This window comes from Runella zeae DSM 19591 (assembly GCF_000423565.1).
Taxonomy (GTDB): Bacteria; Bacteroidota; Bacteroidia; order Cytophagales; family Spirosomataceae; genus Runella; species Runella zeae.
This window is the reverse complement of the sequence record NZ_AUIF01000033.1, coordinates 57,672-115,342: the sequence shown is the minus strand read 5'-3', so window position 1 is coordinate 115,342 and position 57,671 is coordinate 57,672. Positions and strand designations below refer to the sequence as shown.

44 protein-coding genes (1 of these 44 only partly in view) are annotated in these 57,671 nt (G+C 43.2%); 20 read left to right on the top strand and 24 right to left on the bottom strand.

The genetic code is table 11. The features are described 5' to 3' along the window. Nucleotides 1-112: 112 nt before the first annotated feature. Nucleotides 113-523, top strand: a complete 411-nt coding sequence (locus G563_RS34145) for a hypothetical protein (protein WP_037326279.1) — start codon at nt 113-115, stop codon at nt 521-523. A gap of 660 nt (nt 524-1,183) precedes the next feature. Here the strand turns inward: G563_RS34145 and G563_RS0109320 are convergent. The 10 genes from G563_RS0109320 to G563_RS34130 all read right to left on the bottom strand — a co-directional run bounded on the left by G563_RS0109320 (nt 1,184) and on the right by G563_RS34130 (nt 16,784). Then, the gene (locus G563_RS0109320) at nt 1,184-2,116 is read right to left on the bottom strand and encodes a methylenetetrahydrofolate reductase (RefSeq protein WP_028665090.1); all 933 of its coding nucleotides are present in this window, start codon (nt 2,114-2,116) and stop codon (nt 1,184-1,186) included. 477 nt (nt 2,117-2,593) lie between these two features. Then, on the bottom strand, nt 2,594-3,835 hold the full coding sequence (locus tag G563_RS0109315; protein WP_028665089.1) for an MFS transporter: 1,242 nt from the start codon (nt 3,833-3,835) through the stop codon (nt 2,594-2,596). 157 nt (nt 3,836-3,992) lie between these two features. Next, nucleotides 3,993-5,429, bottom strand: a complete 1,437-nt coding sequence (locus tag G563_RS34140; protein WP_051210850.1) for a hypothetical protein — start codon at nt 5,427-5,429, stop codon at nt 3,993-3,995. A gap of 11 nt (nt 5,430-5,440) precedes the next feature. After that, complete coding sequence (locus G563_RS0109305; RefSeq protein WP_028665088.1) at nt 5,441-6,802, bottom strand: FAD-dependent oxidoreductase; 1,362 nt, start codon at nt 6,800-6,802, stop codon at nt 5,441-5,443. Between the two features lie 4 nt (nt 6,803-6,806). Continuing rightward, nucleotides 6,807-8,672 (bottom strand): FAD-dependent oxidoreductase, encoded by a 1,866-nt coding sequence (locus G563_RS34135; protein ID WP_051210849.1) that lies wholly within the window; start codon nt 8,670-8,672, stop codon nt 6,807-6,809. Between the two features lie 63 nt (nt 8,673-8,735). Then, nucleotides 8,736-10,169: a SusD/RagB family nutrient-binding outer membrane lipoprotein gene (locus tag G563_RS0109295; protein ID WP_028665087.1), complete on the bottom strand. Its 1,434-nt coding sequence runs from the start codon at nt 10,167-10,169 to the stop codon at nt 8,736-8,738. A 2,174-nt stretch (nt 10,170-12,343) separates the two neighbouring features. Then, on the bottom strand, nt 12,344-13,621 hold the full coding sequence (locus G563_RS0109285; protein ID WP_028665085.1) for a SusC/RagA family TonB-linked outer membrane protein: 1,278 nt from the start codon (nt 13,619-13,621) through the stop codon (nt 12,344-12,346). A gap of 193 nt (nt 13,622-13,814) precedes the next feature. Further along, entirely contained in the window at nt 13,815-14,915 is a 1,101-nt protein-coding gene (locus tag G563_RS0109280; protein ID WP_028665084.1) for a FecR family protein, read from the bottom strand. Between the two features lie 77 nt (nt 14,916-14,992). Further along, nucleotides 14,993-15,586, bottom strand: coding sequence for an RNA polymerase sigma factor (locus G563_RS0109275; RefSeq protein ID WP_028665083.1), 594 nt, complete (start codon nt 15,584-15,586; stop codon nt 14,993-14,995). Nucleotides 15,587-16,178: 592 nt separating this feature from the next. Continuing rightward, nucleotides 16,179-16,784 carry an NADPH-dependent F420 reductase gene (locus tag G563_RS34130; protein WP_051210848.1) on the bottom strand — a complete coding sequence of 202 codons (606 nt, stop codon included), beginning with the start codon at nt 16,782-16,784 and terminating at the stop codon, nt 16,179-16,181. A gap of 126 nt (nt 16,785-16,910) precedes the next feature. On the opposite strand from G563_RS34130, the gene G563_RS37630 reads away from it, so the two are divergent. Together G563_RS37630 and G563_RS39135 are read left to right on the top strand one after the other, a co-directional pair. Further along, a complete protein-coding gene (locus G563_RS37630) occupies nt 16,911-17,102 on the top strand; it encodes a hypothetical protein (protein ID WP_028665082.1) in 192 nt (63 codons plus the stop codon). Between the two features lie 132 nt (nt 17,103-17,234). Next, nucleotides 17,235-17,375, top strand: a complete 141-nt coding sequence (locus tag G563_RS39135) for a DEAD/DEAH box helicase family protein (protein ID WP_310586557.1) — start codon at nt 17,235-17,237, stop codon at nt 17,373-17,375. Between the two features lie 270 nt (nt 17,376-17,645). Here the strand turns inward: G563_RS39135 and G563_RS0109250 are convergent, their stop codons facing one another. The 9 genes from G563_RS0109250 to G563_RS0109210 all read right to left on the bottom strand — a co-directional run bounded on the left by G563_RS0109250 (nt 17,646) and on the right by G563_RS0109210 (nt 28,501). Next, the gene (locus tag G563_RS0109250; protein WP_028665080.1) at nt 17,646-18,206 is read right to left on the bottom strand and encodes a hypothetical protein; all 561 of its coding nucleotides are present in this window, start codon (nt 18,204-18,206) and stop codon (nt 17,646-17,648) included. Between the two features lie 24 nt (nt 18,207-18,230). Next, nucleotides 18,231-18,899, bottom strand: a complete 669-nt coding sequence (locus tag G563_RS0109245; protein WP_028665079.1) for an FMN-binding negative transcriptional regulator — start codon at nt 18,897-18,899, stop codon at nt 18,231-18,233. Nucleotides 18,900-18,947: 48 nt separating this feature from the next. Then, complete coding sequence (locus tag G563_RS0109240; RefSeq protein WP_028665078.1) at nt 18,948-19,397, bottom strand: GNAT family N-acetyltransferase; 450 nt, start codon at nt 19,395-19,397, stop codon at nt 18,948-18,950. A gap of 199 nt (nt 19,398-19,596) precedes the next feature. Then, nucleotides 19,597-21,363: a T9SS type A sorting domain-containing protein gene (locus tag G563_RS0109235; protein ID WP_028665077.1), complete on the bottom strand. Its 1,767-nt coding sequence runs from the start codon at nt 21,361-21,363 to the stop codon at nt 19,597-19,599. A 25-nt stretch (nt 21,364-21,388) separates the two neighbouring features. Continuing rightward, nucleotides 21,389-22,675: a hypothetical protein gene (locus G563_RS0109230; protein WP_028665076.1), complete on the bottom strand. Its 1,287-nt coding sequence runs from the start codon at nt 22,673-22,675 to the stop codon at nt 21,389-21,391. Nucleotides 22,676-22,847: 172 nt separating this feature from the next. Beyond that, the gene (locus G563_RS0109225; protein WP_028665075.1) at nt 22,848-23,054 is read right to left on the bottom strand and encodes a hypothetical protein; all 207 of its coding nucleotides are present in this window, start codon (nt 23,052-23,054) and stop codon (nt 22,848-22,850) included. A 195-nt stretch (nt 23,055-23,249) separates the two neighbouring features. Beyond that, a complete protein-coding gene (locus G563_RS0109220) occupies nt 23,250-26,618 on the bottom strand; it encodes an ATP-binding protein (protein WP_229598469.1) in 3,369 nt (1,122 codons plus the stop codon). A 77-nt stretch (nt 26,619-26,695) separates the two neighbouring features. Next, entirely contained in the window at nt 26,696-27,436 is a 741-nt protein-coding gene (locus tag G563_RS0109215) for an IclR family transcriptional regulator (protein ID WP_028665073.1), read from the bottom strand. 294 nt (nt 27,437-27,730) lie between these two features. Further along, nucleotides 27,731-28,501: an SDR family oxidoreductase gene (locus tag G563_RS0109210; RefSeq protein WP_028665072.1), complete on the bottom strand. Its 771-nt coding sequence runs from the start codon at nt 28,499-28,501 to the stop codon at nt 27,731-27,733. 287 nt (nt 28,502-28,788) lie between these two features. Here G563_RS0109210 and G563_RS0109205 point away from each other — a divergent pair, with 287 nt between their 5' ends. The 6 genes from G563_RS0109205 to G563_RS0109180 are packed head-to-tail and all read left to right on the top strand — an operon-like array spanning nt 28,789 to nt 40,444. Next, a complete protein-coding gene (locus G563_RS0109205) occupies nt 28,789-31,803 on the top strand; it encodes a SusC/RagA family TonB-linked outer membrane protein (protein ID WP_028665071.1) in 3,015 nt (1,004 codons plus the stop codon). 23 nt (nt 31,804-31,826) lie between these two features. After that, entirely contained in the window at nt 31,827-33,530 is a 1,704-nt protein-coding gene (locus G563_RS0109200) for a RagB/SusD family nutrient uptake outer membrane protein (protein WP_028665070.1), read from the top strand. A 27-nt stretch (nt 33,531-33,557) separates the two neighbouring features. After that, nucleotides 33,558-35,603, top strand: a complete 2,046-nt coding sequence (locus G563_RS36865) for a glycosyl hydrolase 115 family protein (protein WP_028665069.1) — start codon at nt 33,558-33,560, stop codon at nt 35,601-35,603. A gap of 5 nt (nt 35,604-35,608) precedes the next feature. Beyond that, nucleotides 35,609-37,549, top strand: a complete 1,941-nt coding sequence (locus G563_RS36860) for a DUF4861 family protein (protein ID WP_051210847.1) — start codon at nt 35,609-35,611, stop codon at nt 37,547-37,549. 3 nt (nt 37,550-37,552) lie between these two features. Beyond that, a complete protein-coding gene (locus G563_RS0109185) occupies nt 37,553-39,046 on the top strand; it encodes a GH39 family glycosyl hydrolase (protein ID WP_028665068.1) in 1,494 nt (497 codons plus the stop codon). 3 nt (nt 39,047-39,049) lie between these two features. Next, nucleotides 39,050-40,444, top strand: a complete 1,395-nt coding sequence (locus tag G563_RS0109180; protein ID WP_028665067.1) for a GH39 family glycosyl hydrolase — start codon at nt 39,050-39,052, stop codon at nt 40,442-40,444. Here the strand turns inward: G563_RS0109180 and G563_RS34115 are convergent. Together G563_RS34115 and G563_RS0109170 are read right to left on the bottom strand one after the other, a co-directional pair. Next, nucleotides 40,441-40,884: a type II toxin-antitoxin system VapC family toxin gene (locus G563_RS34115; protein ID WP_037326271.1), complete on the bottom strand. Its 444-nt coding sequence runs from the start codon at nt 40,882-40,884 to the stop codon at nt 40,441-40,443. The genes G563_RS0109180 and G563_RS34115 overlap by 4 nt on opposite strands. Next, nucleotides 40,881-41,090, bottom strand: a complete 210-nt coding sequence (locus G563_RS0109170; protein WP_028665066.1) for a hypothetical protein — start codon at nt 41,088-41,090, stop codon at nt 40,881-40,883. The genes G563_RS34115 and G563_RS0109170 overlap by 4 nt, the downstream gene beginning before the upstream one ends. Before the next feature lie 145 nt (nt 41,091-41,235). Between G563_RS0109170 and G563_RS0109165 the strand changes: the two genes are divergently transcribed. The 8 genes from G563_RS0109165 to G563_RS0109130 all read left to right on the top strand — a co-directional run bounded on the left by G563_RS0109165 (nt 41,236) and on the right by G563_RS0109130 (nt 49,731). Next, nucleotides 41,236-42,717: a glycoside hydrolase family 88 protein gene (locus G563_RS0109165; protein WP_028665065.1), complete on the top strand. Its 1,482-nt coding sequence runs from the start codon at nt 41,236-41,238 to the stop codon at nt 42,715-42,717. Nucleotides 42,718-42,730: 13 nt separating this feature from the next. Continuing rightward, on the top strand, nt 42,731-44,386 hold the full coding sequence (locus G563_RS0109160) for a sodium:solute symporter family protein (protein WP_028665064.1): 1,656 nt from the start codon (nt 42,731-42,733) through the stop codon (nt 44,384-44,386). Beyond that, nucleotides 44,386-45,087, top strand: a complete 702-nt coding sequence (locus tag G563_RS0109155) for an SDR family oxidoreductase (protein WP_028665063.1) — start codon at nt 44,386-44,388, stop codon at nt 45,085-45,087. The genes G563_RS0109160 and G563_RS0109155 overlap by 1 nt, the downstream gene beginning before the upstream one ends. Next, nucleotides 45,084-45,809, top strand: coding sequence for an RraA family protein (locus G563_RS0109150; protein ID WP_028665062.1), 726 nt, complete (start codon nt 45,084-45,086; stop codon nt 45,807-45,809). The genes G563_RS0109155 and G563_RS0109150 overlap by 4 nt, the downstream gene beginning before the upstream one ends. Beyond that, the gene (locus G563_RS0109145) at nt 45,793-47,856 is read left to right on the top strand and encodes a heparinase II/III domain-containing protein (protein ID WP_229598468.1); all 2,064 of its coding nucleotides are present in this window, start codon (nt 45,793-45,795) and stop codon (nt 47,854-47,856) included. Before G563_RS0109150 ends, G563_RS0109145 begins: the two co-directional genes overlap by 17 nt. Nucleotides 47,857-47,859: 3 nt before the next feature. Further along, nucleotides 47,860-48,237 carry a VOC family protein gene (locus tag G563_RS0109140; RefSeq protein ID WP_028665060.1) on the top strand — a complete coding sequence of 126 codons (378 nt, stop codon included), beginning with the start codon at nt 47,860-47,862 and terminating at the stop codon, nt 48,235-48,237. A 79-nt stretch (nt 48,238-48,316) separates the two neighbouring features. Next, nucleotides 48,317-48,709: a VOC family protein gene (locus tag G563_RS34110; protein ID WP_037326268.1), complete on the top strand. Its 393-nt coding sequence runs from the start codon at nt 48,317-48,319 to the stop codon at nt 48,707-48,709. Between the two features lie 2 nt (nt 48,710-48,711). Beyond that, on the top strand, nt 48,712-49,731 hold the full coding sequence (locus G563_RS0109130; RefSeq protein ID WP_028665059.1) for a (R,R)-butanediol dehydrogenase: 1,020 nt from the start codon (nt 48,712-48,714) through the stop codon (nt 49,729-49,731). A gap of 70 nt (nt 49,732-49,801) precedes the next feature. On the opposite strand, the gene G563_RS0109125 is transcribed toward G563_RS0109130, so the two are convergent. Further along, the gene (locus tag G563_RS0109125; protein ID WP_028665058.1) at nt 49,802-50,038 is read right to left on the bottom strand and encodes a hypothetical protein; all 237 of its coding nucleotides are present in this window, start codon (nt 50,036-50,038) and stop codon (nt 49,802-49,804) included. A gap of 11 nt (nt 50,039-50,049) precedes the next feature. Then, a complete protein-coding gene (locus G563_RS0109120) occupies nt 50,050-51,486 on the bottom strand; it encodes an NADP-dependent isocitrate dehydrogenase (protein WP_028665057.1) in 1,437 nt (478 codons plus the stop codon). A 93-nt stretch (nt 51,487-51,579) separates the two neighbouring features. On the opposite strand from G563_RS0109120, the gene G563_RS0109115 reads away from it, so the two are divergent. From G563_RS0109115 to G563_RS37975, 3 genes are all read left to right on the top strand, one after another. Next, complete coding sequence (locus tag G563_RS0109115) at nt 51,580-52,503, top strand: LysR family transcriptional regulator (protein WP_028665056.1); 924 nt, start codon at nt 51,580-51,582, stop codon at nt 52,501-52,503. A 375-nt stretch (nt 52,504-52,878) separates the two neighbouring features. Further along, nucleotides 52,879-54,261, top strand: a complete 1,383-nt coding sequence (locus tag G563_RS34105) for a sulfatase (protein ID WP_037326265.1) — start codon at nt 52,879-52,881, stop codon at nt 54,259-54,261. A gap of 168 nt (nt 54,262-54,429) precedes the next feature. Beyond that, a complete protein-coding gene (locus tag G563_RS37975) occupies nt 54,430-54,567 on the top strand; it encodes a hypothetical protein (protein ID WP_157585194.1) in 138 nt (45 codons plus the stop codon). 607 nt (nt 54,568-55,174) lie between these two features. Here G563_RS37975 and G563_RS0109090 read toward each other — a convergent pair. Continuing rightward, nucleotides 55,175-57,671, bottom strand: partial view of a CHAT domain-containing protein gene (locus G563_RS0109090; RefSeq protein WP_028665054.1) — the 3' portion only. 1,343 nt of this gene lie beyond the right edge of the window; 2,497 of the gene's 3,840 nt are visible here — the last part of the coding sequence; its start codon lies beyond the right edge, outside the window; it ends in the stop codon at nt 55,175-55,177.

Genomic DNA, 57,671 nt, shown 5'->3' with positions numbered 1-57,671 from the left:
TACTCATGAAGTTTGGATTTCCTAAACTATCTATCTTTAGGTAAATTGTAGGTCAATATGATATTTCAATTTTTATTCATATAATACGATAAATCATATCGAACTAAATGTTATGAAAGCGACAAGAAAAATAATTAAACATACATTTGCTTTGTATTTTATTTTATTTGTAATTAACTGCAAATGTGTCTCCCCGGCTCCCATCAAATATCCATTGGCTGCTGGGAAGTTGGTAATTGTTGAAGATTGTGATTTTATCTCGGGCAAATCTGCACTTATCATTAATATAGACCCTTCTACAATTAAAACGCCTAAAGGTCAGTCTCTTCCACTTTTTTCAGCTTCTGTCAAGGGGATACAATATACTAATTTAGTAAGAGTCTTCACTCGTTTTAACGAAAAAGATTCTTTAAAAGTACTGTCATTTGTAGATATGATACCAATCATCCCCAATTGCCCTTCCAATTCTTTCATAGGAATCTCTAGTTTTGAAACCCATACATACGGTATTATATATAAATAATAACCATTTTTTTTATCAATAAATTGTCATGAACTTACGAACTAATCAAACACAAATCCTATCCCTAACTAGACCTTGGATATTAGAGTTTGACGTAGATTGACAAAATTATTAAGATACGCTGCAGAGCAAAAGCGTGCTTTCTCTTCCTGTCATCAATATGGTAATTCTTAACTAATAGGATCTGTAATGAGGGTCGATACTGAATTTGTTGATGAATAACTTTTTTAATCTTATACTAGGGATTATATCCCCATTGAATTTTATATCCAAACATAGCTAATGAAAGAGGAAGACATTTTTGAAGATAGATTTTGGGGAAACGAATTTGATTGGTTTTCCCTTGACCAAGAGGGTAATATCGCAATGTATAGTTTATAGTAACCGAAAGACTGATGTTATAAGAAGTTACAAACACTTTGTTAATTTTATAAGATAACCCGAACAACTTGAAGCTTTGTTAAATAAGGTAGGAGATAGGGTATTTGTCGAATAAAAGAAAAATGGGAGGAAACCTACAATGCTGATGGGAGGAAACTCTCCTTGTAGTATTACTCTTTTGAGAGATAAGAAAACCGGAGAAATCAGAAAACTGAAGTCTGTTTAGTTATTTCCTCTATTCAATAGCCTGTCATCACAGGCTATTGAATAATCACAACTTTATGCCCTGACTCCGTTTTCTTGTAGCATAACCTTGATTTGGTTGACTATATCGATAGATGCTTCAATTTCTTCTTTTCTAATAGCCACACTCTCTATGTTGAAACCAAAAGGAATTTGGTTGGTTTTGCAAAAATCAATCAACTCTTTCGCAATTTGGAGCACCAAAGTCACCGATTCGGCCAAAATATTCTCAGAATTCAATAAATTTTCTTTGACAGCCACAGGAAGATGAATTCCTAGCCATTCCATAAATTGAAGGGTTTTTTTGGAGCCACAGGCCGTAATTGTAAAAATCACCGTAGGTAGTTCCCTTTTAGTTGACTCGCAAGTTTTGACCAAATCAATCAACATTTGTTTGGCATAATCTAAATCAAAAACGCACTGAGATACAAAAAAACTCACTCCATGATTCATTTTGTCGAGCATTCGCTGGTCTTCATCTTTAAGTACCGCGTGACGCTCTGGAATGGTAACCGCCCCAATGACAGACTCCTCACTAAACTCTCGCCAAATTTCGTAGGCTTCGGGTAAACTTGTAATGGGTTTAAAATCAGGGGAAGGCACCCCCACAAAAACAGGATAAAACGAATTGTGTTTCAGATGACCAATCCATTGACGCAGTTCTTCTTTTGAAAACTTTCCTGCGGGGCGATAGATAATTTTGGGAATTTGGAGAGAACTCAAATATTGGCTAGCAAAATCAAATGGATCCAAAGCGGCCAAAAAAGGAAAAGGACGCTCTTCAGTAGTACGCGTCGATTCATCTTGTACATCATAGATGATCAAAGCATCAATGTCGAGATCAATGAGTCGGGCTAAAGTTTTTTCAGCGATGATGCTCACCTTTTCGGGAGGAGTTTCGGATTTTGGAGGAGTGATGCCGTACAATAAAAGTCCAGAGCTTTTGGTATTAATTTTATCTAAGAACATAAAATTGGAATCGTAATCAATGTTTTAAAGTGGCAAACATAAGTATTTGTGCAAATTTAAACGAGACTTCCTACGTTTTTAACATGCTGAATAGGAGAAACTCGTGAGCTTAAACTTAGAGAGTCTATTTTAGCTTTGTTTTTAAATCTAAATGACCAAGAGTCTACCTAAGCCTTACTGAAAACGCTCAAACAAAGGTATAGTAAGAAGTACTATTTATCCTAAATGTTTTATAAAAAAATAAAAATAAGTTGTATTTAATGTTTATAAAAGATTTTTTATCTACCATAAGTGTTTTATAAGATATTTTATATTTTAGATGAAAATAGAAATCTATTTTTCATTTATTGATGCATTCGTCACTTCTATAAATACCAAAGTGGGTATTGTTTCTCTTGATTGTTTGGCCATGTCCCGATAAAAAAAGAGGCAGACCCTTTCGAGTCGCCTCTTTTTGAGAGGTTTAGGGTAGTGTTTTTATTCTTCCAAAAAATCTAGGTCTTTGTTGTGAGTTTCGGCAATGGTCAAAGTCGATACAATCCCAATGATAAAACAAATCAGCCCCACCAAAGCTCCTGATTCAATGACACTAAAAGAGCTTTTAAAGAAGGCAAATAAAGTGGTCATCAAAACCACTGTGCCGCGTACCATGTTGGGGATGGTAGTAGCGGCGGTAGCGCGCAAATTAGTACCAAACTGCTCGGCACCAATCGTTACAAACATGGCCCAGTAGCCAATTCCGAAACCCAAAAAGAGCGTGAGGCCGTAAAATGCACTTGCCGATTGGATACCTCCAAACAAGTAAATAAGGGTACATACCAAGGTAAAAAGCATCAGAAGCAATACGGCTTTTTTGCGTGAACTCAACCAATGACTCAGTAGCCCACTTACCAAATCGCCCGCCGATAAACCAATGTAACACCACATGATAGAAAGTCCCGGTTTGATAGGTTCGCTGATGGAAAGTGCTTTGCCAAATTCGTTGCTAAAAGTGGCTAAAATCCCAATCACAAACCAAGTAGGGACGCCCATGCCAATGCACTTTAAGTACCGCAACAAACGGTCTCGATTGGTAAATAAAGAGAAGAAATTGCCACGGGCTACGTGTTTTTGAGATTTGATGTTTTCAAAAACCCCCGATTCAAAAACGCCAATACGTAACAATAATAGCGTGATTCCCATACCGCCCCCGATAAAATAAGCCGTACGCCAATCAAAAAACTCGACGGTAAAGTAAGCGACTACGGCACCTAATAAACCCACTCCCGCCACCAAGGAAGTACCAATGGCGCGGAGGTTTTTGGGCAGGATTTCGGAAACCAACGTAATGCCCGCGCCTAACTCTCCCGCAAGCCCTATACCCGCAATAAAACGGAGAATCTTATACGTTTCGGGGGTTTGAACAAAGCCACACAGAATATTGGCAATGGAGTAGGTAAGAATAGAGCCAAAAAGAACAGAAAGGCGGCCTTTTTTATCCCCTAAAACCCCCCATAAAATTCCCCCTAACAACAACCCCGTCATTTGCCAATTTAGAATGCTGGCACCCGTGGAAGATACTTCCGATTCTGAAAGACCGAGTGAACTTAAACTTGGAAGTCTGACAATTCCGAACAACAACAAGTCGTATATATCAACAAAATAACCCAAAGCGGCTACAATGACAGGAATACTGAGAAGATGCTGGAGCGTTGTTTTTTGGTTGAGTGTCGTTTGCATTAGGATTGGTTTTGAATTCAATGTATTTTGTAAAAGGAAAAGGTTGTCTTATAAAGACGAACTTCTCTTCAAAAACCCTTAAAGCCTTTTTGAAGAATTTTGGAAATACCGCTTACAAATGCCAAAAAAGGCATTTATAAGCCCCCAAAAGATGCTGTTATTTTAGACCAGGCAGGTCAGAGTCTACGGTTATTTCGCCATTGTTGTTTTTGATTTTGGCCGAAAAACCATCCCTTAATGAGACGTTTCCAAAAGTTTTGAGCGAAATCACTTTGCCAGTAACCGAATTGTTGATAAGTTCTAATGACCCATCATAATCAAAAGCACTACCATAAATGAGAAGGTTGGTTTTGAGATAATTCGTCATGGCTTTGTTGCTCACAAATTTGATGTTGTTGTTTTTGATGGTCGAATTACTAATCGTGACCAAATCTACGGGAGTAGCAATCGACAAAAAAGGAATAGGCTTATCATGTAATACACGAACATTGTCAAAACTGAGTTTTTCTTGCAAAGGAATAGGCGCATTGGGGTAATAAGAACGGCTATATTTATCGTTGTCAAAATGGATAGAAAGTCCGATACGGGGTTTTTCTAAGAATACATTCCTAAAAATGACATTGCGCACTCCTGCCGTATAAGTGACATCGTCTTGTACCACCCCCCAGTTGATGCCATCCAAAACCATGCTACCTTTTTCGTGGGTGGGTTTGGTGTTGGAAATGTACTTCGTACCGTCGGGTTTGGCCTGTACTCGATAGATTTTCCCATTGGCAATCACGGCATCCGACTGCTGTACTTCCATGCCTTCTTTCCAGTCAGTCCAAGCTCCGGCTAATATTCGACAAAAATACCCCGTAGTGTTTTCGGCGTTGAGGTCATGACAATTTTCAATGAGGCCATTTTCTATCCATCCCAATTCGGGATTGCCAGTGGAATAGTCGTGGGCATTGAGCGCCACGGCATCGTCGAAAGTCTGAAAAACACCATTTCGAATCGTAAACCTTTTTCCACGGCCCAAATGCACCCCGTCTTTTTCTCCTTTGATAATCACATCATCAATAATAATATCCTCAAAAGTACATACATGAATACCATATTGGGCTTTTCCTAAATCCAGACAGCGAAAGCGTTCGATTTTGAGGTCTTTGACGTAAAAAAACGCCAGTTGACCATGAAGTCCATAGGCTTCTACAAATTTCCGAACGTCCATTTTGTTGACCAAAATATGAAGCCCTCGAATCGTGATATTTTGGTCGTAAGTTTTGGTGGGAGCACCTTTATTGATAATAACGTGAGAAAAATCTCCCTTTTCGTTTACTTTTTGGATAAACACATTATTACCAAAATCCAAAGTAGTATGGCTCCCTATGTACACCGTACCAGCTAATTTGTACGTACCGGGCTTACTCACAATCACCGTGCCGCCTTTGTCAACGGCTTTTTGGAGTGCTACGGCATTTTTGGTACCACTTGCTTCGGGCGAAAATCCAAAGTCAGAAGCATTGATAAAACCTTTGGTCTGGGCAAATCCATCACTTAGGATGCCTAATAGGAGGGATATTACCCAAATAAAATCTTTTGTACTTTTCATATACTCAAAAGCTAAACTTCTCCCCAACTTACTTCTTTGGGCAATCGATTGGTGAGGGCTGCTTTGGCCGCTACTCTACCTGCTGCTTCGCCCATAGGGACGGCATTGCCAGTGACTCGATAACTGGCATGGGCAAAAAAATCACCACTGATGCAGCGCCCCGCCATCATTAAGTTGTTGACATCTTTGGCTATCAGTGAGCGCAATGGAATCTGATAAGGTTTCATTTTGACGCCGCTGTTGCTATATCCGCCTCCTTCACCTTTGATGAGCGAATGCACATCTACCGTAAATTTTACGTTACATACGCCGTCTTCAAATTGTGCACCTTTGATTAAATCTTCTTTGGTGAGGGTATAAATACCATGAATACGCCGCCCTTCGCGAATGCCAATTTGCGCCGCAGTAGTCACAATCCGAACATTTGACCACATACCACCCAAACTTCGCAAACCTTCAATGATGCGGTTTACTTCATCGCGAGCTTCGATAGTGGCCTTGGTGATTCCGTCTGCATCTGTTGACGAAACATTGTACTGATGATTGACCATGAGCGCTACCATATCGGGGCGTATCACAAAAAACGAGGGCATGGTATAACTTGCATCGATACCTGTTTTTAAGATTTCGGCGTGCAATTTCCGCTTTCCGGGTTCGGTAGGCGAGCCATCTTTGCCACTCCCTTTGACATAGCCCGCTTTCACTAAATCGTTTTCGTGAAGTCCGCTTAAAATTACCATCAACGACATAGGCTGTACGCGACTCGTATTGGGTTCGCCTACGTCAAACCCGCAACCTGCCCGTGCGGCAAGTTCGCCATTGCCCGTGGTATCGATAAAAACTTTGGCTTTCCAAGCTTCTCTACCCGAAAAACTTTCGGTAATGATATAGTCTATTTTCTTGTTTTTGTTTTGATAAGCGGCCGTTACTCGCGTGTGTAGCCGCACCTCAACACCTGCTTCTTTGCACATTTGTTCGAGCGTCCATTTCATCAGCTCTGCGTCATATTTTTTGGCAGTGTACTGAGCATCAGAAGTATCAAGGCGTTCGATGATTTCTTTCATGATGCCGGGCTTGCCTTCGTGGTCAATGATATTACTCAATAAACTGGCCGTCCAAACCCCTCCCAAACAACCGTGTAATTCGATGAGGGTGGTCTTGGCACCGCTACGCGCTGCACTCAAAGCCGCTCCCACACCAGCAGGCCCGCCACCACATACGATGACATCGGTTTCTCTCACGATAGGAATCTCCCGTAGGGGTTCTTTGACGGTTTTTTTATCGTCCAGAGGAGTATATTCGTTGGCCGATGAGGGCAAGGAGGCTAGTGCCGAAGCCGCACCAGCTTTGAGGAAATCTCTTCTTTTTGGCATGGGTTTATGGTTTTTGTTGGTAAAGAGCGTTTAAAAATTCGCCGCGTTTCCACGATTGGTTTTGGTACAAAGCAGCGGCTTTAGCTTGGCGGGTGGTGGGTAATTTTTTGATCCAATTTTTTGCTAAGGATTCGTCAAGTTTTTTTTCTGGTTCAATATTATGATAGCTCATTGCATCCGAATATTGCAATTTGTGAATAACACGCGGCTTGATTTGAATGTCTGCTAATGGGTATAAGTCATGAAAAAAGCCCTTCATTCCAAAATATTGAGCGGCCTCAAAATAAGGAGATTGCTCTTCTATATCGCTGATATAGATGAGTTTGGATTTTTGTTTCAACAAAAGGGACTGTAATTCAGGAATATTAACGGAGGTTACATTACCTCCATTTTTGAGGCTCAAATGAGCGGCCAATCCTGCCGCTTGTCCTAAAGCCGACCAAGTAGGCTCAAGCCGAATACCGCAAAAACCTACATGACTCGACGAAATTGCAACTGGTACCAGCAGGTTTTCAAAATGATGAGGTAGCATCACACCATAAGGAATTTGGAATGGTTGGGGTGTAAAATTAAAATCCCCTTCGGTCATGTCGGCATACAAAGGACCGGGCGCCGAAACGCCGTGACAATTCAGAGAATAATTGCAGATTGCGACGGTGTTAGCGTGAAGTACGCTTCGTATCGAACTAGGCGCTTGATAAGTGTCTTTTTCGGTAAAGACCACTTTGCCCATGATACGGCGGGCTTCGCGGATATAGAGTCGGTTGGGGAAGTTGTCGTTGTCCATAAATTCATCTTTGGCCAATCCCCAGGCTTGTGCTTCTTGTCGAGCTTCGAGCGGAATACTTTCGTCGTTTTGTAAAAAGTAAATCATTCCCAAAATATGCGCTCGATGCTCTTGGATGATACGTGCTCTTGTTTCGGGGTTTCCGTCAGGATAATCATAATTTTCGCCTAAAGACGACATTCTTACGGGAGCATTTTTGATGTCATTAATATCTGCTTTGCGGTTGGCGATGGGCTGTACTCGGAGGATTCCGTCGGGGGTTTGGGTAAATATTTTTTTTACTTTTCCACTCTTGAAAACTGAGGCAATAGGTAAGTATTTCTCACGATTGTAGTTGAGGGGTTTTTCGACTTTGCGGCTGTTGGCGGCGGAGTCGGTCATGATGATACGGAAATTGTAGGCTTGGACTTTTTTGTCACTTTCACCCGTACTACCGGGAAGGATTTGTCCGCTTTTTGAGAAAATATGCCCCGCAAAACGCTCACAAAATTCTTCTCTTGATTCGCGACCAATGCGATATTGAGCGCCTGCTGCTACGGCCAAATCCCCTTCGTAAGTAGCATCAACGAAAACCTTACCTGAAATTGAAAGGGGCTTATTATCCACCAAATTAACAAAAGTCGCCGCTTGTATCTTGGTTTGCACTTGCTTGGTTTTGGTAGTAGCAACTTTCACAATCCGGTGTTGGGTATAGACTTTAATAGAAGGAAGTTCGGCCAGCATTTGATTGAAAATCAACAAAGTAACATGAGGCTCCGCATTGACCCCAAAGTAACATTCTTTTACTTGGGGTGAGTTTTTGCCGTACTTGTTTTCGTAATAAGCCAATGCCCTAAATCGGTATTCGTTGAAGGTGCCGCTGAGTCCTTCCAAAGAGATAAAATCCGTAAACGATAAGCCGCCTGTCATTAATCCACCGACGTATTTGTACTCTTCTACCAAGGCTACACTGTGCCCTTGTCGAGCGGCGTTGATTGCCGCAAAAATCCCGCCAGGAGTAGCTCCATAAATGACGATGTCGGTGCGGTGGGGCTGGGCAAAAAGGGGTAGGGAAAACAATAAAAGAAAGACGATTTTTTTCATCAGTAATATTGGTTTTCACTGGGAAAAACCCTCAAAGCTTTTCCCAGTGGATAGGTCAATTGTTTACAATTTTGCCCAAAACAAACGGGCATTGTCTTGATAAACTGTGTTTTGATCCGAAACTTGGGGCGCATTGGCATTGCGCGAAATCTCATCCACGGGATAGGGCAAACGTTTGGCAGTGCCATCAGGGTCGTTGAGCGAGATAAGACCTGTACGACGGACGTCATTATACGCTTCCTGACTTTGGAATATGAACAAGAAAATATACTTCTGATTGATGATATCCTTTAAAGTAAGCTTATCGGCTCCCATGAGTACTTTGGGACGAGCGAGGTAGCTGTCGATTTGCGTACTTGTAAGAGTAGCAGCGGCGTTGAAAATCGCGGCTTGGCTCATCGCTGAGCGTACGGCTGTTTGATAAGCGTCGTAGGCTTTTGTTTTGTCGCCTAGCCGCAATTGTGCTTCGGCTTCGATAAACTTTAGCTCTGGATAAGTCAGTAAGGGTAGGGGAGAAGGGCGATTTTGTAAATATAAAGGTTTGGAATAAAGCGTTCCGTTGAGGGTTACGTCGGTATTCCCTCGGCTTGTAGGAGGTGTAACTACTTTGTTGCCTATTTTGGTAAACCAAATGTTGGCTCTAGGATCTGCTATCACCTCTTCGTTAGGTTCCAAGAATGATTTCATGGCGGTCACAATACCGTCGGCAATCACAATCGTAGCGGCATTCATGAAATTATTGGCGATAGGATTGGCATTTTCAGGGTTGCTTTGATAGGCCGATACCGTAAAATTTTCGGTAGGTGCAAAGGCATTGTTGATAGCCAAAATAGCCTGATTGGCGCTTTCTTGCGCCGAAACATTGCTCAGGCGATTGTGCAAACGGGCTTTCAGTGCCCAAGCTGTTTTTTTCCATAAGGTCATATTGCCTTTAAAAACAAGGTCGTCATTGGCGGGGCGACTCGTAGCAGCCGATGCTTGGTCACATTTTTGAATGCCGCTATCTAGGAGTTTTTGCATCTCGGCATATAAATCTTGGGCTTTATCAAAATTAGGTTGGATAATATCCTCTCTACTTGCTTCTTTGTAAGGAATATCGCCAAAAACATCCACCAAAAGAGACAAGGTATAAGCCGACATGATGTCGGCAATGGCCGAATACCCCGGACGCTGAAGTTTATCCGCTTTGTCGCGTACATCATTGAAATAGCGAATAGCCAAGAAGCCATTGTTCCAGATAGTGCCGCCACCGCCTACTTGTAATTTAGTAGCGGTATTGACACCCGTAAAATTGGTATGCTCCGAAGTATAGCCTGAAAGAATAGAAACCGGACTCACCACCCGCTGAAAAGTAGTCATTTGGGCAGCGGGTAAAAGGGTATTTAATGGAGCATCTGAAATGATGTTGGGATTGGTATCGATTTTATTTAAAATGCTATCAGAACAAGCAGTGCTGACCAAAGCCAAAATAGTAGCAAAATATAGGGTCTTTTTCATCGAAAATCTTTTTTGAGTTGGACTAAAACTTCAACCGAATACCTCCGCCAAGGCTGCGGGTTTGGGGTTGTTGGTACCATTCAATACCTACTGAGTTGCCGGTACTTGCGCCCGATAGCGTGTTGGTCATGTTTAATTCTGGGTCTACAAATGTCTTGGTAATCAGGAATAAATTTCGTCCTGTTAAAAAAACACTTGCGCCTGATAAGCCAATTTTTTTGAAAACCGTTGTTGGTAAATCATAACTAAAGTTTACTTCTCTCAACCGCACAAAAGAAGCATCATCAAGGTTGGCAGCGGTGATGGTGTTGACCGCCGCCCAATAGGGATTGGTTTTGTAAATAGCAATATCGTTGTCGCCTTCGATGACCAAATTACTATTGACAAATCTTCCTTTTTTGCCGGGTATCACTTTTTGCTGGTCTCTATCGAGTGTTTCAACCGACAAACCACGTGTACGAGATTCGGCTTGAAGTTGCGAGAAAAATAAGCCTCCTTTTCGCCAATCAATCTGGAAACCTAGCTGAAAAGATTTATAACGAAGGCTGTTAATAAAATTGAATTCAAAATCAGGATTAGGAGTACCCAAAATCTGGGAAACGGGATTTACCAAGGGAAAACCGTTGGTAGAGTTCATCACGCGCTGCCCCGAAGCAGGGTCGAGCTGGTAAGTTGACCCAAAGAATGAAGGATATACTTGTCCTTTTTCGGCCACAAGTCGTACGGCTCCGCTGGCATTAGAAAGTTCGATTCGGCTCAGTCCACCAGGTAGTTCTTCAATAGTGGTTTTATATTTTGAAAAATTGATATTTAGGTCCCAATTGAAGTTTGGATTTTTGAGAGGCGTGATGCGTACCATTACCTCATGTCCTCTCGAGAGCATTTTGCCAGCGTTGTTGACCTGACTACTAAAACCCGTAGAAGGTGGCAGCGGAATGCCGAAAATTTGCCCATCCGAAAGACTTCTAAAATAGGTATAATCAAAACTGATACGGTTTTTTAGAAAACGTAATTCTGTTCCAAACTCTACACTACGGGTATTTTCGGGTCGCAGCGTGGGGCTAATGCTCGTACTGCTAGGCAAAAAACCAGCGACTCCATTGAGCGGAAATTGATATCCCGGATTGGCCGCCGAATATCCCACTCCATTCACAAAAAGCTGTCCCAACTGCCCCACTTCTGCATAATTGGCCCGAAGCTTTGCAAACGTAAATAGATTTTGTAACGAAGGAACAGCCTCCGTGAGCACAAAACTCAAACCCGCCGAAGGATATAAAAAAGAGCGATTGCCAGAAGGTAAATTGGAAGCGTAATCTTTTCTAGCCGAGAGGTTCAGATAAAGCATCTCCTTGAATCCCAGGTTTAGGTTGCCATAAAATCCAACCACCCTCTGGGCATTTTTACTATTGCTTGAGGTAATAGTAGTTCCATTGGCGATGCTGGGCCAATCGCCCGATACTAAATTGGAACTATTGGTAGAGCTGTTGGCGCGTCGTATATCAAAAAGCTCGTTTCCCACGATGGCATTAAGTACCAAATCAGGCGTAATATTGGTATCGTAGCTTAAGAAAAAATTGGAGTTCAACTGGCTTTCTTGTTGGTTTTGAAGTACAAATTGCCCTCCGCTTGGCGGGGTGGTTCTCCCCGTCGGACCCGTACCCAATTCGTCATAACGCTCTAGTTTAGTGTTAAAATTATCCAAACCTACCCGATAAGTAGCTTTTAGGCCTTTAGCCAACTGATATTCTAAAAATAAGTTTCCATACGTGCGGCTCGTGCGGCTATTTCTAAAATTGTTTTCAAGAATCCAATAAGGGTTGTTTTGAGCCGCCCTAAACAAAATTTGTTGGTAAGGATTGGTAGCCGTTGCAAAAGGTTTGCCTTTTAAGTTGTAAGAAGCAGGTGTTTCGTACACTGTTCGGAAAAAAGCCACATTGCCCGCTTCGTCCGGAAAATCATCGACGTTGATATCAGCGTAGTTGAGCGAAAACCCAATTTTAAATTTTGTAAAGGGCGTCATCATCCCATTAAACTTTACATTGGTTCGTTGCAAACCCGTCTTGTCAATGACTCCTGTTTGGTCGGTTCGGCCAATCCCAATGGCATAGTTACCAAAACTCCCACCTTGAGCGATTTCAAGATTGTTGTTAAAGGTACTTCCTACCCCAAAAAAATCATCCATATTTCGGTACGAAGCTTTCGCCCAACAAATTGGGATAAGTACCGATAGAGTTGATTTTAGGGCCAAAGGCAAACAACGCATTTTGGTCAAAGACCCCGTTGTTTCCTTGGGCATATTCGTATTGAAGTTTTGGCAAAAAACTTACTTTGTCTTGGGCAAATTGTGATTCAAAAGTAATGACTGGCTTTCTACTGGCATTTTTGCCACTTTTGGTGGTGATTACAATGACACCATTGGAGGCTCTCACCCCGTATAAGGCCGCCGCCGCTGGGCCTTTCAGTATGTCCATAGATTCGACATCTGAAGGATTAAAATCAATCGAACGACTCCCTGCCGTTACTGGCAAACCATCAATGACGTACAAAGGCTCGTTGGAACCCGTAATGGAACGAGAACCCCGGATATTGATTTGAGCTGGACGCCCAGGCATACCGCTACTCAATCGTACTTGAACGCCCGCCGCTTTGCCTTGGAGCGAATTTTGAATACTCGCATTCCCAACCGAAGAAAGTTGTTCTCCGCCAATTTTTTGCGAAGCATAACCCAACGCTTTTTGTTCGCGTTTGATACCAAAGGCCGTTACTACCACTTCGTCGAGGGTTTTGGTATCAACTTTGAGGGAAACATTGATTTGAGTCTGATTACCCACTTGAACCTCTTGTGGAAGATATCCTACAAAAGAAAAAACCAAAAACACCTCGCCTTCAGGAATATCGATTTTATACTTTCCGTTAGGGTCGGTAGTAGTGCCTCGTTGTCGGGTAGTAGAAGCCGTCTCTTTCACCAATACACTTACGCCGGGTAGGCCCATTCCGGTTTCGTCGGTGACGGTACCCGAAATACTTTGATCCACTGGCAAGATGATAGTCGGAAGTAAAGGCTCTTCTAGCAAGCCTACTTTAGCAGATTCTTCTTTTCTTAATACAATCCGATTGCTGACCTGTATGTGGCTAATATTTAAAGGTTTAAGAATTTTCGTTAAAATAGTGGTGAGTGTTTCGTTGGTCGCATTTACCGAAACATTTTGATTCAAATTCAAAGTCCTAGAATTAAAAGAGAACTTAACCTGTGCCGATTTTTCGAGTGATTTGAGAACTTGCCCAAGGGGTAAGTCAGATACATGAATAGATACTTTGCGTTCAAGCATTTCTTGCCCTTTGACGGGAGTTGCCAAGGTAATGCCCGAAAAAAGAATAGCTATGAAGATTTGTAAAAGGGACGTTTGCACGATTCTATACAATAACCGTTTGTGGGTCAATGTTTTTTTCATACTTTTGAATTGTTTTAGTTGGTACTATTTACGGTGGTATTGGCAAAAGCAAGCCCCTTACCCTTAACAGAGGGTATGTCTACGAAACATAGCAGGGGAAACCTTTGAGCGTCGAATATGTAGCAGCATTTCGGCGCTTTTTGTTTTTAGATAAAGCTCTAATAATCAATACATAGGCAGATTGGGTTTGGGTTTAGTTACAACCATTGGATAAAATAATAATCTGATTTCCATTCATTTCATAACGGGTATTTTTGCCAAGACTCTCACAAATAATTTTGAGTTTTTCGGGGAGAGGTTGGTCTTGCAGAGAAGTTGTAAGATAGCAGTCTTTTAACTTCTCTGCGGGGAAATTAATTTCTAGCAAATACGCTTCTTCTAAGATGGCAAATATTTGGGAAACGGGCGTATCCGAAAACTCAAAATTGACTTGTTCAATCTCATAGGTTGAGGGCGCAGATACATCTTTGTTGGGAAGCGTAGCCATTTTTTCAAAAGACAACGCTTGCCTCAAAAAACGGATTCCTTCGTTGGGGAGTAGCGTCACACTTTTCTTTTCTGCCTTGGTTATCAAATCATTAGACGCTACGTTGACTTGCCCTGTTTTGACAGTCACTTCAATATTTGGTTGATTTGAAAATGCCCTGATGCGAAAGCTCGTTCCTACTACTTTGGTGACTACTTCGTTTGAGAAAACCAAAAATGGTTTTTGGGGATTTTTACTAATTTCAAAAAATCCTTCTCCCAAAAGGAAGACTTTACGCTCCCTCCCCGCAAAGCTTCTGGGATAGCTCAGTTTACTCTTAGGATACAACAACACCGAACTCCCGTCTGACAGAGTAATCAGCTGTGGCTTATTGGTATTGTTGGTTTGTTCGATAAGTCCCTCGGCGGTCTGACTGATTAGCTCGGAGTAAGTCAACAATGGTTCTTTGGTTTGGTTTTGTTGGTAAAATACCCATCCGATGCCTAAACCCACAATCACAATAGCCGCCGCGCTCCACCACCAAAATCTATTAGAAGAAGAGGCAAAAGTGGGTTCCGCTTCTTTTTCCTTCAACTGTATTTTATCCCAAGTATTTTGTAAAGCTGTTTGGGTAAGATTTTTGGGTGGAATAGGTACGGCAGTCGCCAAAATCCACAAACGAGCTTCTTCTACCAACTTAGCCCGTTGTGTGTTTTCGAGGCTCCATTCAACCCAATTTTCATGGTTTTCTCCTTCCCGAATCCACCTTTGAAAAGATATATCCGTTAAAAAATCTTCGATGGTATGGTATTGGTCACGCTTTTGCATCTGAAAAAGGGTTTCAGAAACAGAGAGGACAGCTTTTGGGGGCGATACTCAGTTTATGGTATTTTTTTTTGAAAAAATTAAAGCATTCTATAAATGAAGAGGGCTAGGAGGGTCAAATCGCCCTTCCATGCTTTGCGCAGATGCTGAATCGCTCGGTGAAGCAAATTAGTAACCGACTGATAATTAATATCTAACATCTCGCCAATTTGTTCAATACTAAGTCCTTGATGAAATCGAAGATAAATCGCTTCTTTTTGGCGTGCAGGGAGGTTGTTGATAAGGCGGTTGAGTTGTGATACTTGGGTAGCGGTTTCTTCATCCGCAATCAACTGCTCTTCTACCGAAAAATCAAGCAAAAACTCAAGGGACTCCAAAGAGGTGGTTTGTCGAAAGACGTTATCCCGCTGATAAAGACGCGCAATTCGTTTGCGTACACTTGAAAGTAGATATGCTTTGACGACCACTGTTTCGCTAAGCGCGTGACGATATAGCCACACATCCACAAACACATCTTGAACACAATCCTGCACTCTTTCTGGATGCGACATTAATGAATTTCCGTAAACCGTCAGAGAAGCATGATAACGTTCAAAAAGCTCCGAAAAAGCAGCTTTATCACCTTGTTTGAGGCGATGCCATAAGATTTCGTCAGCTATTTGTGCGATGCTCACCGTTTTATGATTAGATTATAGAATGTACAAAAGTAGGGAAAAGTTAGATTTTATACAGAAAACATCTTAGTATTGCTCACTCACTTTCTGGTAGGATTATTTACTAAAAAGCCAATCCGAATATCAGATTGGCTTTAAATCTACTTTTAACCTTTAAAATAAAATTTTTGAGATAAATGGGGAAGATTATCTCGGTGCATTGTTTTTTAATTCACAGAATGCAAACAAATAGTATTTTCTAAAGAATTAGTTTTAATACATTGGCATCTTTTTCCACTATTTTGGCATTTATTCTCAGAATATGGTAATATGAGTGCAAATAGATTAAGTTTTTCTGAAAAACAAAAGCCTGCATAGGACGCAGGCAAAGATAGTGTTTGGCATATGTATCAAAGCCATTGCGGCTTTATGTGCTCTTGAAGGATGTCCAAAGATTGAGGTTTAGCTGACAAACGATGTGGATATTGAGCAGCGAGAAACAGGGAAATCGTAATGTTGGAGACTGTCAAAAAGCAGACAGAGGAAAAGAATATCTAAAAATATCAGAAGACTAACGCGCTACCGACGCTCGAAACGTCGGTAGCGTTTGTAGCTAGGCATTTAGCAATGCATCAGCTTGTTCTCTTGTCAAGAGTTTGTTGTAGAGAGGTCCTGTCACCTCTTGCGCAAATACATTTTCAAGTCCCCCCAAATCATACACATCAAAGCCCACCTCTTCAATGAGTTTTGATACAATGGCTTTGGCCGCCTCGTCGTCGGCAGAGATTGGAATAATGAAGCGTGGAGAGGCAAAACCTTTGGAAAGTAAAAACTCAAAATACAGCGTATTGAATGCTTTGACGATAGTAGCGCTTTCAAAACGCTCCTGTACTTCTTGGGCGGCGCTTTTGCCTTCGGGCAATACAATATCATATTGATTGTTGGTATCAATGATGATTTTGCCCGTGACGTCGCCCATTTGACTGCGCATATCATCCATGATTGCAAATTTTGCTGATAAGACTACCACATCAGCCTTCTGAACAGCTTCGGCAGGCGTACCTACTTCTACGGATTGATACTGACTCAATTCGGCGGCAAGTTGTTGCAATTTTTCGGGGTTTCTAGACCAAGAAAGAATAACACTGTGACCTGCTTTGGCAAAAATTTTGGCTACGGCACCACCTATGTTGCCAACTCCAACGATTCCAATTTTCATGTTTTTTTAGATTGATTTTTTCATAAACGTTTGACCAACTTACCGTAAGACGGCAAGAAAAGAGTCAAAGTAGAGAAAAGTATTCACACTGTCAATATTAAGCCTAAAACTTTATTTTCCATCGAATTGACCAATGCCTTATGTGCTATTGACAATGCCCGCATCAATGCCTACAAACGTACCAACAACCTACCGATTACTTTTGAACTGATTCTGAAAGAATATACCTTGCTGCAACCTGATAAAGAACGCGACCGCAATGACAGCATCAAGTCAGTAATGAAGCAATTGATTAAAAATAAGTTCTTTTCGGCCTGATTTAATCAAAAACAGCTACATCGTCAAGAGGGACGGTTTTCCAAAAGATGGTTCCATGGGTAAAACCCTTGAGGTAATTGCTACCCTGCTGAAAATGAAGCAGGAAGGCGCGTTCAAAAAAACAAAGGATTGGTGGTGGTACCCACGACGCTGCTCTCCAACTGGACCAAAAAAATAGCCAAGTTTGCGCCTGAACTAAAACCGCATGTTTACCACGGTCCGGGTCGCAGTCTGGCATTGCTGCAAGAGGCCGATCTGTTGCTCATTATCTAAGGCGTGCGACTCATCCAAAACAAACGCGAATTGACCAACCTCACCGTCTCCGACGGCGAAACCTGGCTCGGCGATTTTGAGCAACCAAGACCTGCGTGAATTGGTGAAATTGGGGTAGAAATGGGTGGTCAGGAATGAAATAATCAGCATCTCTTTTATTCAGAAAGTCCAAATAATGGGCTTATTTACTAAGCTCTTCAGTTATCAAAACTTTGATTTCGTTTATGCTTTTCTTGAGCCGAATTGACTGCGCCTGATTGCAACGGAGGATCAAAGATCCTCCGCCGAGAGCGTATCAGCTAGCTTTAGAACTATAGGAAGCAATACTTTGGTCTTCATTTCAACATCACCGCCGGTGAGCATTTTGCTGGTGCTCTGCTGCGACAGCTCGTCGGCGTGTTTAATCTTTCCGGTGGCAACCTCAACGAGCCGGGTTTTGAGCGTGGCGGAGCCGTTTGTGTTGTATTCGTCGACAGTCCCCGTCAGCACATAACTGACCTTGAGCTGCTTGCCAACGCGCACGGCAGCGGCTGTCGAAGCCCCATTGACCGCGACCAAATCGGCTTGTGATGCCTCCCTCGTGTGCCGTACATCCACGATGTGAACTTGGTTGGTTTTCATCAGTCTGAAGGCGATACTGGCCTGAAGCTGCCGCTTGGCTTCTGCCGACATCCCCGACGCGTTGGGGCCGGGCGTGAATTCGACCACCGCTATCTGCGGCTTCTCTTCTCTCGTTAAGGGGCGTTTTGTGGGGGCCTGAGCGCGTGCTACACCCGTCAGAAAGACTCCCAAAATCAATGTTGTCACTAAGTGTTTCATTTTTGTTTTCATTTTGTGTGCGTTTGTTTTTAAAAGTTATGAATCAAATTTATTTTCATCCCATTCTATTCCCGCTGGAAACAGTTCTGCCTTGCGCTTTTGCATTTCAGCAGCGATTAAAGAACTGCCGCCGCCTTGCTGTTCCAGTTTCGAAATAATGGTTTGATAGCTTTTCTCATCTCTGTTTTGGCTCAACTTAAAAACAGTATCTAGTCTATCTACTTTCATCTCAAAACCGGCAATGGCCGGCATCATCTTTTTTAAAAATCTATCCGGAAGGTTGTCATAAATCGTGGGAGATTGAGTGTTTCCTTTTTCAAATTGTAATGTCATTTTTTTCATTAATCGAATCAGATCGGCGTCCGGCATAAACTTTATTTGACCATGGATGTGTACACTCATATAATTCCATGTTGAACCTATTTGTGGATTGCTGTACCAGGAAGCACTTACATACGTATTGGGTCCTGTAAACACAACGAGTGCATGGGGATTTTCAACGAAAGCCTTATAGTGATCCGTGTTTTGCATAATGTGTCCCTGCAAAAACAGTTCACCCTGTCTTTCTTCAATCAATAGCGGGATTTGTGTAGCAACTTGTGTGCCTGTTAAATGACTTCCGGTCAAAAAAGCAAACGGATGTTCTTCCATAAAATCTATTATCGCTTGTCTATCCTTTTCTTTGAAATAGGAGAAATTATACATTGTTGTTTTGTTTTTAGTTTGATAATCAGTCGTTTAAATCGGCCTGAGTTATGCATTCAATGCGTAGGTGAAATGAATGACCTGCATGGGAGCACCACCGGTTGCCCGGTAAAAGTGAATGGCCTGACTGTCTTTCCCATCTGCCTGTACAAACAGTTCTTCTGCACCCTGACTGCGGCAGTAATGCTTCAATTGCGTTAGTAATTTCGTACCGATACCCTGCCCTTGATAGGTTGCACCAATCGCAATATCGTACAGATAAACTACCGGCTTTTCTGAATGATACTGCGGTAAGACATGGGCCGTTAGTCCCCCCACAACCTGATTGACGAACTGGGCAACGATAACTATAAAATCTGGCTTGGCTAACAGGCGTTGCAGGTGTTCGGGCCGTGCCTTCGTTTCCATGTCGGTTTCTAAAACCTCGCGGAATAGATCAATCAGTTCGGTGAACAACGCCACGTCATCGGGTGCCAGTTTTTTGACTTCAACATTCATTGAGATAATGCATTATAAATTACTATAAATACTTACGCAAAATTAATTTCTATTATTTATTGCGCTGAAAATAGATTTATTTAGTTGATAATCTGTATGTTACGATTAACGGTTAACTATTAACAGGCAATTACTTACGCAGGTTTTCGACATGGAAAGGCATAAGGGAACCGGATAGGCCCGGCCCCTCGTACACCGCTTACTTCTTCATCACTTTGGTCGTGAAGGTCTGTTTTCCGTTGCTGACCTGCACCAGATAGAGCCCGGCCGGAACCGGCATTCCGTTGTGGTCCGTGCCGTTCCATTGCACCCCGTTTTGGGTTGAGGCTGCATTGTTTGGGGTGAGCGTAGCGACGGGTACGCCGGTCAGGTTGAAAATTTGTACCGATATGGCCCCGCCCTCCGCAAAGGGGTAGTTGATTTCGACCTGCTCCCGAAACGGATTGGGGTAGGCCCGCACCTGAACGTCTTCCGCCGATTCCCGGTCGAACGACGACGGCGCGCCTTCTTGCCAGTGCGACGGGATAGACGATCCGGCGGCTTTGCGTGCCCCGACCGGACTGGCTCCAATCTTGACGGTGCCGACCGGTGCCCTCAGGGTCATGGCCCGATTGAAGGTGACTGCACCGGGGTATGTACCGCCAGCGAAGTACACCTGCGCCCCGTTAGGCGCGCTACCGGCCGCCTGACTCGCAAATAGGTATGGCCTGTGAATTTCGCCGGTGGGGGAGTTGGACACCCCGTCAAAATCGACGTAAACAGAGTTAGGATCGTAAAAGTCGTTCAGCTCGTTCCGAAGCACGTCGTCACGGAAACCCCGACCGTGCCCCAGATTGAGGTCGTTGCCGGCATCGTGTATGCCGATGGCCACGTTTGTTCCCGCAAAGGTGATGGGGGCACCTGCGTCGGTGATGCCCCACCATGGCAGTTGGTACAGCACAAACAGCTCGCGGTCGTCGGTAAAAACAGGATTAAGGTTGCTATTCTGGGGCAGCAGGTGCGTCTGCGAGACACGCAGGGTCCGGTACGTAGTGCTGCCTGCCAGGTAGTCGCTGTTGGTTTCTCCGTAGTGGAAAATGTCCACCAACATGTTTCCGGCTCCCTGCTCATTGATGGTGGAATTGCGGGGGTTGTTGGCAATCCGGAAGTATTCCTGCTGGCGTTCGCCGGGTCGTAGGCCGGTGCCGTTGGGCTGGGGGTCAAACAGCATCCAACCGGCTCCGCTGTCATACTCATTACCGGCGTTTTTAAAGTCAAGTCCGAAGGAATGGGGGGCTGTTCTGGTTAACAGGGGATACTGATCTTGGGGCGAAGGATGCATAACCGTGGTGCCGACCGAAGGCGGTACGTTGAATTCAATGATGTCGTAAGAAGCCTCTGAAACATATTCGGTGTACGCTCGATCGTTTGCCACAATAGCTCCATTGGGGGCAATCCAGCCTGTGCCACCCGTCAAGCTTCCATTGGTGAATCGGCCCACGGCCTTCGCATAAGGGTAGTTTTCTGTGATGTTGCCCGCCATAGAGGCCACCGGCTGGGGCTGCGTAACGAGCGTGCCCCCCGCCCGCTGGGTATTCGGAGTCAGTCCGGCCTGCGGGTCGGTGACCTTGATTTCTGAAACGCGCACCGTGTTTTTCTCACCTGCTGCCGCGAAGAGCGACACCTTTACCCGGTCGCCGTTGAAGTACGCCGAACTGTAGTTCCAGTTTTGCAGATCCACCGCGAGGAGTTTCTGTTGCGCGCCGTCGGCTCCTTCCAGAAGAAGATAGCTGGTTTCGCCTAATTCGGTGCCCTTAAAATAGAGTCGCAGGAAAGAACTCCCAGACTGGGTGACTTCCGTCAGCATGTTCAGCTGAGCCTCTTTCGGTGGAATGCCCTGGTGCGTAAAGGCGTAGGACACCCGCTTTTGGGCCACCGCGCTGCACAGACCGACAAATCCTATGAGCAAGAGATTGATTAATTTCATGTTTTCTGCTGGTTTTTTGGAAATTTTACTGAAGACTGACCAACACCAGTACCAAGCCCTTGCCTGTTTCCAGCGAAGTCATGGCTTTGCCGAGGATGGCCCCCCGGGCCTTCCCGGAGTCGGTCGCTTTCATGGCGTGGCCAGTTGTTGGCGAGGTGGTGAGCAAATCGCCCGGTCGAATGGCCCCGTACTGCGCATCGACCCGACAGTAAACGCGTCCCGTGAGGGCCACCGGGTACTGTCCCCCGGCAAGGGTACCGGCCTGCCCCATCAGCATACCTGGCTGCACGTCGCCCGCGCCGCTCACAATACCGGCCACTGTGGGGTCGTAGGCCCGTTTGGCCACTCGCAACTTACCGGGCTGTTCGGGGTCGATGCTCACGACGGTACCTGGCATTGGAATTTCGGCATCGATCACGTCGAAGTGTTCGGCCAAATCTGCCCCTCCGGTAATTTCCAGGATTTTGGTGCTGGTAGTCCCGTTGACCTGCAAGGTTTTGGAAGGGTTTGTCAGGCCAATCCCTACGTTTCCGCCGGGCGTAATTACCATCGTGGCGTCGTCAGAACTGGCCGTTTTGGAGAACACCAGTTTACCCGCCCCAGCACTCCAAGTGTTATTGGCCACCCCAATCCGCCAGGCAGCTCCACCGGTGCCGGGGTTGATGAGCTTGAGCTGCATATCGCTTTCCGAAGCAATACTAAACCGGGCTTCATTATCGGTCGTGCCCACTTTCACCTTACCCCCGCCATTGACCAGCAACACGTCCTTATCCGAATCGTTGTTTAGGTACAAAGGGTCACTGCTTTCGATCTGATTACCATCGAGGGCGAGCATGTGGATGTTGTTGCCTACCTTCGAGTGAAGGCGCAGGGCACCATTAACCGCTGAATTGCCCGATTTGGTGACGTTTTTTCCGTAGATGGTGAATTCGACCGGGTTGTCGAGGTTTATGCCCAACCGCGCTACGTCAGGATCCAAAGCAAACATCAGGTCTCCGTCGTGCCGGATGCGGAAGTGGTTTTCGTTGTTGATAGACCAGGTATTGGTCGTGCCATTGCTGGCGGTTCTCCGCAGTTCGATACTGGCTTTTAGGCTACCGAGTGATGCCCCACCCAGAGAACTAACCCGTAGATAGGTGTCCGATGTGCTGTGAATGTCTAAGTTTCGATTCGGATTTGATAAACCGATACCGACTTTGGTCGGAGGGTTGACGTACAAGTTGCCGTTTTGCGTCTGCCATTGGGCCAAAACTTGATTGGCGCTGAACAAAAGGCCCGCTGTCGGTAGAAGGTGTATGAAATACTTACGCATGATTTTGAAAAATGATTGGTTTAAAAGAATTATTGGTTTAAAATAAATGAATTGAATACATGGCTTCCCTGGCCCGGCGCAGGGGTCTGCTCCGGGGAAACATAGTTTGTGTAGGGAATTGACAGGGTCGAATCAGGTATTCGGTACGGCCTCGTGCATTTCGTCGGGTGGTTTACTCCGGTTGGAAGTTGACCCAAAACATCACCACAGCTCCCGCCTTTTGGAGCGACCTGAGCCTGCCGGGGTACAAAATGCAGCCCACTGGCTGCTGTTCTGGGGTAGCTTTTGGAACTTTGGTTTTACAAATTTTTGTCTCCGTGTCATAGGCTTGCTTAGGACGCAAGCCTACCGTCGTAAGAAGAATGAGACGTTTTTTCATGGCTTTGTTTTTTGTTAATTATGAATGAGATGGCCTACTGCTTATAGGTAATTGGCGAATACTTTATTGCCGCAAAGGTAGGGTAGGTTTTCGCCATGGGGCTGACACCCATCTCCCATATCATAGCACTGATGTAACATCTACTATGTTTTTAACAAAAACTATCTGATTAGCAATGTTTTATGATTTTTAAATTTATTTCTTTATTTCTTTTTGCCTGACAAATTCGGAGGGAAGCACCCCAAATTGGTCTTTAAAACACTTTGAGAAATAGGAAAGATGGTTGAAACCCGACATGTAGGCGGCTTCGGCGATCTGAATGCCCGGCTGTTGCAGGAGGTCGGCGGCTCGTTGTAGCCGGATGCAGCGAATAAAATCAGAGGCAGACTGGTCAGTCAGTGCTTTCAGTTTTCGGTGCAATTGCATCCGACTCATGCCCATCTCACGCTGAAGAGCTTCTACACTGAAAGCCTCATCGGCTATGTGTTCGTCGATGAGGCGGATGATTTTTTCCAGAAACTCGGCCTCCCGGTCGCGGATGGGGGCGTTCGTCGGTTGTAACATTACTTCCCTGCTGTATTTTTTACGCAGCAGATTGCGCTGAGTGAGAAGACTGCTGATGCGGGTAACCAGTTCGTCTAAGGCAAAGGGCTTGGCTAAGTACTGTTCAGCCCCACCCTTAAACCCTTCTTTTCGGGAATCGACATCGTCTTTGGCCGTTAGCAGAATAATCGGGATGTGACTGGTCAGGTCATCTTCCTTCAGGTTACGAGTCATCGAAAAACCGTCCATCCCCGGCATCATTACGTCAGAAATAATCAGGTCAGGGACCAGTCGGCGGGCCATTTGCAGACCTTCGTCCCCGCGCAGGGCCTGCACAACCCGGAATCGGTCGGAGAGTTGCAGGTGGAGGTAATTGTTTAGTTCAGGGTAGTCTTCCACCAGCAGGAGTGTCGGCTTGTCTTCCCCGTTGAGGTCAGCCTGCTCTTCTTCTGCCAATGGCTCGGGCACAGTCATAGCGATGCCTTGGGGCTGATCGGCAGTGCGTATTACCAATCTGTCGGGGTTTTGCGTTGTATCAGTGACTGGCGGCAACACCACCACAAAGGTACTGCCCGAACCGGGCTGACTCTCTACATAAATTGATCCATTGTAAAGTTCAACCAATTCTTTGGTCAGCGCCAATCCCAAGCCACTCCCTTCAAAGGCACGTGTTTGCGAGGAATCAATCTGAAAGAAGCGGTCAAAGATGCGGTCCTGCTGTGATGCGGGAATACCGATGCCCGAGTCCCGCACGACCAGCCGGAGACTGGTTTCGGGTTCTACCTCAGCCTGTAGTGTGACCTGACCGCCTACCGGCGTAAATTTGATGGCATTGGACAATAGGTTGTAGACAATCTTTTCGAGTTTGTCCCGGTCGTAGGCCATCAACGGTTCAGTCGTTGGCATTAAGATTTGATAGCGGATTTTCTTGGCTTCAGCCATTGGTTCAAAGTAGCGGGCCGTTTGTTGAAGGAAGCCAATCAGATTGCCCCATTGGCAGTTCAGCTTAAGCATACCCATTTCGGCCTTTGCCAGATCGAGCAGTTGATTTACTAACCGGAGCAGTCGATTGGCGTTGCGCTCCATCATTTGGGTTTCTTGGGGGGTGATTGCCTGCCGTTTTTGAAGCGGAGCCAGAATAAGTTGAAGCGGGGTGCGGAATTCGTGCGAGATGTTGGCAAAAAACTGAGATTTAACCCGGTTTAATTGCCTGATGTAATCTGCTTCAATTTGTAGAATTTTGGCTTTTTTAGCCTCTTCATCGGCTATAGCCTGAGCAATTTTGCTGCTACAGATGGCCGCAATGGTTTGCAGCGCTTCCAGATGATGCTCTTTAAAAAAACCTTTTTCAGGATGTTCTGAGTCAATAACTCCAATCACTTTGTTTTGGAGCAACAGTGGTACCGATAATTCAGAGAGGCGCACCTCGTCGTCCACAACGTAGCGCGGGTCTTGCGTGGTATCGGGGATGATTTCCGGCTTACCTGTTCGTGCGACACTCCCTACAATGCCTTCCCCAAGTGGTATCACCAGAGGGGCCAGAATTGAATAATCTTCCGGGTTCTTGTTGCCATAAGCGGCTTTCTGAATCAGGGCAGTTTGTTCGTCATTAAGCAAATAGATCACACAATCGACAAAGCCCAGCCGGGCAATGCAGTTTTTAGCCACATCCCACAGGATTTCATCCACCGTATTTTTGCCGTAAAGCGAACTGGCGAAATAGTGGATTGTTTCGTCGATGTCCTGTCGGCGTTGAAGGCTTTGAGAAAGCCGGTATTGTTCATTTTCCAGCAAAAGTTTCAGGTTGCGCTGTCGGAGTTTATAACGATTGAAAAGCAGATAGCCAATCAGTCCACCCAGCAGTACAAAACTAATTAATGAAATGATCAGCGTACGCTGCCGGCTTAGTGATGCCTGCTGAGCTTCCAAGCGAAGTTTTTGCAGACTCAGTTCGCGGTCTTTCTGTTCACCCTGATATCGGGCCTGTAGGTCAGCGATTTGCCGGGACAACTCCGCTGATTGCAAACTGTCGTTCAGTTCTTGGTACTGCTTTAGGGCAATCACGGCTTCTTTAGGGTTGCCCAACACACCGTAAATCAAGGGTAAATTAGCTAAAGCCTGTTGTTGAAGACTTTTAGATTTGATTCGGTTGGCGATGGTCAGCGCCTGCTGCGTATACTGCAATGCCTGCTGAAAATCACCCATGTCCCGATAAAGCAGCGCCAAATCCAGGTAAGAGCCGCCAATGTTTAGTTGATTGCCTTTTTTCAAGTCGATGGCTAGCGATTTGTTGTAAAACTCCCGGGCTTTACCAAACTCCCGACGAATGCGGTAAATTCTTGCCAGGTTATGAAACGTGTTGCCCACCGCCTGACTATCCCGCCGAGCCATTTGGATGTTCAGAGCCTTCAAGCCTGATTGTAGGGATCGGTCGTAGTCTTTCCGGTCGAAGTACACATTTCCCAAGTTGCCATAGATGGCTCCGAGCAGCGCGGTATCCTGTCGGGCTTCCGCTATTTTCAGGGCTTGCAGATTGGCCTCAATACTCGCATCATACAGTTTCAGGTAGCGGTTAATGACGCCCACGGCCATGTACATGCGGCAAACGTCGCGCTGCTCGCCCAGTCTATGGAAAATAGAAAGCCCGTTTTTGGCCGCATCGAGGGCACTGACGTAGTCGTCCCGTTCGGCATAGATGCGGGCCAGCCGCTGATAGGCTTTTCCTTCGAATAGAGTCAGTTTGTTTTTTCGTGCCAGCGTCAAGGCGGTTTTCGCGGCAATCAACGCTTTTTCAGGCTGGGAAGAAGTAAGCTTTTCCGCGCGTTCAAGTTGCCGGTTTACCGTTTCCAAGGTATGAGCGGATTGAGCCAACAAAAAAGTATTTCCTGTAGATAAGTACCAGCTAATAAATAGTAAAAAGCGTAGCATCATGGGGATCAGTGCAAAATGGCTGGAAAGCGGTTCCAGGATAAAATTCAGAGATAGCCCATGAACCGAAATCAAAATAGACTCAATATTCAAAAATAACCTGAATGAGTTAGATTTATAAGATTTTCTAACCTTTTCTTTTTTGTTATAGACGAAACTTATGCGATGGTTTAGGCCATGAGTTTCCGATTGATCGTAGCGACAGTATCGCGCATAGATTGAATAATTTCTTTCTTTTTGGAAGCTGAAAACCGATATTCTGGTAAAAAAATACTGAGACCCGCAATCACTTGCCCCTTGACAATGATTGGCATGGCAAAACCTACCAAATGTGTATGTTTGAAGTGAGTCATGGCAAGAGCTTCTTCCTTGATTTTGGCTAAGGCTTGTAGCAGCCCTTCTTTGGTGGAGGCTTCTTCCCAAAGTGCTTTATCAGGTAGTCCATTGTGAGCTAGAAATCTTTCTCTTTCTTTTTCAGAGAGATAAGCAAGGAGTAGCCGCCCGCTGGCGGTTTCGTAGACATTGCGCTCAGACTTAATCCTGACTTGAATGTCTTGATTACTGTTGACCATGTGTAAGATGTATCTTTTGTAGTTTCGGAGTGTACCCAATATACAAGACTCATTGATTTTGGCGGTGAGTTGCTCCATTGGTTCTTTGGCAGCATTCACAATATCCTGTCCATAAGCCACTTCATTGGTCAATTGGTACGCCATCGGTCCTAGACGATAGCCTTTTTTTTTGCCAATGTGTTCCAAATAATTTTTGGCTACCAAGGTTTTGATAATATTGGCGGTGGTTGCTTGGTTGATTTGAAGACCTTCGGCGATTTCGGGTAGCGAAACTGCTTGGCCGTTGCGTTGAGCAACCATTTCTAAAATATCAAATGCTTTGATAATAACCTGTACCATACTTGATGATTGTGAGAGTAAATATGGCCAATTTTAGGATAAAAATTCCACAATTAAGAATCAAAGCAGTTGTTAATAGTTGTTTTTGAATCGTTATTGGTTGTAAATCAGAAGGTTAATAAAGTGCATGTACGCAAAAATTTTATGCAACGGCTTAAAACAACCAGCGTTGACAAACCCTTACGATATAAACGAAGCTTGCTTTGTATCGTTTGGCATTGAAGTTTTGGCTGCAAAGACAACTATTTGCAGCCAAAACGATTGTTTGAACTACTGTTTTGACTGATAAAGGAATCAGCGACCCATCCAGCCTCCGTCTACGGTTATGATACTACCGTGGACATAATTGGCCGCTTCGGAGGCTAGAAATACTGTAATTCCCTTAAAATCTTCGGGGGTACCCCAGCGCCCAGCAGGAATACGAGCCAAAATTGAGGCACTTCGGTCAGCATCTTTGCGTAATGCGTCGGTATTGTCGGTGGCAATGTAGCCTGGTGCAATGGCGTTGACATTCACACCTTTGCTTGCCCATTCGTTGGCAAGCGCTTTCACCAAACTCCCAATCGCGCCTTTGCTTGCGGCGTAGCCCGGCACCGTGATGCCACCTTGAAACGTAAGCAAGGAGGCCGTAAAGATGATTTTCCCCGCTTTGCGGGCTACCATTTCTTTCCCGATTTCCCGACTCAACACAAACTGCGCATTGAGATTAGTTTCGATGACTTTGTCCCAATAATCATCAGAGTGATTTTCGGCGGGAGTACGCAAAATTGTCCCGGCGTTGTTGATAAGAATATCAATGTAAGGAAAATCAGATTTGACTTCGGCTATAAAACGATACAAGTCGGTGCGGTTGGCAAAATCGCATTGATAAGCTTTGAAGTTTCTTCCTAAGGCACGCACTTCTTTTTCTACTTCACTATTGGTTAGTTCCAGAGAGGCCGACACCCCGATGATGTCTGCACCTGCCTCTGCCAAAGCAGTCGCCATCGCTTTGCCAATACCTCGTTTGCATCCGGTGACAAGAGCCGTTTTGCCCGATAAGTCAAAAAGTTGGTTTACAATCATAGTTGATTATTGTTAGAGTAAAAATTTAATTTTTTTAGAGTAAGTGCCGATTGCTATTTTTCTTTTGAGGAATAGACGAAAAATCATGTTTTGTAACTTTTTGGAGTTGAAAAGGTGATTTTTAATTAATAGTTAATATGTATATTGTACAATTTCAAGTACGTATTCTTAATAAATTACAATTAAAAAATATATTTTGACAAAAATATTGACATCTTATCAATAATCAAATAATATTGCATTGTGATAGTAAAATATATCAATGATAAAGTATAATTTCTAAACCAATGAAAATAACCTTTATGATTAAGAAAACTCAATGGCTCTTTGCAATCCTTATGCTGTGGGTTGGTACGGCAGTTGGGCAGAGTATTAAGGGTAAAATTGTCGATGAAAATGGGCAAGAATTACCGGGTGTAAACGTGGTTGAAAAGGGTACTACCAATGGAAGCTCTACCGATGCCAATGGATTGTTTTCGGTGAAAACTACTGGTACCAATCCCGTATTGGTGATTTCGTTTGTGGGATATACCTCTCAAGAAATCCCCGTAAATGGCCAAACGTCGCTTTCAATTACGATGAAAACCGACAATCGTTTACTCAACGAAGTGGTAGTGGTTGGGTATGGCACACAGAAGAAAAAAGACTTGACAGGAGCGATTGCCTCGGCCAACTTAGAAGCTTTTAGAGAAGCTCCGAATGTAAGTATTTTGCAATCTCTAAAAGGTGCTTTACCAGGATTAACCATCAGTCAGACCAATCGCCCAGGACAAGAGGCATCCATTAATATTAGAGGTACCTCTACGCTCAATGGCAACACTTCTCCTTTGATTATCGTGGATGGAATCATTTTTAGTGGTCGCCTTTCGGACATCAATCCAGCGGATGTGGCAAGTGTGGATGTACTCAAAGATCCAAGCAGTAAAGCAGTATATGGCTCACAAGCCGCCAATGGTGTAGTATTGGTAACGACCAAAACAGGGCGCACTGCCCAAAAAACAACCATTTCATATTCGGGTAGTTATGCAGTGTCTTCGCCAACGGTAAAAGCAAGACTATTGAATCGGGAAGAGTTTTTACAGAAAGCGCGCGACATTGAATATCGGAATGCTTACACGGCAGCATCGGGTTACACCGACCCAAATCCAGCTTGGACTTTTGCCAATTCGGATTTTTTGCCGCCCAATATGGCTGGTTCTACTACCGATAACAACTTTGATTGGTTTGGCGCTCTCACTCAACCTTCTTTGCTCAACAATCATTCGATTGGGGTATCTGGAGGTTCTAATACGACGACTTATTTCTTATCAGCAGGCTATACAGGAGAGAAAGGTTACATCAAAAATGATGACTACAAACGCTATACCATCCGTCTCAATTTGGATACAGAGGTTACAAAATGGCTGACGCTAGGTGTCAATACTTCGGGCTCGTTTACTGATTTTTCGGGAGATTCGCCTAGCATGAACAATATCATCACCACAAGCCCACTAGTCAAACCCACCAACGACAACGGCGAGTATGTTATCAATCCCATGGGAGATGTGAATGTCAATCCTTTTTTGGCTTCACTGTCAGATAATTACGAAGCGCAAAGTCGTTTGGTTGGCAATTTTTACAGTATCTTCCGCATTCCGAGTTTGCCAGGGTTTAGCTACCGCATCAACTTTGGTCATAACCTCAAGTATTTTAAAACGTATTCTTCCAATCCTTACAATGCAGGTCGGACGGGAGAAGCTTTTAAAAATGATGCCACTCAGTATGAGCAAACGCTCGACAATATCTTCAATTATACCAAGACTTTTGGCAAGCATAACATCAATGCCACAGCGGTGTATGGATATAATACCGCCATTTACAATCGCACTAGCGCCACGGGCACGGGCTTTTCGGATTTGAATCTTTCCTATAACAACTTGGCCTTAGCCGAAATCCAGAAGATTGACTCAGAAGCCTGGGACGAGGCCTTGCTTTATCAAATGGGAAGCGTAGCTTACAACTACGGCAGCAAATATTTATTGAAAGCTACCGTACGTCGCGATGGTTTTAGTGGATTTGCCGAAAACAACAAGACGGGTATTTTTCCTTCTTTGGGTTTTGGGTGGGTGATTTCGGAAGAAAGTTTCTTCAAAGTGCCTTTTGTTGACTTCCTAAAAATAAGAGGAAGTTATGGCGAAAATGGCAATAAAGTAGCCCGCTATAGCTCTTTGGCGCGGGTAGTAGCAGAGGATGCTTCAAAGTATGTGTTTGGGGATGGTAGTGGCACTTTTATCGGGCGCTCAGTGAGTACATTGGCCAACAAAGATTTGCGGTGGGAGCGTACCAGAGGGATTAATATCGGTGCCGATTTTACGGTTTTCAATAGCCGAATTGACGGTAATGTCGAATATTACAACTCCACTACCAACGATTTGCTATGGTCTAAAATACTGCCTCAGACCTCAGGATTTGCTAGTGTATTGACCAATATTGGCGAGTTAAACAATAGTGGATTTGAGTTTATGCTGCATGGTGTGCCTGTGAAAACCAAAGACTTAACTTGGGATGTAACGGTCAATTTCACACGCAATAAAAACAAAGTCGTGAGATTGTTGGGGGAAGACCTTAACAACGACGGCAAAGAAGATGACCTAGTAGCGAGTGGTTTGTTTATTGGCCGTCCTATTGGTACGATTTACAATTATGAAACCCAAGGAGTATATGGTTTGAATGATGAAAAATTAGTGGGATTTGAAGCGGGAAGTTATAAAATAAAAGACCAAAACAATGACGCTAAAATCACCGCTGCCGACGACCGCGTGATTTTGGGCCAAACCGAACCGGCTTACTTATTTGGAATCCAAAATACACTTTCCTACAAGCAGTTTACGCTTAGGATTTTCATCAATTCCATTCAAGGAGGAAAAAATGGGTATTTGGCCGCCAATCATCTCACAGGTTATAACAATACCAAAGGAAATGCGACCAATTCCAATATGTTCAATTTTGCCGATTATTGGTCGCCCCGCAATCCTGACGCCAAATATGCCAATCCGTGGGTAGGTACTCCCGTAACCGCCGCAAGGGCTTATTTCCAACGAAATTTCGTCAGACTACAGGATGTCTCATTGTCATATACCGTAGGGAGCAATTGGTTAAAAAAACTAAATGCACAAAGTGTAAAGCTCTTTGTAAGTGCCAAAAATCCAATTACGCTTACGAAATGGGAGGGTTGGGATCCTGAAACAGGTCAAGGAGTATCTTCTCAGCAGCCTTTCCCGGTGATGCAATCTTACAGTGTTGGACTTGATTTTTCTTTTTAAATAACCCTTACCTACTGAATACCATGACATCCAAAATCATAAAAACGTGTCTTTTGGCAGGGGCCATGATAGTAAATGTTGGCTGCAACGAAGAAACCTTTTTGAAAGAAATTCCCAAGGATTTTTATAGCCCCGAAAACTCATTTATTACAGAGTCTAATTTCAGTGCGGCGCTTACAGACTTGTATGCTAAAGTCCGAGCAATTCATAGTGTCAATGCAGGAGCTGACTTTTACTCGGAAGTATTAGGAACCGATATCGCTTTCAATGCTCGCTTGGAAGCAGGGACTCGTATTGGTAATTATGCTGCGTCGATTACACCCCAAGGAAATATCCCAAGGTACCATTGGACGAGCTGGTATAAAATCATTTCTAATGCCAATACGATTATTTCGAGATTGCCACAATCAAGCATCAGCGAGGCTCGTCAAAAGGTGATTGCGGCGGAGGCAAAGTTGTTTCGAGCTTGGGCCTACAAACAGCTCGTTTATCTATACGGAGCTGTACCTTTGATTACGGAAGAAGCATCATCGCCGAAAAGTGATTTTACCAGAGCGCCTAAAGAGGAGATTTTTAAGCAAATCATCCAGGATGCTACCGACGCTGCGGCCAATCTACCCGCCCTCACTGCCGCCCAAGATGGCAAACTCAACAAAGCCGTCGCCAATCACTTATTAGCTGAAACCTATATCACCCTCAAAGACTACGACAAGGCCATTGCAGCGGCTACCGAAGTGATTCAAAATTCGGGCCTCAAGCTTATGACTGAACGATTTGGAAGTTTAAGAACCCAGCCCGGCGATGTTTTCTATGATTTGTTTCGGGTAGGAAACCAAAACCGCAAAGCAGGCAATACGGAATCTATTTGGGTAATACAATACGAATTAGATGTGATAGGAGGTGGCCTTGCTTCGACGGGAGGAGCTTTAAATAACCTCGAACGTGTGGTATCACCAGCGGTATTTTCGATTGTTGACCCCGATGGAAGACCCGCTTTGCTCGATAATCTATCGGCATCGACCCTCAATAGCGGGGGCCGAGGGGTGGCTTTTGTTCAACCTACCGACTATTGGACGTACGAAATCTGGGGTTTGGATCCTAAAAAAGACAATCGAAAAGTCACATCGACCGATATCCGAACCTCTTCGTATAATATTGTACGGGATTTTATTTACACCAACCCTGCATCAACCAAATACTTTGGAAAAAGCTTGATTGATTTTCCCGCCAACAACTGGCTCGCACAAGGCTGGAGATGGTATCCTTATCCTTCTAAAGTGACTACTCCCGGTCAACATCCTGCCGGACTGATGCAAGATGCTGCCAAACTTACACTCAAAACCACGGCGGGCGCAACCTACCGTGATATGTACATGATTCGCTTGCCGGAGACTTATTTTTTGCGGGCCGAAGCTTATCTTTTAAAGGGAGATACCCAAAAAGCAGCCGATGATTTGAACGTAGTCCGAAATAGAGCCAAAGCGACTCCCGTCACACCCGCCGAAGTAACCCTCGACTATATTTTGGATGAAAGAGCCCGAGAGTTAGTATTTGAAGAAGATCGTCGGGTTACGCTTTCTCGAATGGGTAAATTGGTGGAGAGGGTTCGGAAATACAACCCGCTCAACAAAAGCAATATTCAAGATTTTCATGCTTTATTTCCGATTCCTTTTTCCGAAATTGAAGCTAACAAAGACGGTAAACTAGAGCAGAATCCGGGGTACTAAAATACTCTATTTTAACACTTTTCTTTCATGAAATTGGGTCTATTTGTCATCTTATTTTCACTCTTCTTTTTGCCTTGCCTAAGTCAAAAAGAAAAAGGTTTTGAGTTGGTCGGTCTACATATGCAAGCGGTGATTGTATTACCAAAAACCGAATCTGAAGCAGTTCGGATAGCGGTGGAAGATTTGGTAAGTGATATTCAAAAAATCACGGGTAAAACCATTAAAATCACCTCCCAAAAACCTGCTAAAGGCAGTGCTATTTTGATTCAGACCACGCCCAAAAACAGCGAAGTTTACCGTCTCAAAAACCAGAACGGAAACCTTCTTATCACGGGCGAAAGTGATTTAGGAACGGTGTTTGGGATATATCATTTTACTGAACACTATTTGGGTGTAGACCCCATGTATTTTTGGAATGATAATGAACCCACAAAAAAAACAACTTTGGTTTGGGAAAAAGTTGAATATCAGTCGCCAAAGCCTACTTTCAACTATCGTGGATGGTTTATCAATGATGAGGATTTGCTTACGGAATGGTATGATTCGGGTGGAAAAAGAAACATAGATTATCCCTATTATCAAGAAGTAGTTTCGCCACAAATCATGAAAAAAGTCTGCGAAACGGCGTTGCGAAAAAGGTTCAATTTGATTATTCCGGCAAGCTTCATTGACATTCGTAATCCCGCAGAAGCTGCTTTGGTGAAAGAAGCTACCAAAAGAGGAATGTATGTATCGATGCACCACGTGGAGCCAATGGGAGTGAGTGCTTTTACGTACTTTAATTATTGGAAAGAAAAAGAAGGAAACAAGCCTTTGTTTTCTTACTATTCAAACCCCGAAAAAGTAAAAGAAGTGTGGCGATTGTACGCCCAAGAATGGGCAAAAATCCCTAATGTCGTTTGGCAAGTAGGTTTGAGAGGCATTGCCGACCGACCCATGTGGATGGCCGACCCCACTACCCCTCAAACCGACGCCGAGCGCGGTAGGCTGATTTCGGAAGCGATGGCTTTTCAACGCCAATTGATCAAAGAAGTAGACAAAAGACCTAATCCGCCAGTCACTACTACCTTATGGGCAGAAGGCTCCACCCTGAACCAAGCAGGTCATCTTCAAATACCCGAAAACGTAACCATTGTTTTTTCTGATAATTCTCCTGGATGGCGTTGGCAAACCGATTTTTTTGAAACCAAACGAGTTGCTACGCACAAATATGGGGTATACTATCATCATCAATTGTGGGGTTCGGGGCCTCATTTGGTGCCGATTGTGTCGCCTGCTCAAACCGAGCGTGTGCTGCGGCAAGCATTAGAAAAAGGAGATACCGAATACTGTATCTTGAATGTGTCGAATATTCGGGAGTTTGGTTTGGGGATTGATGCTTCTGCTCAAATGCTCTGGGATTTCAATGCTTTTGATTTACAAAAATTTAATAGTCAATGGTTTGAGAAACATTACCACCAACAAGCCAATGACATTCAGAAAATTTATCAAGCTTATTTTGATAGCTTCCGACTCAATCCCCAATCCCAAACCCCGATTTTGATGGACGGTCAAACCAATCAGTTGGCTGCTAGAGTTTTGAATGATTTAAAACTGCAACTGACCGATTCCGTCAAGTACCAAGCCCTTTTGAAACAAAGAAAACAAGAGTCTGAAGAAAGTAAATGGGCAAAGTCGTTGGGCGATATGTCTTCGGGCAACCTGAGCCGAGAAGATTTGCTTAAAGAAGTGGAATTACAAAAAAACGCCCTACTCAACGCTGAAAAATTGGCCCATAAAGTAGAGAAGACTCCCTTTTTTAAAACCGACTTTTTAGCCCATCTAAAAATAATGTTGGCACTGACTACTTGGCTGGAGCATGTTATGAAAGCCAAAGTTGCCCTAGATCACCACCAACCTGCCCAAACAAAACAACTTTTGCAAGAGGCATTACTTTCGTTTGAGACTATTCGAGAAGCACAAGCTTGGAAAACGCAAGGGGAAAAGTGGGCTTTGTGGTATCGTGGAGAAAAGAAAATGAATCTGAAAGCCAAAGAAAAACTCACGCGTGAGGTTGTCGAACTTCTAAAATAAACACCATGATACGATTCAATTATCGGTATATTTTTTTGGTAGTAATTATCCTTTTACAGGGCAAAATATATGCTCAATCACCGAGCAAAGGCACCGAAGCGATTGCCGAACTAGTGCTCAAAAAAGCCTTAGCTGATACAGATTTGGGACTATATCCGGGTAGTTTGTTGATGCATGGAATGAGCGAATTGGCGGTATTTCAAAAAGACCCTCAAACCCTGCATCAGGCGTTGGGGATATTTGCAGATTTCAAAACAGGCAAAATAGACGGTCGTGGAAGTTTTATCAGCTACAAAGCAGGTGGCAGTGGAGCAGCTTATTTATATTATTTAAAAAAATCGGATGCGCTCAGAGAGCAAGTGGAGCTACGAGCCAACGAAATGTTTAAATCCCAAAAGCGTTCTTCAGAGGGCATTGTGACGGCCAATTGGGCCAAAGATAGCCTCGACCAGATTTTTATAGACATTGCCTTTGCCGTAACGCCTTATATGCTGTATGCAGGTATGGCCATGCAAAAGCCTGAATATGTTGACATTGCGGTGAAAGAAACATTGCTTTTGTTTGATATTTTGCGAGATACCAATGGGCTGCTTCGTCAGGCACGTGGTTTTACGGGTTTGGGAATTTTATCAGAAGACAATTGGTCGAGAGGAAACGGCTGGGGCGCGTTTGCTTTAGCGTCGCTGGTGAGAGACTTGCCCGATACGCATCCCAAAAAGCAAGAAGTAAATCGGGTCGCCAAAAATTTCTTTGAAGCAGTCTTAAAATACCAAAATCAAGAAGGACTATGGAATCAAGAGATGACCGAACCCTTGTCGTATATCGAAACTTCTGGGAGTGGGTTGCTTCTGTACGGTATTGGTATCGCGATTGAAAAAAACATCCTTGACAAAGCGTATTTGCCTCAGTTTGTCAAAGGCCTGAGCGGTTATACTTCTTATATTGCCCCCGACGGTTCAGTGAGCAATACATGTCGAGGGTGTTTGAATCCTGGCAAAGGCACCAAAAAAGATTATATCCAAAGGGAGTGGATTCTCAATGATCACCATGCTTTTGGGCCGGTAGTATTGGCTTTTACGCAGGCCCTCAAAATGGGTATCAAAGAAGTGACCCCTGCAAAATGCTTTGGGTGCTATGTGACCGAATTCGGCAAACCTCGTAAACCCCAAACTTATGTAAGATACATGCCCGAAGCCAACGGCAATATCGTTTGGGAAAACGACCGCGTAGGTTTCAGAGTGTATGGCCCGCCGGTCAAAGATAGAGTGAGCAGTGGTATCGATATTTGGACCAAATCGGTGCCTTATCCCGTGATTGACAAGTGGTATAGTCTCAACAAAATGGGTAAACCCTACCACATTGACCGAGGCGAAGGCTGTGACTTTTTTCACGTTGGATACAGTCGCGGCAATGGCGGGACGGCCATTTGGCACAATGGCAAGCCCTACATTTCAGCACCTTATACCACACACCGTATTTTGAAAAATACGGAAGAAGAAATTGCTTTTGAGCTAAATTTTGAACCTTGGGATGTAGAGGGTCGTCAAGTTTCCGAAACGAAAGTCATCAGTATGAAAATGGGCGATAACTTTTTTAAAGTAGTCAGTACTTTTCAAAGCAGCGACCAAAAACCGCTCCCTGTAGTGGTGGGTATCGCTTATGCAAAAAAACCTGAAATTATTGAAAATAAAAAAACGGGAACGCTTACTGTATGGGAATCCTATTTGCCCGAAAATGGCGAACTGGGTACGACGGTTGTCGTAAATCCCAAGCAAATCAAAAACTTTACCTCTTTTGACAAAGAACGATTTGTATTGGTCAATGTCAAATCAGGAGAAGCTATCACTTACTACGTAGGCGCAGGTTGGACTAAAGCTCCGCAGTTTAAAAGCCGACAAGATTGGCTGGCGTATGTAAATTCTGAGTTATCAAAAATGAAATTTTAAGTAATGAGGAAGGTGCTATTATTAGGGATTATATTTTTGGGCAAAACTTGTTTTGCCCAAAAAATCGACACATCTGCCAATCGGGTAAAGACAGAGGTCAATATTGCTTTTAAGCGAATTGGTACGCTCAAATCTAAAAACACCAATGAAATCAATACTTCTAACTGGATTATTGGCTGCGAAACCCTCGACCGAGATTTGACCGATTACGAACAGTATAAAGAATACCTAGTACCACTGGGTATCAAACGGCTACGGATGCAAGCAGGGTGGGCAAAAACGGAAAAAGTGAAGGGAGTATACGATTGGGCATGGTTGGATAAAATCATTAACGATGCTCATCAACGTGGGTTGAAGCCATGGTTGGAAACGGGCTACGGCAATGCCATTTACGCTGGCGGCGGGGGTATCAATCTGAGTGCAGGTATTCCGACTTCCGTGGAGGCATTGCAGGCTTGGGACAAATGGGTGGCGGCATTAGTAAATCGCTACAAAGACAAAGTGGAAGATTGGGAAATCTGGAATGAACCTAATTTTGGTGATAATACCCTCAACACTCCCGAAGCCGTCGCTGAATTAAACATTAGAACGGCAGAAATTATCAAGCGCATCCAACCCAAAGCTAAAATTTCGGGCTTGGCTATGGGGCACATTGACTTGAAATACGCCGATACATTCTTCAAAGTGATTCATCAAAAGGGCAAAATGCACCTTTTTGATAACATGACATATCACGATTATGTCTACAATCCCGATGCGAACTACAGTAAGGTAGCCGATTTACGAAGGGTGTTGGACAAATATTCAACCACCGTACAACTACGCCAAGGAGAAAACGGCAGTCCCTCCATTGGCGGCCCCAATCGAGGAGCGATTGGCGATTATGATTGGTCAGAACTTTCGCAGGCTAAATGGAATATTCGCAGAATGTTGGGGGATTGGGGACACGATATTGAATGCAGCATTCTGGGAATAATTGAGATGAACTATGGTAAAACCAGCGGCCCCATTACAAGAATGAATGTAAAGGGCATTATTGAGTCTGACTCCCTCAAAAGGGCGATTCGCCCCAAAATGGCCTATTATGCGATGCAAAATGTAGTGTCAGTTTTTGACGACAATTTAATGAGAATCAAAAATATACACGATACACATAACACAAATGCTAAAATTGGTAGTGATGAAATAAAGTATCACAAAGGTACTGATAGAAGTGTATCGGTGTATGCTTATGAACACAAAAACACTAAGAAACAGGTGTTTACGATTTGGAACGATGAATATATTCCGACTAATACCAATAATGTTAAAAACCTGAATTTTACGATTCTGAATGCCAATTTCAGCCAACCTGTTTATGTGGATATGCTCACAGGGGCGATATACGAAATACCTGATAATCAGATTGATAAAAATGGAAACAAAACTACTTTTAAAAGTCTGCCCATATATGACTCACCCATTTTGATTGCAGATAAATCAAACCTAAAATATTGAATCATGAAGAATTACTTACTTTTTTTTCTCCTATTTATTAATTTATTATCAAATGCCCAATCCACTTGGAAAGAAATCGGGCAACTCAAAACCCGTGATGCCAAAGAAATAAAAAAGAGTACATGGAGCATTGGTGGCGAAACCCTGGACCGAGACTATACTGACTATCAGTCATATAAAACTTATTTGGGGCCTTTGGGCGCCAAAAGAATTCGTTTACAGGGAGGCTGGTCAAAGTGCGAAAAGGTTAAAGGGACCTATGATTTTGCGTGGCTTGATGCCATTATTCCCGATGCGGCGGCACGTGGGGTGGCACCTTGGGTAGAGTTGTCATACGGAAATCCAATCTATGAAGGGGGAGGCGAAGCCAAGTTGGCGGGGCATATTCCGACTTCTCCCGAAGGGTTGCAAGGCTGGGACAATTGGGTAAGAGCTATGGTAACAAGATACAAAAATCAGGTACCTCAGTGGGAAATTTGGAACGAACCCGACATCAACCGCAATCATACGGGCAAACAAATCGGGGAGTTTTATGTACGTACGGCCAAAATCGTGAAGAGTATTCAGCCCGATGCCCAGCTCATTGCTTTGGGAATGGCAAGCGTTACAAATCTCAATTTTGTACGTGATTTTATGGAATACCTTTATCAAAACAACGCCCTTGACTTGATTGATATTCTGACTTATCACGGTTATTCACCCAATCCTGATGTATCGTATCCGCATATCGAAAGACTGCGCGCCATTGTGTGGAGTTATAAGCCTGAAGTAATTTTTATGCAGGGTGAAAATGGCGCTCCTTCTCAGAAAAAAGGCACGACCGTAGGCGCTATGACCGACCAAGATTGGTCAGAACTTACCCAAGCCAAGTGGGATTTGCGTCGGATGCTTGGAGACCACGGACGAGGAATTGCCACCAACTTGTTTACTATCAGCGATATTCACTATGCTGCTGGCGACCACATGGTGGGTATCAACTCAAAAGGTCTGCTCAAAACCAATCCCGACAAAACTATCGAACGTCCCAAAATAAGTTACAAGGCAGCACAACACGTTTTCTCTCTTTTTGATGACCAAATTGAACTGACGAAAAATAAACCAACAACCAATCAATCAACGGTTTATGCGTTTCAGTACCAACACAGACAAAACAAAGGGAGTTTAGTCACCCTTTGGAGCGGAGAAGCTCGTCCTGTCGAAACTTACGAGCTAAAATCGACGACTGTCACGGTAGACGGAAATTTTAAAAATCCTGTATATGTAGATTTGATTTCGGGAAAAGTATATGAGATTCCTACATCCCAAATCAAAAAAGAAGGAAACCGATTTGTGTTGAGCAATATACCTGTGCCTGATTATCCTGTTTTAGTAGCCGAAAAATCTGTTTTAAAATATTAAAAAACCATTGGGTTGATGACTTCATAGCCCAATTGAGAAACAAAATTAGCAAAAGGAGTATCTGCCGTTACGAAAGCCCAATCAGTATCGGCTAATAGTTGGAAAGTGCAAAAATGAAGGGCATCCAAGGTACGAATCGGATAGTTTTTACCCTGTGTTTTCAAGAAAAGTTCAGTTTCACGAAGAACCAACGAATTAATTGGCTGAATATGAAATTGTTGAATAGAGATCTCAAAACCAGCAATAGCGGATTGAACTTGCGTATCGGTCAGTTCTCGGGTACGCAAGCGGCGAAATAAAGCACTATAAAATTCGGTTTTTACGAGTTCTGATAGCCAAATTTGATGAGTAGGTTCAATAATTAGTTTTTCCACGCTATCCGAACCGATTTCGGATAGGTAATATTTAACCAAAGTAGAAGTGTCAAAAAACAAATTCATATTCTTTCGTCACGGGCAGTTAAAATATCTGCCGAAAGGCTATTTTTTAGTTCTTTCAAAGCCTCTCTTACTTGCAGATGAGCATTGTTTGGGTAAACCGCAGACTTTGGAGGACGACTTTTTAGCAGTTCGATGTACCCATAAATCAGCATCAACTCCTCGGTGGTCAGTGTTTGTATCTGACTGATTACGTGGTCTTTAAGCATAAGATTAAAGCGTTTTAATAACTAAAATTAGAGAAATCGTTACTATTTTCCAAAACAATGGCAAAAACCAAATATTATCCTGCAATTAAATTTCGACTCTTATTGCTCCTACTTTATTGATAACCAATATCATAAATAAATAATTATGAATCGTCGCCAAATGCTTGTTACAACAGCCACACTTACTTCCACTTCCATTTGGGGCAATTGGAAGCAAAACCTTGCGTATCAGTACCTGTTGGCGAAAGTTGAAGGTTTTGCGACCCATTTACCCTCCAATAAGTACATCGCTTTCGATTGGGGAGTTAGCGAAATAATGCCAGATAATGAGGGCGTTAAATTGTCTTGGAATAAGCTAATTTCTGGGAAAAACCAGTTTGTATCCTTACGTATTACGAGTGCTACCGACGTGCGAGAAGTTTTGGTTTTGGAAGTAAAAACCGCCAAAACAGGTCAAAAAATAGCTGATTGGGATTTACGATTTGCGGCCTTATTACAGCCTTTTGAGTTGCAAATTCCGCAAGATGCCATACGAGCCATTATAGAAGAAGGTATCATTCTAAAAATGGTGAAAGGGACTAAACCATTTTGGTTTTTTTCCAAAAACAATTCAGAAAAAACCGCCCCTAACGCTTATTTACCCCATCTGCTGGTGCATGATAAAAAAATGAACAAAGATGCATGGAAAGATCGCCTTCTATCGCTCGAATCCCTGCAAACATTTGGTTGGCAACAGGGCGTTGTTTGGGACGGAATACTTGAAATGAGTAAAGATTCCCCTAAAGTAAAAAGCGTTTTGAAGGAACAATTGGAGATGTATTTTGCCCAAAATAGTCTGCTGTATTGTAACCTCAACAACGTCAAAACCGAAGGCAAAATCCACACTGTAGAATCTATTTTGCCCTTTGCCATTTTAGCCCAAACCAACCCAACGCACCCTCTTTTACAGAAGGCGATTGATTTTTGTGAAAAACACGCTAATGCTGAGGGCGTAATTGCCGACGGAACGGGTAATAATCGCATGGTAAAAACCGAAGAATGTTATACTGTCAGTTATCCATTGGCGGTGTTGGCAAAAACGCTCAATCGTCCGGATTTGGCCCTTTTGTCTATCAAAACCTTGCAATCAAGAATCAATATTTTAGAAAAGGGTAACAGTATTTACCAAAGAGGTACTGAGCAAGGAGAACTGTTGTTTGAAAATTGGGGACGGGGCGTTGCTTGGTATTTGTTGGGCATTGCCAAAACCTTGGTGTATTTACCCGAAAGCGAGAAAAAGCAGGAAATCAAAGCATCCTTCCAAAAATCGGTGCAAAAAGTCATGGCCTACCAACAAGCCAACGGGCTCTGGAATTGCTTTTTTCATCAACCAGAAACAGGCGTAGAAACGTCGGGGACGGCAGGAGTAGCAGCCGCACTAACGTATGGGTATCAGCACGGCTTACTGCCAAAAACTGCCAAAATAGCAGCTCAAAAAGCTACCGAAGCGTTAGTTTCCTATTTAACACCTGACGGCTATTTGACTGGCACTGCCCAAGTGAACAAAGGCGGCGATGCTCTCCAAAAAAATGGATTTAGAATTATTTCACCCTATACCTTGGGTTTCTTAGCCCACATAGCCCCATAATCCACCTTTCATCATGAAACAACTGCATACACTTGATTACTTGGCGATTTTCCTATACATGATTATTATGTCAGGTATCGGGATTTTCATGGGCCGATTTGTTAAAAATATCAATGATTATTTTAAAGGCGGAAATGGCGTAAGCTGGATTGCGGGCGGAATCAGCAACTTCATGACCAAATTCAGTACGGTGATTTTTGTAGCTTACGCCGGAATCGCCTACAAAGATGGATTGGTGGCTATCACGGTGCTTTGGAGTACGGTTTTTCCGTCGTTAGTAGCGGTGGCTTTTTTTGCAAAACGCTGGAAAAGAGCAGGAATCATCAGTCCGGTAGAGTTTTTGGAAACACGTTTTAATGCTTCAATCCGCCAGATTTTTTCATGGAGCGGAGTCGTCTTCAAATTGCTTGATGACATGATAAAGCTCTACGCTATTGGGCTTTTTGTTACTGCTGCGTCCGGTATTTCTTTCGAAACAGCCGTGATTGGCTGTGGCGTAGTGGTAACGCTTTATACGGTGATTGGAGGTTTTTGGGCCGTGATTGTCACCGACGTGGTGCAGTTTGTGATACTTTTTATTGCCACGCTCATTTTGGTACCTCTTTCCTATCAAGCGGCGGGAGGATTGGAAAATATGAGAGCCGTTATCCCTGAAAACATGACTTGGACCAACGGCGAAAAAGGAATGCCGTGGTTTTTGGTGGCTTATTATGTGCTGATTATCATTCGTTACAGCGGAAATTGGACTTTTATTCAGCGTTTTTATAGTGCCAAAAGTGAGGAAGATGGCCAAAAACTGGGGCTTTTCTCCGCATTGTTGTTCTTCATTTTTCCTGTTATTTTTTTATTCCCGCCCATTGCTGCGCGGGTGATTATTCCTGACCTCGACAATCCCGAAATGGCTTATGTAAGTCTTTGTCTTAAACTGCTGCCAGAGGGAATTATGGGATTGATGATGGCGGCGATGTTTTCGGCCACCATGTCGGTATTGAGTGCCGAGTACAATGTAACGGCAAGTGTGCTTACCCGCGATATTTACCAACGTGTTTTTCGTCCCAATGCAAGTGGCAAAGAAGCGCTTTTGGTGGGTAGGTTGATGACCCTTGGCGTTGGAACCGTCGTAACCGTTGGAGCCTTGTTTGTGGGAGGATTTGGGGGAGCTTTTGAAGCCAACAAATTACTAGGAGGCATATTTGCGGTTCCGATGATTGTGCCGGTCATATTTGGAATTATTTACCGCAAACCACAGCCTTGGGGAGCGTTGGCCACGTTGTTTGTGGGTACGTTTGTGGGTTTTGCCCTCAACGCCAACAAAGACATTCGTTGGGAATTTGCGACCCTCATAGAAATCGCCGTTTGCATTCTTATTTTCTTTATTTCGGGCTTAGTGCCTTCCAAAAATGAAAATTACAACCAAAAAGTAGCGGCTTTTTTTAAGAAGTTAACCATTCCTTTTGTACCCAATCCAGAGTCAAAAGGAAGCGATGCCTTTGCCAATGCAATCAAACTCATGTATGGTATTGCGTTTGGTCTGACGGGCTTGATGTTTATCGTCATGGGAATGCCATCCCGCGCTACAATTAGCGGACAGTTGGCTCTTCTTTCTGGTACACTTTGCGTTGTTGTGGCTGCATTTTTATATTTCAAAAAAAGTAAACAACATTCATAATGAGTTATTTAGCTAATAAAATCGTATTTATTACAGGGGCGTCGAGTGGTATCGGTAAAGCTACTGCCTTGATGCTCTTGGAAGCTGGGGCAAAGGTCTTTGACTTTAGCCGAACGCATCAACTGGCCGAGGAAGTAAGCCACCCCAATTTACGTTCTTTCAAAGGCAATGTAGGAAACGAAGCCGACGTGATAGCAGGATTTGCGGCCTGTGTGGAAGCATTTGGGGGAGTGGATGTTTTGCTCAACAATGCGGGCGTTGGTGTTTTGACGACCGACCTCTCCTCTACCGATTTGGATACGTTTGAACAAATGTTTGAGGTAAATGTTAAGGGTGTTTTTCTCTGTAATAGAGAGGCTTTAAAAATAATGAAACCCCAAAAGGCGGGTCATATCCTGACGGTTATTTCGATGGCTGGGCAGCGTACCAATCCCAACGCGCCCGTGTACTGTGCTTCCAAATTTGGGGCAAGAGGACTGAACAGCGGCCTTGCTGATCAAGCACTTAAACTCGGCATTAAAGTAACCGACATCAATCCCGGACCAACCGATAGCAATTATTGGGGTGACCGTCAAGTACCGCGTGAGAAGTTTTTGAAGGTAGAAGACGTGGCTCGGGTCATCGTGTTTGTATTGAATCAGCCTGACTATGTGCTGATTAGAGAAATCAATTTTGACAACATGAAATTTTTAATACCATGAATACCAATGGACATCATTCACAGGACACGACTCACACGGCGGAAGAGATTCGTCCTCCATCTCCTTTTCCGATTTCAGTCGCCGAAATGCGCGAGCGTTATTTGAGACTTTATACAGGAGCGGTCAACGACATTTTGCGTTTCAATTACCAAATGCTTGCCACAAGCTTGCCGTCTTGCTTTGCTCCTCTAAGGGAAGAAATGAAGTTGGCTGGATTGGCGTTTACGGTTAAGGGTGGCCCCGATATTACTACAGAGGGTGAATTTGAAATGCGTGCCCAAATGCTCGAAGCATTGCACGAAGATGCGGTGGTCGTTTGGGACTGTACTGGCGATACTGTGACTTCGCAATGGGGGGAAGTAATGACGATGGCGGCGCTCAAATTAGGATGTAGAGGTGCCGTTATTAATGGCATTAGAGATACACAAGCTATTCTAAAACAGGGATTTCCAGTGTTTCATCAGTTCAAGTCAAACACAGGAATGCTGGGACGCTTCAGGATGTATCATTACCAAAAACCCATTCTTATGGGGGAGGTTGTGGTGAAGCCAGGTGATTGGGTTTTTGGGGATATCGACGGCGTAATTTCTATTCCTCAACACATCGCCTATGATGTATTGCTAGCTACTGAAAAATTGATGTTTAAAGAAGATGAAATCAGAGAAATGGTCGAATCGGGCATGAAACCTACGGATGTCGTCAAAAATGGAGGATATTTTTAAGATGCCAGTTTTTTTAAGCAATACCGAAAAAACAATCATTTTGGAAGAAATACAAAATGACCAATCCCCTATTTCGGTATTTTGGAAGGCTTTACAAAAGCGAGTATATGAGCGAGTCGCTTGGGGAAATCTGCTAGGCCCATCCGCCACTACGATTTGGTGGCATTCGGTGGCAGAATACCTTTCGGATGCAGCCATGAGTTACGCCCTCCAACCCACCCCCGAACTAGCCGAATGGATTAAAAAAGAAACGCTTGAAGTGGTCCGAAAATCGGCTTACGAATGGGTAGGCCCTGCCTTTCGTGACCACTCTGAGCCACTGACAGGACACCTCGAAACGGCTCATATCTGTTGGGGTATTTCGGTGGTGTATGATTTGGCAAAGGAGGCTTTTTCAGCAGCTGAGCAAGTAGAAATTAAAACGGCTCTGCGTGATAAAGGAATAAAATTATGCCAAGAATGGATTTGTAAAAACTTCCATTTAGCCAACTGGCGCAGTATTTTGTTTAGTGGGGCGATGGTGGCGGCGGTTGTTTTGGAAGAGGAACAAATTATTGGTGAACTACTAACCGAATTCGAATTGTGTCAAGATGCCCTGCAAGAAGATGGTTCTTATGGCGAATCATTGCAGTATGCAAATTACTTACTTCTGGCACTCACATTTGCAAAAGAGGCTATTTTACGGAAATATTCTCACCTAAAACAGCCCATTTTTGACGTACATAATACAATCAACTGGTTTGCAACCAGTATGTTTTATACAAAACCTTTGGAAGGCTGGGGCGGAACTCCTCGCGCCCGCGCTGCCAATTTCAACGACAGTGCCGCTATTTTTCGCCCTTCTGCGGATGTGTTGCTACATATAGCTGCACGAAGCAACAATGAAATAGAAAAAGGATTGGCAAAATGGCTGTTTGATAGGTACTATTTGTCTGTTCCTGACCAAGGTCCCCACGATTTGGCGACTTTAGGAATGCGTAATGACTGGGGTTTTTTGACGCTTCCCCTATTGACGTACGAAGTGAAAAGTATTTCTCCAGAAGATGCCCATTTGCCATTAACCACTTCATTTTCAAACGGAAATGCTTTTGTCAGGGATGAGTGGAGTGGCAAAACAATCATTGCTATCAACGGGGGTAGCGAACCACTCAATGGCTTGGGGCATTTGCACGGCGATTTAAATAGTTTTATTCTGGTTCATAACAACGAACGACTCTTGGCCGACCCCGGTCATAGCTGTTATCGAAACCTCATTCATGGGCTAGAGAGTAGCTCACAAACACATAATACTTGTACTTTTTTGATAGAAAAAGAGTCGCTGGGATTACAAGAAGATTTGGCAAAAGTATCGTTGTTAGAACAAAAAAGCGTTTTTCCTCGTCGAACAATAGTAAATGGCAAAGGGGGAGAAAAAGTCGAAAGAGGTGATAAACGCTTGATTTGTGCCAAAAATGAGGTGGTTTCGGTCGTGGGAGCGGAAGTAGGAAAAGCCTATGGGCAACCCATTCAGGAGTTTTCAAGATTTTGGATTTTGGCGGGAAGCCACGTATTGTTTATAGTTGACCAAATTAGTGCCGCTTACCCCGTGACTACTATTTGGAATTGGGTTGTAAATAATCGCGATGGACATACCACTTGGCAGAAAGATAAAGCTTGCCTAACCGTCAGAAAGAATCAATCGGGCATGAAACTTTTTCATGGAGGAAGTGGCTCTTTTTCGTATCCTGTGTATGGTTTTTTACATGACGCTTATCATCCCGAACCTAATCAATTGGGAGAAGGAAAATCTGGTGATGCGTTGGTGTTTCGTTTTACAGAAGGACAAAAATTGACGACACGAACGGTGGTACATGCGATTGCCTTAGACGAGCCTAGTTTATTAGAAAATTGGCAATTTGAGCAAAATGAAAGTGATTTTATCTTAAAAAGTAATACTCGAAAATGGACATTGAAACTCAACGAAAACAATGGGTTTTCTGTGATTTCAGGGCATGGCCGAACGTGGGACATTGTAAATGAAAAATTTGTGTTAAAAAGAATCCAATAAACGATGAAAGTTCTGGGAATAGACCATCCAGCCATAGCAGCCGAAAACGTAGAAAAATTGGCTGAGTGGTATTGTGAAGTATTTGGGTATGAAAAAGTGTTTTTACATCCTAAGCCCGTTTGGATTCTGAAAGCGCCAGACGGAACTTTGCTCGAAATCATGCCCAAAGATGATACCGCACGCCCTCACCGAACAACTTGGACGCCCGGTTGGTCTCATGTGGCGTTGCGAGTAGAAGATATCGAATCGGCTATTGCGTATTTGGATATGTTTCAGGTAAAATGGGCGGGCGAACTGAGCCAAGCAATCGGCGGGGGCAAAGTGCGAAACCTGTTAGATTTAGAAGGAAATATGCTCCAAATCCTCCAACGAATACCTTAGTGTTTTTTAATTGTTTGATTTTAAGATTATTAACCACAAAAAAGTGGTTCAGGTTTCTATTTTCTAAACCAAAAATAAAATGGAAAATTTTAAAGTGAAAGGTATTGATCATCCGGCTTTAGCAGCCGAAAATGTAGAACAACTCTCTGCTTGGTACTGTGAGGTGTTGGGATACGAAGTGCTTTTCAAAGACCCACGTCCTATTTGGTTGTTGAAAGCTCCCGACAACTCTATTCTCGAAATTTTGCCAAATGACGGAAACCCACGTCCAAGTCGTACCAACCTTACCTTGGGCTGGTCTCATCTGGCCTTCAATGTAGATGATATAGAGGTTGGTATCAGGCACTTAGATACATACAATATCAAATGGACGAGTGTGCTTTCTCCGGCTACTGGAGGGGGGCGCGTACGGACATTTTTGGATCCCGAAGGAAATACATTACAATTAATCGAACGTCCTAAATCAAACTAATCATGGAAGCATTGTTTTATGAAGGAAACCACTCCTTTACGCTCAAAACCATTGAAAAACAACCCTTAAAAGCAGGAGAAGTACGTTTAAAAGTGGCTTATGTGGGAGTATGCGGCACCGACGTTCATATTTATCATGGCAAAATGGACGCAAGAGTAAAAATACCTCAGGTGATTGGGCACGAAGTATCGGGAATCATTGATGAAATAGCCGAAGATGTAAGTGACTGGAAAGTAGGCGAGAAGGTTACCGTTCGTCCTTTGAATCCTGGACAAGAAGTTCCCGCCGACAATGGTTATCGGCACATTGGTCAGCACCTCAAATTTATCGGTATTGATTCTCCCGGAGGTATGCAGCAGTACTGGAGTGTGCCTGCGTTTACACTACACCGTTTACCCCAAAACCTTCCTCTTTCGCTAGGAGCTATGATTGAGCCGTTGGCAGTGGCCTGTCATGATATTCGTCTTGGAGAATTAAAGGCTGGCGAAAATGCAGTTATCATTGGTGGGGGGCCAATTGGCTTGTTGATAGCATTGGTGGCACGTCAGAAAGGAGCTAAGGTGCTTATTTCGGAGGTAAATCAGAGCCGTATTGAATTTATCCAATCGCTAGGATTTCAGACAGTCAATCCTATAGAAGAGGATTTAATAAAGCGGGTGGAAAGTTTTTCCGATGGGGCAATGGCCGACGTTGTTTTTGAAGTTTCGGGTGCACAGGCGGGTGTGACCGCTATGACCCAACTTCCCAAGGTACGTGGGCGGATTGTGATGGTAGCGATTCATTCCGAACCCAAAGCCGTAGATTTATTTCGGTTTTTTTGGCGCGAAATCAAATTGATTGGAGCACGGGTGTATGAGCCGGAGGATTTTGAAGAGGCTATTGCTTTGGCCGCAAGCGGTGTATTGCCCTTAGCCGAAATGATTACTCAAATTTCTCCGCTCAGCGATGCGCAACAAGTTTTTGAGACCATTGATCAAAATCCTGCGGGGATGAAATACCTCCTAGAGTTGACAATTAACTGAGCCTAAGCATTTACATAAAAACAGTTGCTCTTAAGTAAGAGCAACTGTTCTGATACTATTCACTCTCCCATTAGTATTCAATTACAACATTCAAATCCAACCCTTTAGATGACTCAGCATGTTTTTTTGCTTCGTACAATCCTCTTTGCAGTTCTTTGATTCTATTTTCGCGCATTTTAATCTCCTCCTCGCTACTGCTAGAGGAAATTTTCATTTCCAAAAAACGAATTTTTGTATGCACCAGCTGAGTTAGTAATTCAAGTGCTTCATTAGGTAAAAATCTACCTTTTGTAAGTTCTATTTTCATGTCTATATTGTTTACTGTCCTTGTCCAAGCGAGAAAGCAGGTGTACCATTAAAGGCATATAGATTTTCCGTTTTGATAACGTCAATGCCAAATTCTATGGCATTGTTGAGAAGCTCTATTATATCCACATGGGTTATGGTCGAACCCTCAGAAGGCTTGAATCTGCAACGCCAATGATCCGTGCAAAAGGTTTCTTTGAATCCTTCAGGCCATACCTTAATACCCCGATTGGTAATCATCGTAAGCTTGGCGCTGTTGGTGGCTATATTGCGAACTTTGTCGGCTAGAAAATTAGGATCTTCACCCGGCCAGTGAACAAATACATCTACGCCAACCAATTCTTTCTTTGCGGCAGGTTTACGAGTGTATTTTGGCAAATTAAGAACAGTTTCTTTGTCGTAAGAAACGGCTTTTAAGGTAGAAGGTTTCTTATCTAAATTGGCAATGACAGCATCTGCAAACTCTTGTGTACCTACTTTTTGGGTGCTTGTTCCTTCCTTAAAAATATCATAAGTATGGATACCATCTTCCATGGTTTTGAGCCACGCATTCTGTACTTTTTCGGCTATCTCGGTTTGACCAATATGAGTAAGCATCATAATCGCGCCTTGCAAAAGTCCCGAAGGATTGGCTAAGTTTTGCCCTGCACGACGCGGTGCCGAACCATGAATTGCTTCAAACATGGCACATTCTTCTCCAATATTGGCAGAGCCAGCCAAACCTACAGAACCCGCTATCTGAGCTGCTACATCTGACAATACATCGCCGTACAAATTGGGCATTACGATTACATCAAAAGCCTCGGGAGTATCGGCCATTTTTGCCGCCCCTATATCGATAATCCAGTGCTCATTTTCAATAGTTGGATATTCTTTGGCGATTTCATCAAAAACCTGATGGAAAAGCCCATCGGTTTGTTTCATGATATTGTCTTTCGTAAAACAAGTTACTTTTTTTCGGCCATACTGCTTGGCATATTCAAAAGCATAACGGACGATTTTTTCGCAACCTGGGCGGCTGATAAGTTTCAGACATTGAACTACTTCATCGGTTTGTTGGTGCTCAATACCAGCATATAAATCTTCCTCATTTTCGCGAACAATCACAATGTCCATCACAGGATGTTTGGTTTTTACGAAAGGGTGAAGGCTTACACAGGGACGTACGTTGGCATATAGTCCCAAAAATTTACGAGTAGTGACATTCAAACTTTTGTAGCCACCACCCTGCGGTGTAGTAATGGGTGCTTTCAAAAAAACTTTGTTGCGTCGGATAGTATCCCAAGAAGATGCAGCTATCCCGGAGGTATTACCTGCCAAATACACTTTTTCGCCTACCTCAATTTCCTCAATCTCAATTTGTGCGCCAGCAGCTAAAATTATTTTAAGTGTGGCATCCATTATTTCAGGCCCGATGCCATCGCCCTTTGCTACCGTAATTCGAGTCATATTTTGTTTTTTTGATGTTTGACGCCACAAAACTCATTTTTATTTTTAATATATTTTTATTTATATTTACAATGATAATCATTAATAGTTTTTATGAATTACACTTTGCACCAGCTCCAAGTTTTTTTGAAAGTCACTCAAACAGAGAGTATTACGAAGGCAGCTGAGGAGCTATTTTTAACCCAACCGGCGGTATCAATTCAGCTGAAAAATTTCCAAGAACAATTCGATATTCCTCTCACAGAAGTAGTAGGGAGGAAGCTATATGTCACAGATTTTGGAAAAGAGATTGCGGTTGCGGCGGAGCGCATCCTCAATGAAGTATATGCCATAAACTATAAAACGATGGCCTACAAAGGTCAACTTAGCGGACGTTTAAAAATATCCGTCGTTTCTACTGGTAAGTACGTTATGCCCTATTTTTTGACAAATTTTATGAGTCGGCACGAGGGGATTGAGCTTTTGTTGGATGTAACAAACAAAAGCAGGGTCATAGAAAGTCTAGAAAAAAACGAGGTTGATTTTTCATTGGTATCTGTCTTGCCCGCAAACCTTCATACTGAAGGAATAAGCTTGATGAAAAACAAGCTTTATTTGGTAGCAAATGGGCAAAAGAAGTTTAACAAGCGCCCCTATGATGTTGGTTTTTTTGAAACGATACCCTTGATATTTAGAGAAGTCGGCTCTGGTACGCGCTACGTCATGGAGCAATTTTTTGAAGCATCTCATCTACAAATCAAAAAAAAGATGGAATTGACTTCCAATGAAGCCGTTAAGCAAGCTGTGATAGCGGGTTTGGGCTACTCAGTAATGCCATTGATTGGAATCAAAAATGAACTTCAAAATGGTGATTTACAGATTATTCCGATGCAAAACTTTCCATTGATATCCGAATGGCAGCTAGTTTGGGTGAGGGGAAAGAGTTTTTCGCCGGTAGCAAAAGCTTTTATGACTTATATCCAACAATACAAAGCCCAGATTATTCAAGATAGATTTGGGTGGTATGAAGAATATTGATTAATTAGTTTATTGTTTCTTAACTTCAAGTAATACTGGCAAATTAGATTCTTAAGTAAAACGATTTAACACTTTATGATAAGTTTGTAAGAGTGGATTTTCGGATAATATCATTTTCATATAAAATGATATTATTTTTACGAGATAGGAGCATAAAGCCCCCGTGCTTTATGCTCCTATCTCGTAAGTTTTAAACTATAGCTATTCTCTGTGCCACTGAGCCGTCTATTGCTTATGCTTAAAAAATCACCGACGCTAAAGGCGTTGAAAGCCGAGGGGAGGTGTTTTGATAAAAATACCAAAAGCAAGGCCGTTGCCCAGGGTATCTGTTACGCACTTTTTAAAGAAACCATAAAATGATACACGTCTATTTTTATGATAAAGTTTAAACTCATTTCGACTTTCACAATCGTTGCGTTGCTGTTGCATGGCAACTTTGCACAGACTCAAACCACAAAACCCAACATCATCTTTATTTTGGCTGATGATTTGGCTCAGGCTGATTTGGGTTGTTACGGCAATCCGTTCAACGAAACCCCTAATCTTGATAAACTGGCAAAAAGCGGAATTAAATTCACCCAAAGCTATGCTGCCTGCCCCGTTTGCTCGCCGTCAAGGGCGGCTATCATGACGGGCAAACACCCCGCCCGGCTCAAGCTGACCAATTTTCTGGTTGGAGAACGTACCGATTCGCTGTCACCAGTGAAGCCTGCCCAATGGACAAAATACCTTGGTTCTTCCGAGATTACGCTTGCCGAAAGGCTCAAACCGCTGGGGTACCGAACGGGGTTTGTTGGTAAATGGCATTTGGGCGGTGCCGACTCGCTGGCTCCCTGGGGGCAGGGGTTTACATATGCCCGCATGATTGGTAAAAACGGGTTGGATTATTACAATTATAGCATTTACGAAGATAGCTATAAAAAAATGTTTGAAGATAAAGGTACCACCTACCTCACCGATAAACTCACCGACTATGCGCTGGATTTTGTGAAGAGTTCAGACAAACAACAGCCTTTCTTTTTGTATCTGTGCTATTCGGCACCGCACGTTTTTCTGGTTCCGCGTGGTGATAAAGTGAGTAAATACCTTAAAAAATTCGAAAAATTTAATGGCAAATACAACCCTTACTATGCTGCCGTGATTGAAAGTATGGACGATGGCGTGGGGCAAATCATCCAACTTCTAGAAGAGAAGGGGCTGATGGAGAACACACTCATTGTTTTTACGTCTGACAACGGCGGTGTGGGCATTCCCGAACTTGGCCCTATACCTACTACGGCTGGCAATTTGCGTAAATGGAAAGGATTTACCTACGAAGGTGGTATTCGGGTACCGACCCTTATTTCTCAACGAGGAACCATTGCCGCCAATCAAATCTGTGACCAGTACTTTATGAATACCGATTATACACCCACCCTGTTGGACATACTAGGTCAAAAGCAGGAGGTGATGCCCGACGCCAAAAGTTTTTTGCCTTTACTCAAAAACCCCGAGGCAAATTTTGACCGAGGACAGATTTTTTGGCATTACCCTCATTTTAGCAATCAGTTGAGTCGCCCATCAGGTGCTATCAGGGAAGGAGATTGGAAGTTGACTAAAAGCTATGAAACCAACGAAATAGCCCTTTTTAATCTTCGGGATGACGAATCTGAAACCGAAGATTTAAGCAAAAACAATCCGAGCAAAGCTCAGGAAATGCATCGAAAACTGACCGATTGGCTCAAAAAAGTAGATGCCAATATGCCGATAATGAAATGATAAAGTTTACTACTACCCATAAAATTAACTAAACTACATCCATTGCCATAAAACATAGAAGAGAACCTATGGGGTTTTATTTTGTCAAATACGGAAGTATTTTTAAACCATGAGTTACAAACTTCCGTATCATTTTACTTGGTTTCAAAATGAAAGATACCACAGGGGATGCAAGATCGTTCAGCTTGGTGTATGCGGGTAGAAAAGGGTTGGGTCTTCTACAGCCAACCAGAGCATACAGGAGTCGACTTTGAAAATCCAATTTACGCCCGAATCATCGTCAATGCGGTGATTTATAAGGCATGAGTCTGTTTATCAGTACTTTAAGAGAATAAACAGCCTTTCAAAAAAACAGTTGCGGTAACCTTAAAAGACATCCGATTGAGCAAGCCGGTATCAAGACTGCCGTGCAACTGCTTAAAACTTCCATGCAAACTGTTTTTTGTATGGAACATACGCCACGGGGCACCTCGTGGTATCTACAATTCACATTTACTTGATTTCCTTTATAAATTACACTTTCCCATTTGCGGGGCCGCCTTTAGATTTGTATGATTGAACAAGACCAAGAAACTGGTAAGTTTACTTTTCAGTTGTTGAGAGCAGTATATAGGCACTTTAAGAGTGCTGTAGAATGTAAAAATACACAAATTCCTAAAAGCATTCATCATGGAAACGCAGTATTTTATCGGTGCGGGTCGCCGCAACGATTGACATCTCAAACAAAAGAAAGCCATGTTGGCCGAGATGTATTACAAAGAGGAAAAATTGGGTGTCGATGGAATTGCCAAAACCGTCGGCATTTCCAAAATGACGCTGTAAAAATATTTACGACTGCGCTGTATAAAAATCAGTGCGTATCAGAGCCATATAAGGAAGGATGAATAGAAATGGGTACCGTGTATGCAAAAATCTAACGAATCAGCACAAATCCTGCCCAATAGAAGGGGGAATATTTCTTCATCATTTCCCGCTGAGCATTATTAAAGGCTGTTTCGATGGATAGGTTATTGGTAAGGTTAGTGTAAAATAACTGCATCATCTCGTAACTTTCTTTGTCGGGTATTTGCCATAAACTGACTAATAGATAATCTACTCCCGCTTGTTTGAAGGCTTGTTGCAATCCAAATACCCCAAAATTCCCTTCAATTTCACCAAGCCCTGTCTGACAGGCACTTAATACGGCGAGGGTTGTTTTTGAAAGATTTAATCTACTTACTTCATCTGCGGTAAGAATACCATCCGTTGGGTCATTAACAGATTCATTTTTATACCAAGACGAATTTGCTTTACTCAAAATTAACCCTGATCTATCGAGTGGGTTAGCCGATTTTTGAAAAACAGTCTGTGCAAATTGATTTTTATTTTGGTTTTCGGGGAAGAAATAACCATGAGTAGCTATATGTAGAATAGAGGGAGAGGCATTATTATATGCATGGAAAGAAGGCTCAATGGCAAATTCGCCTTTTACCAATTTAATATCTTTTATCTTTTTAGATAAAAGATTCTGCAAAGATTCTACCTCTTTTTCTGTCCAGTGAAGGTAGTCCCATGCTTTTGGAAGTTTTTTTGTGGAATCCAGTGCCATTTTACCATATTCTAATCCGCCCCAAAGTATGGCATTGGCTTTGGCTAAATCTATTTTGGTCTCGGGCTTCCAAAGTGAATTATTCAAATATGCAATATCATAGTTTTCAATAGCCGGATTTTGACGATTTTGTAATCCTCCAAAAGATACTCTATGAAGTAGCCCAATAGCAGAAATATATAGCTTTTTTATACCAATAGTTCCGAAGCCCTGTATAGGCAAAAAAGTTCCGAAATAGTCTCTCTTTTGATAAAGAGAATCCTCTTTTAATAGAGCAACCAATTCATTTTCTGAGAAAATGCTATATGCTTTTGCTGTGTGTTCTTTTGTAAGCAAAATAACTCCGTATTGTACCTTCTCCCTGTCATCGTCAATTTGAAAAAATTTAAAGTACTCAGCAAGAATGCTATTGGGTTGCAACTTTGATCGTATTTCAGTCGCACTTATCTGCCCTTTGGAATAACGATCGCTAGCTAACGTGTTGTTTTTTTGCCAAGTTACATTTTCCCAGAGTACAGTAGCCAAATTTTGATTTTGCTTCATGAGAGCCATGTAAGCACCATTGAGCATCAAATATTGCTTTTCAATACTGCGTGCGAGATAATATTTTTCCTCCTTTTGGTCTAATTTTTCATAAGACGATACCCATTTCTTTAACTCTTGGCTTATTTCGTTCAAATATGCGGTTGCATTCGCAGTATTTTTTTGGTTAATATAAAAGAGCCCCAGTTTAAGTTTGCTATCAGTAATAATCGAAAGTTGATTTGTCTTTATTGCAAGGATCAATGCTTGATTAAGGTGCTTTTCAGCTTCACTAAATTGACGGTTGAATTGTTCAATTTGCGCCAGACCACTATAAGCTAATCGTTGATTCTCTTCGTCAATTCCTTTCTCTAACAGAGCTCTTTTGTAGAGTGATTCAGCAGTTTTATATTCTTTTAACCGAGCGTATAGATTCGCTAACGCTACCATATTGTAAGCGTTTTCAACAGATAAAACATCCCTTTTTTCCTCTTCCAAATATTGTGTCTTACCGAATGTGAAATAATCATAAAAGACATTTAAATCTGTTGCCACTTTACGATGATAGTCAGCTATACTTTTGAGTGAATTCAGCATCTCAGGGATATCCCCCATTGTGAACTCAGAGTTGTCATTACAGAATAATCGCAGGTTTTTAATGAGTACGTTTGTGTAATATTCACCTTCATGATAATTACCTGTTTTGAAATTGATTTGAGCGATATTGGACAGACAGAACCAATAATAGATGTTAAATCTACCCCAAATCCGCTCAAACATAATTGCTGCCTTACTATAATGTGCAATAGCTGATGTAAAGTTTTCCTGTACATACGCAATATTCCCTAGTGCAAAACCAGCAAAAGCACTATTGGTGAAAGAATCATGCAAATAAACGTATTGTTGGTCGCGCTGCTCTATGGCCTCAAAGTAATTCGAAGGTCTTTCTCCTTTTTCAGCCATTGATTCAAAAACATTTCGAACTTTACTCAGGCTATCCTCAACATACGGTTTTAACTTATGATTTAAGATTCCAAGTGAAGCTCCTACCATAGTGGCTGTTATCTTTTGCGGTGTGATTGTCTCTCGTTCGGTATCAATGAGTGAGAGATCGTTGTCGATGAAATCGAATTTATTATTCGGTGATGAATTGAAAGAAATGGATTCCTCCAGAAAGATTTTTGCCTTTTCACTCTGCCCGGTATTTTGATACATCAATCCCAATTTATTGTTAGCTTTTCTATAAAGGTATGAATTTGGATTTCTAAGTTGTTCGCTGTTGAGTACCGCAATCCATTCT

Bases quoted from the DNA above. Each gene is read 5' to 3' on its own strand.
- G563_RS34145 (WP_037326279.1), top strand. From the start codon at position 113: ATGAAAGCGACAAGAAAAATAATTAAACATACATTTGCTTTGTATTTT.
- G563_RS0109320 (WP_028665090.1), bottom strand. From the start codon at position 2,116: ATGTTCTTAGATAAAATTAATACCAAAAGCTCTGGACTTTTATTGTAC.
- G563_RS0109315 (WP_028665089.1), bottom strand. From the start codon at position 3,835: ATGCAAACGACACTCAACCAAAAAACAACGCTCCAGCATCTTCTCAGT.
- G563_RS34140 (WP_051210850.1), bottom strand. From the start codon at position 5,429: ATGAAAAGTACAAAAGATTTTATTTGGGTAATATCCCTCCTATTAGGC.
- G563_RS0109305 (WP_028665088.1), bottom strand. From the start codon at position 6,802: ATGCCAAAAAGAAGAGATTTCCTCAAAGCTGGTGCGGCTTCGGCACTA.
- G563_RS34135 (WP_051210849.1), bottom strand. From the start codon at position 8,672: ATGAAAAAAATCGTCTTTCTTTTATTGTTTTCCCTACCCCTTTTTGCC.
- G563_RS0109295 (WP_028665087.1), bottom strand. From the start codon at position 10,169: ATGAAAAAGACCCTATATTTTGCTACTATTTTGGCTTTGGTCAGCACT.
- G563_RS0109285 (WP_028665085.1), bottom strand. From the start codon at position 13,621: ATGAAAAAAACATTGACCCACAAACGGTTATTGTATAGAATCGTGCAA.
- G563_RS0109280 (WP_028665084.1), bottom strand. From the start codon at position 14,915: ATGCAAAAGCGTGACCAATACCATACCATCGAAGATTTTTTAACGGAT.
- G563_RS34130 (WP_051210848.1), bottom strand. From the start codon at position 16,784: ATGAAAATTGGAATCGTTGGAGTTGGCAACATAGGTGGTGCCGTAGCC.
- G563_RS0109250 (WP_028665080.1), bottom strand. From the start codon at position 18,206: ATGAAAACAAAAATGAAACACTTAGTGACAACATTGATTTTGGGAGTC.
- G563_RS0109245 (WP_028665079.1), bottom strand. From the start codon at position 18,899: ATGTATAATTTCTCCTATTTCAAAGAAAAGGATAGACAAGCGATAATA.
- G563_RS0109240 (WP_028665078.1), bottom strand. From the start codon at position 19,397: ATGAATGTTGAAGTCAAAAAACTGGCACCCGATGACGTGGCGTTGTTC.
- G563_RS0109235 (WP_028665077.1), bottom strand. From the start codon at position 21,363: ATGAAATTAATCAATCTCTTGCTCATAGGATTTGTCGGTCTGTGCAGC.
- G563_RS0109230 (WP_028665076.1), bottom strand. From the start codon at position 22,675: ATGCGTAAGTATTTCATACACCTTCTACCGACAGCGGGCCTTTTGTTC.
- G563_RS0109225 (WP_028665075.1), bottom strand. From the start codon at position 23,054: ATGAAAAAACGTCTCATTCTTCTTACGACGGTAGGCTTGCGTCCTAAG.
- G563_RS0109215 (WP_028665073.1), bottom strand. From the start codon at position 27,436: ATGGTACAGGTTATTATCAAAGCATTTGATATTTTAGAAATGGTTGCT.
- G563_RS0109210 (WP_028665072.1), bottom strand. From the start codon at position 28,501: ATGATTGTAAACCAACTTTTTGACTTATCGGGCAAAACGGCTCTTGTC.
- G563_RS0109205 (WP_028665071.1), top strand. From the start codon at position 28,789: ATGAAAATAACCTTTATGATTAAGAAAACTCAATGGCTCTTTGCAATC.
- G563_RS0109200 (WP_028665070.1), top strand. From the start codon at position 31,827: ATGACATCCAAAATCATAAAAACGTGTCTTTTGGCAGGGGCCATGATA.
- G563_RS36865 (WP_028665069.1), top strand. From the start codon at position 33,558: ATGAAATTGGGTCTATTTGTCATCTTATTTTCACTCTTCTTTTTGCCT.
- G563_RS36860 (WP_051210847.1), top strand. From the start codon at position 35,609: ATGATACGATTCAATTATCGGTATATTTTTTTGGTAGTAATTATCCTT.
- G563_RS0109185 (WP_028665068.1), top strand. From the start codon at position 37,553: ATGAGGAAGGTGCTATTATTAGGGATTATATTTTTGGGCAAAACTTGT.
- G563_RS0109180 (WP_028665067.1), top strand. From the start codon at position 39,050: ATGAAGAATTACTTACTTTTTTTTCTCCTATTTATTAATTTATTATCA.
- G563_RS34115 (WP_037326271.1), bottom strand. From the start codon at position 40,884: ATGAATTTGTTTTTTGACACTTCTACTTTGGTTAAATATTACCTATCC.
- G563_RS0109170 (WP_028665066.1), bottom strand. From the start codon at position 41,090: ATGCTTAAAGACCACGTAATCAGTCAGATACAAACACTGACCACCGAG.
- G563_RS0109165 (WP_028665065.1), top strand. From the start codon at position 41,236: ATGAATCGTCGCCAAATGCTTGTTACAACAGCCACACTTACTTCCACT.
- G563_RS0109160 (WP_028665064.1), top strand. From the start codon at position 42,731: ATGAAACAACTGCATACACTTGATTACTTGGCGATTTTCCTATACATG.
- G563_RS0109155 (WP_028665063.1), top strand. From the start codon at position 44,386: ATGAGTTATTTAGCTAATAAAATCGTATTTATTACAGGGGCGTCGAGT.
- G563_RS0109150 (WP_028665062.1), top strand. From the start codon at position 45,084: ATGAATACCAATGGACATCATTCACAGGACACGACTCACACGGCGGAA.
- G563_RS0109145 (WP_229598468.1), top strand. From the start codon at position 45,793: ATGGAGGATATTTTTAAGATGCCAGTTTTTTTAAGCAATACCGAAAAA.
- G563_RS0109140 (WP_028665060.1), top strand. From the start codon at position 47,860: ATGAAAGTTCTGGGAATAGACCATCCAGCCATAGCAGCCGAAAACGTA.
- G563_RS34110 (WP_037326268.1), top strand. From the start codon at position 48,317: ATGGAAAATTTTAAAGTGAAAGGTATTGATCATCCGGCTTTAGCAGCC.
- G563_RS0109130 (WP_028665059.1), top strand. From the start codon at position 48,712: ATGGAAGCATTGTTTTATGAAGGAAACCACTCCTTTACGCTCAAAACC.
- G563_RS0109125 (WP_028665058.1), bottom strand. From the start codon at position 50,038: ATGAAAATAGAACTTACAAAAGGTAGATTTTTACCTAATGAAGCACTT.
- G563_RS0109120 (WP_028665057.1), bottom strand. From the start codon at position 51,486: ATGACTCGAATTACGGTAGCAAAGGGCGATGGCATCGGGCCTGAAATA.
- G563_RS0109115 (WP_028665056.1), top strand. From the start codon at position 51,580: ATGAATTACACTTTGCACCAGCTCCAAGTTTTTTTGAAAGTCACTCAA.
- G563_RS34105 (WP_037326265.1), top strand. From the start codon at position 52,879: ATGATAAAGTTTAAACTCATTTCGACTTTCACAATCGTTGCGTTGCTG.
- G563_RS37975 (WP_157585194.1), top strand. From the start codon at position 54,430: ATGCAAGATCGTTCAGCTTGGTGTATGCGGGTAGAAAAGGGTTGGGTC.